46 protein-coding genes (1 of these 46 running past the window's edge) are annotated in these 57,671 nt (G+C 72.1%); 38 read left to right on the forward strand and 8 right to left on the reverse strand.

Translation table 11 applies throughout. The features are described from left to right. Positions 1–1,623, reverse strand: a 1,623-nt coding sequence (locus JS756_RS31340) for a beta-ketoacyl synthase N-terminal-like domain-containing protein (protein ID WP_205386651.1), incomplete at its 3' end; no start/stop codon positions are given. 378 nt (positions 1,624–2,001) lie between these two features. On the opposite strand from JS756_RS31340, the gene JS756_RS31345 reads away from it, so the two are divergent. After that, the gene (locus JS756_RS31345) at positions 2,002–2,292 is read left to right on the forward strand and encodes an Rv0250c family protein (RefSeq protein ID WP_205386652.1); all 291 of its coding nucleotides are present in this window, start codon (positions 2,002–2,004) and stop codon (positions 2,290–2,292) included. Positions 2,293–2,413: 121 nt separating this feature from the next. Here JS756_RS31345 and JS756_RS31350 read toward each other — a convergent pair whose 3' ends face one another. After that, positions 2,414–2,992 (reverse strand): LuxR C-terminal-related transcriptional regulator, encoded by a 579-nt coding sequence (locus JS756_RS31350; protein ID WP_205386653.1) that lies wholly within the window; start codon positions 2,990–2,992, stop codon positions 2,414–2,416. 857 nt (positions 2,993–3,849) lie between these two features. Here JS756_RS31350 and JS756_RS31355 point away from each other — a divergent pair. The 8 genes from JS756_RS31355 (at position 3,850) to JS756_RS31390 (ending at position 9,476) form a co-directional block, all read left to right on the forward strand. Continuing rightward, entirely contained in the window at positions 3,850–4,248 is a 399-nt protein-coding gene (locus tag JS756_RS31355; protein ID WP_205386654.1) for a VOC family protein, read from the forward strand. A 21-nt stretch (positions 4,249–4,269) separates the two neighbouring features. Then, on the forward strand, positions 4,270–5,256 hold the full coding sequence (locus JS756_RS31360) for an NAD-dependent epimerase/dehydratase family protein (protein WP_205386692.1): 987 nt from the start codon (positions 4,270–4,272) through the stop codon (positions 5,254–5,256). 475 nt (positions 5,257–5,731) lie between these two features. Further along, positions 5,732–6,073 carry an ArsR/SmtB family transcription factor gene (locus JS756_RS31365; RefSeq protein WP_205386655.1) on the forward strand — a complete coding sequence of 114 codons (342 nt, stop codon included), beginning with the start codon at positions 5,732–5,734 and terminating at the stop codon, positions 6,071–6,073. Next, the gene (locus tag JS756_RS31370; RefSeq protein ID WP_205386656.1) at positions 6,070–7,824 is read left to right on the forward strand and encodes a SulP family inorganic anion transporter; all 1,755 of its coding nucleotides are present in this window, start codon (positions 6,070–6,072) and stop codon (positions 7,822–7,824) included. Before JS756_RS31365 ends, JS756_RS31370 begins: the two co-directional genes overlap by 4 nt. After that, on the forward strand, positions 7,821–8,228 hold the full coding sequence (locus JS756_RS31375) for a pyridoxamine 5'-phosphate oxidase family protein (RefSeq protein ID WP_240204644.1): 408 nt from the start codon (positions 7,821–7,823) through the stop codon (positions 8,226–8,228). The genes JS756_RS31370 and JS756_RS31375 overlap by 4 nt, the downstream gene beginning before the upstream one ends. Beyond that, positions 8,228–8,650 (forward strand): ATP-binding protein, encoded by a 423-nt coding sequence (locus tag JS756_RS31380; RefSeq protein ID WP_205386657.1) that lies wholly within the window; start codon positions 8,228–8,230, stop codon positions 8,648–8,650. Before JS756_RS31375 ends, JS756_RS31380 begins: the two co-directional genes overlap by 1 nt. A 35-nt stretch (positions 8,651–8,685) precedes the next feature. After that, the gene (locus JS756_RS31385; RefSeq protein ID WP_205386658.1) at positions 8,686–9,105 is read left to right on the forward strand and encodes an STAS domain-containing protein; all 420 of its coding nucleotides are present in this window, start codon (positions 8,686–8,688) and stop codon (positions 9,103–9,105) included. A 14-nt stretch (positions 9,106–9,119) separates the two neighbouring features. Beyond that, the gene (locus JS756_RS31390; RefSeq protein WP_205386659.1) at positions 9,120–9,476 is read left to right on the forward strand and encodes a zinc ribbon domain-containing protein YjdM; all 357 of its coding nucleotides are present in this window, start codon (positions 9,120–9,122) and stop codon (positions 9,474–9,476) included. A 142-nt stretch (positions 9,477–9,618) separates the two neighbouring features. On the opposite strand, the gene JS756_RS31395 is transcribed toward JS756_RS31390, so the two are convergent. After that, positions 9,619–9,822 carry a hypothetical protein gene (locus tag JS756_RS31395; RefSeq protein WP_205386660.1) on the reverse strand — a complete coding sequence of 68 codons (204 nt, stop codon included), beginning with the start codon at positions 9,820–9,822 and terminating at the stop codon, positions 9,619–9,621. Positions 9,823–10,035: 213 nt separating this feature from the next. Here JS756_RS31395 and JS756_RS31400 point away from each other — a divergent pair, with 213 nt between their 5' ends. Beyond that, positions 10,036–10,389 (forward strand): ArsR/SmtB family transcription factor, encoded by a 354-nt coding sequence (locus JS756_RS31400; protein WP_205386661.1) that lies wholly within the window; start codon positions 10,036–10,038, stop codon positions 10,387–10,389. A gap of 266 nt (positions 10,390–10,655) precedes the next feature. On the opposite strand, the gene JS756_RS31405 is transcribed toward JS756_RS31400, so the two are convergent. Both JS756_RS31405 and JS756_RS31410 read right to left on the reverse strand, forming a co-directional pair. Continuing rightward, positions 10,656–11,177, reverse strand: coding sequence for an RNA polymerase sigma factor (locus tag JS756_RS31405; protein WP_205386662.1), 522 nt, complete (start codon positions 11,175–11,177; stop codon positions 10,656–10,658). Between the two features lie 119 nt (positions 11,178–11,296). Continuing rightward, a complete protein-coding gene (locus JS756_RS31410; protein WP_205386663.1) occupies positions 11,297–12,607 on the reverse strand; it encodes a phthiocerol/phthiodiolone dimycocerosyl transferase family protein in 1,311 nt (436 codons plus the stop codon). 1,065 nt (positions 12,608–13,672) lie between these two features. Between JS756_RS31410 and JS756_RS31415 the strand changes: the two genes are divergently transcribed. The 3 genes from JS756_RS31415 to ccrA all read left to right on the forward strand — a co-directional run bounded on the left by JS756_RS31415 (position 13,673) and on the right by ccrA (position 27,287). Continuing rightward, on the forward strand, positions 13,673–22,201 hold the full coding sequence (locus tag JS756_RS31415) for a non-ribosomal peptide synthetase (protein WP_205386664.1): 8,529 nt from the start codon (positions 13,673–13,675) through the stop codon (positions 22,199–22,201). Then, positions 22,194–25,985: a type I polyketide synthase gene (locus JS756_RS31420; RefSeq protein WP_205386665.1), complete on the forward strand. Its 3,792-nt coding sequence runs from the start codon at positions 22,194–22,196 to the stop codon at positions 25,983–25,985. The genes JS756_RS31415 and JS756_RS31420 overlap by 8 nt, the downstream gene beginning before the upstream one ends. A 138-nt stretch (positions 25,986–26,123) precedes the next feature. Further along, positions 26,124–27,287 (forward strand): crotonyl-CoA carboxylase/reductase, encoded by a 1,164-nt coding sequence (ccrA, locus tag JS756_RS31425; RefSeq protein WP_205386694.1) that lies wholly within the window; start codon positions 26,124–26,126, stop codon positions 27,285–27,287. A gap of 48 nt (positions 27,288–27,335) precedes the next feature. Here ccrA and JS756_RS31430 read toward each other — a convergent pair whose 3' ends face one another. Together JS756_RS31430 and JS756_RS31435 are read right to left on the reverse strand one after the other, a co-directional pair. Continuing rightward, complete coding sequence (locus tag JS756_RS31430) at positions 27,336–28,820, reverse strand: class I adenylate-forming enzyme family protein (RefSeq protein WP_205386695.1); 1,485 nt, start codon at positions 28,818–28,820, stop codon at positions 27,336–27,338. Next, positions 28,820–29,068 carry an acyl carrier protein gene (locus tag JS756_RS31435; protein WP_205386666.1) on the reverse strand — a complete coding sequence of 83 codons (249 nt, stop codon included), beginning with the start codon at positions 29,066–29,068 and terminating at the stop codon, positions 28,820–28,822. Before JS756_RS31435 ends, JS756_RS31430 begins: the two co-directional genes overlap by 1 nt. Positions 29,069–29,255: 187 nt before the next feature. On the opposite strand from JS756_RS31435, the gene paaA reads away from it, so the two are divergent. The 20 genes from paaA to JS756_RS31535 all read left to right on the forward strand — a co-directional run bounded on the left by paaA (position 29,256) and on the right by JS756_RS31535 (position 50,133). Further along, positions 29,256–30,278: a 1,2-phenylacetyl-CoA epoxidase subunit PaaA gene (gene paaA / locus JS756_RS31440; RefSeq protein ID WP_438817360.1), complete on the forward strand. Its 1,023-nt coding sequence runs from the start codon at positions 29,256–29,258 to the stop codon at positions 30,276–30,278. Continuing rightward, complete coding sequence (gene paaB / locus JS756_RS31445; RefSeq protein ID WP_205386667.1) at positions 30,275–30,598, forward strand: 1,2-phenylacetyl-CoA epoxidase subunit PaaB; 324 nt, start codon at positions 30,275–30,277, stop codon at positions 30,596–30,598. Before paaA ends, paaB begins: the two co-directional genes overlap by 4 nt. Further along, a complete protein-coding gene (gene paaC, locus JS756_RS31450; protein WP_205386668.1) occupies positions 30,591–31,343 on the forward strand; it encodes a 1,2-phenylacetyl-CoA epoxidase subunit PaaC in 753 nt (250 codons plus the stop codon). Before paaB ends, paaC begins: the two co-directional genes overlap by 8 nt. Then, the gene (gene paaD, locus JS756_RS31455) at positions 31,340–31,831 is read left to right on the forward strand and encodes a 1,2-phenylacetyl-CoA epoxidase subunit PaaD (protein ID WP_307791262.1); all 492 of its coding nucleotides are present in this window, start codon (positions 31,340–31,342) and stop codon (positions 31,829–31,831) included. Before paaC ends, paaD begins: the two co-directional genes overlap by 4 nt. A gap of 7 nt (positions 31,832–31,838) precedes the next feature. Further along, positions 31,839–32,924, forward strand: coding sequence for a 2Fe-2S iron-sulfur cluster-binding protein (locus JS756_RS31460; protein WP_205386669.1), 1,086 nt, complete (start codon positions 31,839–31,841; stop codon positions 32,922–32,924). Between the two features lie 38 nt (positions 32,925–32,962). Further along, complete coding sequence (locus tag JS756_RS31465; RefSeq protein ID WP_205386670.1) at positions 32,963–33,739, forward strand: SDR family oxidoreductase; 777 nt, start codon at positions 32,963–32,965, stop codon at positions 33,737–33,739. 52 nt (positions 33,740–33,791) lie between these two features. Next, a complete protein-coding gene (locus JS756_RS31470; RefSeq protein WP_205386671.1) occupies positions 33,792–34,640 on the forward strand; it encodes a tryptophan 2,3-dioxygenase in 849 nt (282 codons plus the stop codon). Beyond that, complete coding sequence (locus JS756_RS31475) at positions 34,630–35,508, forward strand: alpha/beta hydrolase family protein (protein ID WP_205386672.1); 879 nt, start codon at positions 34,630–34,632, stop codon at positions 35,506–35,508. The genes JS756_RS31470 and JS756_RS31475 overlap by 11 nt, the downstream gene beginning before the upstream one ends. Then, the gene (gene kynU, locus JS756_RS31480; RefSeq protein WP_205386673.1) at positions 35,505–36,755 is read left to right on the forward strand and encodes a kynureninase; all 1,251 of its coding nucleotides are present in this window, start codon (positions 35,505–35,507) and stop codon (positions 36,753–36,755) included. Before JS756_RS31475 ends, kynU begins: the two co-directional genes overlap by 4 nt. Positions 36,756–37,662: 907 nt before the next feature. Next, the gene (locus tag JS756_RS31485; protein ID WP_205386674.1) at positions 37,663–38,904 is read left to right on the forward strand and encodes a cytochrome P450, cyclodipeptide synthase-associated; all 1,242 of its coding nucleotides are present in this window, start codon (positions 37,663–37,665) and stop codon (positions 38,902–38,904) included. A gap of 101 nt (positions 38,905–39,005) precedes the next feature. After that, positions 39,006–39,398, forward strand: coding sequence for a nuclear transport factor 2 family protein (locus JS756_RS31490; protein WP_205386675.1), 393 nt, complete (start codon positions 39,006–39,008; stop codon positions 39,396–39,398). A 299-nt stretch (positions 39,399–39,697) separates the two neighbouring features. Then, on the forward strand, positions 39,698–41,698 hold the full coding sequence (locus JS756_RS31495; protein ID WP_205386676.1) for an ATP-binding protein: 2,001 nt from the start codon (positions 39,698–39,700) through the stop codon (positions 41,696–41,698). Between the two features lie 115 nt (positions 41,699–41,813). Further along, positions 41,814–43,295, forward strand: a complete 1,482-nt coding sequence (locus JS756_RS31500) for an MFS transporter (RefSeq protein ID WP_205386677.1) — start codon at positions 41,814–41,816, stop codon at positions 43,293–43,295. Between the two features lie 54 nt (positions 43,296–43,349). Next, positions 43,350–43,790 (forward strand): SRPBCC family protein, encoded by a 441-nt coding sequence (locus JS756_RS31505; protein WP_205386678.1) that lies wholly within the window; start codon positions 43,350–43,352, stop codon positions 43,788–43,790. A gap of 33 nt (positions 43,791–43,823) precedes the next feature. Then, positions 43,824–45,188 carry a carotenoid oxygenase family protein gene (locus tag JS756_RS31510; protein ID WP_205386679.1) on the forward strand — a complete coding sequence of 455 codons (1,365 nt, stop codon included), beginning with the start codon at positions 43,824–43,826 and terminating at the stop codon, positions 45,186–45,188. Between the two features lie 321 nt (positions 45,189–45,509). After that, positions 45,510–46,991: an alpha/beta fold hydrolase gene (locus JS756_RS31515; RefSeq protein ID WP_205386680.1), complete on the forward strand. Its 1,482-nt coding sequence runs from the start codon at positions 45,510–45,512 to the stop codon at positions 46,989–46,991. A 36-nt stretch (positions 46,992–47,027) separates the two neighbouring features. Next, on the forward strand, positions 47,028–47,540 hold the full coding sequence (locus JS756_RS31520; RefSeq protein WP_205386681.1) for a nuclear transport factor 2 family protein: 513 nt from the start codon (positions 47,028–47,030) through the stop codon (positions 47,538–47,540). Positions 47,541–47,868: 328 nt separating this feature from the next. Further along, complete coding sequence (locus JS756_RS31525) at positions 47,869–48,858, forward strand: L,D-transpeptidase (RefSeq protein WP_205386682.1); 990 nt, start codon at positions 47,869–47,871, stop codon at positions 48,856–48,858. A 59-nt stretch (positions 48,859–48,917) separates the two neighbouring features. Next, positions 48,918–49,424: a SigE family RNA polymerase sigma factor gene (locus tag JS756_RS31530; RefSeq protein ID WP_307791264.1), complete on the forward strand. Its 507-nt coding sequence runs from the start codon at positions 48,918–48,920 to the stop codon at positions 49,422–49,424. Then, a complete protein-coding gene (locus JS756_RS31535) occupies positions 49,417–50,133 on the forward strand; it encodes a L,D-transpeptidase (protein ID WP_205386684.1) in 717 nt (238 codons plus the stop codon). The genes JS756_RS31530 and JS756_RS31535 overlap by 8 nt, the downstream gene beginning before the upstream one ends. Positions 50,134–50,461: 328 nt before the next feature. Here JS756_RS31535 and JS756_RS31540 read toward each other — a convergent pair whose 3' ends face one another. After that, positions 50,462–51,304, reverse strand: coding sequence for a GntR family transcriptional regulator (locus JS756_RS31540; RefSeq protein WP_205386685.1), 843 nt, complete (start codon positions 51,302–51,304; stop codon positions 50,462–50,464). A gap of 263 nt (positions 51,305–51,567) precedes the next feature. On the opposite strand from JS756_RS31540, the gene JS756_RS31545 reads away from it, so the two are divergent. From JS756_RS31545 to JS756_RS31565, 5 genes are all read left to right on the forward strand, one after another. Then, positions 51,568–52,833 carry an extracellular solute-binding protein gene (locus JS756_RS31545; protein ID WP_205386686.1) on the forward strand — a complete coding sequence of 422 codons (1,266 nt, stop codon included), beginning with the start codon at positions 51,568–51,570 and terminating at the stop codon, positions 52,831–52,833. Positions 52,834–52,868: 35 nt separating this feature from the next. Continuing rightward, positions 52,869–53,858 (forward strand): carbohydrate ABC transporter permease, encoded by a 990-nt coding sequence (locus JS756_RS31550; RefSeq protein ID WP_205386687.1) that lies wholly within the window; start codon positions 52,869–52,871, stop codon positions 53,856–53,858. Further along, positions 53,858–54,697 carry a carbohydrate ABC transporter permease gene (locus JS756_RS31555; RefSeq protein ID WP_205386698.1) on the forward strand — a complete coding sequence of 280 codons (840 nt, stop codon included), beginning with the start codon at positions 53,858–53,860 and terminating at the stop codon, positions 54,695–54,697. Before JS756_RS31550 ends, JS756_RS31555 begins: the two co-directional genes overlap by 1 nt. Before the next feature lie 117 nt (positions 54,698–54,814). Next, positions 54,815–56,347 carry a beta-N-acetylhexosaminidase gene (locus JS756_RS31560; RefSeq protein ID WP_307791265.1) on the forward strand — a complete coding sequence of 511 codons (1,533 nt, stop codon included), beginning with the start codon at positions 54,815–54,817 and terminating at the stop codon, positions 56,345–56,347. A 157-nt stretch (positions 56,348–56,504) separates the two neighbouring features. After that, positions 56,505–57,671: the 5' portion of a cellulose binding domain-containing protein gene (locus tag JS756_RS31565; protein ID WP_205386688.1), read on the forward strand. Its footprint extends 267 nt past the window's final position; only the first 1,167 of its 1,434 coding nucleotides appear in the window; it begins with the start codon at positions 56,505–56,507; the stop codon falls past the right edge of the window.

The raw sequence follows: 57,671 nt of genomic DNA on the forward strand, positions 1-57,671 counted from the left end.
CTCACGCACAGCAGGCAGCACATCGCCCACTTCACGACTCAAGAACACGGCACGGTCCTCGAACACACCCCGAGTCGCCGCCAACGACCAAGCGACATCCACCGGCCGCACACCCTCACCCACCGACCCCGCGAACGCGGCCAACCGACCCGCCTGCCCCGCCAAACCCTCCCGACCACGACCCGACACCACCCACGGCACCACACCACCCACCCCGAAAACCCCAACCGGCCCCCCACACACCACAGACACCCCAGAACCCGCCGAACCCACAGAACCAGCAGACTCCGAGACAGCCGGCGCCTCCTCCAACACCACATGCGCATTCGTCCCGCCCATGCCGAAGGACGACACACCGGCCATGAGGGAGGTGTCCGGCCGGGGCCAGGGGCCGAGGGTGTGCTGGACACGGAGGCGCAGGGCGTCCAGGGGGATGTCGGGGTTCGGTGTCTCGTGGTTGAGGGTGGGCGGGAGCTCGCGGTGCCGGAGCGCGAGCACCGTCTTGAGCAGGCCGGCGATGCCCGCCGCGCCTTCCAGGTGACCGATGTTCGTCTTCACGGAGCCGACGTGCAGCGGTGGCGCGTCGGCGGCTCGTGCGGCTCCGAGGACGGCTCCGAGGGCGGCGGCTTCCACAGGGTCGCCCACCGGGGTGCCGGTGCCGTGGAGTTCGACGTACTGGATGTCTTCGGGGGCACTTCCGGCATTGCGCAGGGCGCGGCGGATGACGTCTTCCTGGGCGCCGGCGTCGGGGGAGGTCAGGGTGGAGCCACCCCCGTCGTTGTTCAGGGCGCTGCCGCGGATGACGGCGCGGATCGGATCGCCGTCGGCGAGGGCTCGGTCGAGCGGTTTCAGGACGACGAGGCCACCGCCCTCGCCGCGGACGTAGCCGTTGGCGCGGGCATCGAAGGTGTAGCAGCGGCCGTCGGGCGAGAGCGCACCGAGACGGTGTGTGAACAGGCCGCTCCGGGGGGCGAGGTGAAGGTTGACGCCACCGGCGACGGCGAGCTCGCTGTCGCCGCTGCGCAGGCTCTCGCACGCGAGGTGGACGGCGACGAGCGAGGAGGACTGGGCGGAGTCGAGGCTGATGCTGGGGCCGCGCAGGCCGAGCAGGTAGGAGATCCGGTTGGCGATGAGGGCGCGGTGGGTGCCGGTGAACGACGTGCTGGTGACACTGCCCGGTTCGAGTGCGTGGGCGAGGGTGGCGTAGTCGTCGTGGGCGGCGCCGATGAAGACGCCGGTGCTCGCGCCGGCGAGGTGCGCGGGAACGACGTGGGAGTCCTCCAGTGCCTCCCAGGCGAGTTCGAGCACAAGACGCTGCTGCGGGTCCATGCAGTCGGCCTCGCGGGGCGAAATGCCGAAGAACCCGGCGTCGAACCCGGTGACGTCGTCGAGGTATCCACCCCAGCGTGGTACGTCGTCGCCGGATGAGCTCTCGGCAGGTGCCCCCGCGAGCCTGAGGCGCTCGGCGGGGGTGGGGCTCACGGCGCTGTTCCCGGAACGCAGCAGGCGCCAGAGTGCGTCGGGGTTCGGGGCGCCGGGCAGGCGGCAGGCCAGGCCGATGACGGCGATGGCACGCTGGGGCGCGGCGTTGAGCCCGTAACGTGTGCGTTCTGACTCGCTCATTCCACTCCACCAGCTTGTCGGCCCGGCCCTGTGGCCCCTCGGACGTCGGGCAGCATGTGCTTGCCGCATGCGTTCGGCGCACGCCGTGGTCGGCGGCCCGCACCGGTCGGCCGGGGTGGGGCTGGGGACTCCCGGGCCGTCGGGCTCCTCACGCTAGGCGCGCCCGCACTAGGGCGCCCCCTAGATTCCCGGCTGCGGGGACGGGCATGAACTCGGGCCTGTGAGCCGAGGGTTCGGGAAACGCCCAGACATGGCCGGCAAGGTGGCGTCGGGTGTTGCGCTCGTCGGCGTCGCTCCCCCTGAATGGGGCAGTGCCGCCCGGGAGTGGCGGTGATGTGTACGGGCGCCGGCCCGGCCCGGGAGACGGAGGGAATGCAGATGAACGCGGAGTTGGCGGACGTGCGCGACGCCCTGGTGAGGTTGCGCGGCAGTGTCGAGTCCCTGCGGTCGGCCGACGGCGATTCCTGCTACGTCCGCAGGCTGATGAACGACCTGGAGCGTTTCCAGTTGGACATGGAGGACGTCGCGGGAACGGAGCCGCGGGTGACGGCGGTGCGCGGATCGAAGGCGACGACGGCACGAGAGGTGGTTCCACTGCACGACGGCCCTTACTCGCATCTGTCGTGGCCGGACGCCGACGACGAAGGCATCGGCGGCCACCGCCGCTGACGGGACGCGGGCCGCCCACCACGGGCCGCCGGCGCGGCGGGGTCGGCCGGCCCGGCACGACGAAACGCCGGTTTCCCGGGCAGGGCCCGGGAAACCGGCGTCGAGAGCCTTGGCGGCAAGGTCACTTCACGAAGTCGGGCACGGCGCGGGGTGGCCAGCTGCCGACCGTGAGGACGCCCATGGAATAGGCGCGGGAGACGAGCGCGGCACGGTTGGGGGCCTTGAACCTACGGAGCATCAGACCGACGTGGTACTCGACGCCCTGGCGGCTGAGGTACAGGCGGGAGGCCAGCTGGACGGTGGAGGCTCCGGTGGCGACACCCTCCAGGATGCGGGCGTCGAGGGCCGTGAGGACGGGGGCCTGCCTGGCAGGCCGCTCCGCCTCGGCGGCGGGCTCGTCGTCCGGGCTCATCAGCACGACGACGCCCGAGAGGTCGTCTCCGTCGCCCTTGACGGCGATGCCGGTGATCTCCGCCGAGAAGACCCGGTCGTGGCCGCGCATGGCGACCACCCGCTCGACGAAACGGCTGCCGTGCCCGGTCGACAGGTGGGAGAAGTGCTTGGACAGGACGGTCCGGGCGCTGGGGTGCAGGACGTCGTAGATGCTGCGGCCGCAGACCTCCGTGGACGGCCGCGCGACGTGTCGGAAGAAGTCCGGGTTCGCCGCTTCTATCGTGAGCCCGGGATCGAGGCTCGCCATGCAGGTGACATGGCGCGGTGCGGCCGGTCGCCGGTCTCCTCTGCGTGCGCTGCGCGGCAATTCCGGATGACCACTGACCTTTGTCGACCTGTCGGCGTGCGGGAGCATGAAAGTAAGCCCTCCTAAACGTCACACGTACCCGGAATGCGAAGCAGGGGCAGAACGGGAAAGGCCGCCGTGGCGCATATCTTCCATTCGTTCTTCTGCGTCGATGCCGGCGACATTAGGTGGGGCGCGACCGGGGAGTCAACGCACGCCGGGGCCGGCCTGGAAACACTGCGGTGGCTACGGCAGGCGGGTTCGGTCATCGCGCGTAGCAGGGGTTCGGTGGTGGGGTTCGGTACGGTCACGCGTGCACCGGCGGGTACCGCACCTTCACGTGACGACGCCGCATCGCGAAGATGGCAAAACTGCGTCGCGGACAGGCCGCGCACCCCGAACACGGCCTCCACCTGCATCGATCAGCAGCGCCTCGCACTCGGAACCCGAGGGTCCGCGTGCCGCGATCGACGCGGACGACCCCATGAACCCGAACCGCATATCGATCGCGCAACGATGGAGCGCTTCTGGTTTCGCCCTACCCGTGCGGGGAACAGCACGCCACCGCAATCCGCCCCCAGTGGACCCCAGCGCACCGCAGCGAGAATCGACCCGAAATCCATCCCGCTGCCGAGCACCCTCTTGCACCCGGCCGAAAAGACGTCGACACATGTACGGGCGCCGATAGCCGCCGCCGTAAACACTCGCCTCCCGGCGATCTCGACATCAGCCCTTTCACCCATTTCGCGCCTGGCCACAATACGGCGTTTCCCTCCTCGCCGGACGTCGCCCCGTGATGGCGGTCCGGCGGCGTTCGCGTGTCTGCACGGTCACTGCGCCCGGGCGGACCACTGCGTGCGGGTGGATCCTTGAAGTGGCCGCATCCCGCTCGATCTCACCAGGTCCACCCCGACCTCGGTGTCGACGACCCGGACCGAGCTCAGGCCGACATCCTCGATCTCGGCGCCTCCCTGCTCGACGCAGGGGACGGGAGGAGGAGTCGACGCATCTTCGCGGCCCCTGCAGGTCGCCCGTTTCCGTCTCGTGCGGGACCGACACAGACACCGCAAGGGGTGCGGCCACCGGTGTCCATCGTGAACGGTGTGGGCCAACGTCCCCGCCGGGCGGAAGCGTCGGCGCAGCACGGCCGGTCGGCCTTCGGGCGTGTGCGGGATCTGCCCACGGCAGAAGCCTCTTCGCGGGATCGGGCACGCTGATTGAGTTCCGCCATGGAACGCATGGAGATTCTGGTCCTCGGCGGCACGGCCTGGCTGGGGCGTGAAGTGTCCCGGCAGGCCCTCGACCGCGGCCACCACGTGACGTGCCTGGCTCGTGGCGACAGCGGACCCGTGGCACCAGGCGCGCGGCTGGTGCCCGCGGATCGGCGCGACCCCGCCGCGTATGCGCCCCTGCTCGGCAGCGAATGGGACGCTGTGCTCGAGGTCTCCTGGCAACCCGGCTTCGTACGCGGAGCCGTTGCGGCCCTGGGCGCGCGGGCACGTCACTGGATCTACGTCTCCTCGGTCAGCGCATACGCTTCCCACGGCGAGCCCGGCGCAGACGAGTCCGCCGCCCTGCTGCCCCACACGGATCGTGACGAGGTCGGCCGCGAGCAGTACGGCGAGGCCAAGTCCGCCTGCGAAACACTCACCCGGACGGCTCTGGCCGACCGCCTCCTCATCGCACGCGCCGGCCTCATCGGCGGGCCCGGTGACCACAGCGACCGCTCCGGCTACTGGGTCGCCCGCGCCGCCCGTGCGCCCCGAGCGCCCCTGCTCGTCCCCGACACCCCGCAGATCCCGACACAGGCCGTCGACGTGCGCGACCTGACGGCCTGGCTCCTCGACGCCGCAGAACTCCACACCACGGGCATCTACAACGCGGTCGGCCCGGCTGTGCCCTTCGCCGAGTGGATCGATCTTTCCCGCGGCGTCGGCGGACACACCGGACCTGTCGTCAGGGTGCCGTCCCCACAACTCCTGGCGCATGGAGTGGCTCAGTACATGGGCCCCGACTCATTGCCCATGTGGGTGGTGGAACCGGGCTGGGAGGGCTGGGCGGCGCGCGACGGATCTGCCGCCGTCACAGCGGGACTGCGCCACCGCTCCCGCACCGAGCTCCTTGCCGACACACTGTCCTGGGAACGCGAGCGGGGACTGCATCGGCCGCGTCGTGCGGGTCTCGCCCCGGACACAGAACGCAGACTTCTGGCGAGCTTCGCATGAGAGCCCGTCCTTGAGCCGCCGGTGACCTCTGCGGATCTCGATGCGCGTCACGTCGGCCCCTGGCTCGATGTCCGGGCACGGGCCACTCTCCCGGTTCGCTTCACCCTCTCCTCCGTCCGCACAGCGCGCCGCGGACGCCGGCACACAGGGCGGGGCCGGTCCCGCTCCTGGAGGCAGGCCGCTGCGCCGTCGCCCCGCCGTTCGATGGTGGTCTTCCCGCGCTCGTCCATCGGATACGGGAGCGCCACGCCCCTGTGCGAGTGACGGTCTCGTGGAGCATCTTCCTTCCGCACGGAGCGGCAGCACTGCGACGACCGGCGGCCGTGCTGGCGCGAACCCCGGGGAGTGAGGAGATGCTGAATTGCAAAATTTCGCAATTAGCTAGATGCTGTATTGACTGTGTCCGCAGCTGACCGTGGACGCAGCTTTGGTGTCTGCCCCGAGGCGGGGCTGCCGTCGGGGAAGTCGAGGAGTCGTGTCCGTTCCGCTGTACCAGGCCAAGGCCGAGTTCTTCAGGATGCTGGGGCATCCCGTGCGCATCCGCGTGCTGGAGCTGCTCCAGGACGGGCCGATGCCCGTACGGGACCTGCTGTCGGCCATCGAGGTGGAGCCGTCCGGTCTGTCGCAGCAGCTGGCGGTGCTGCGTCGGTCCGGGATCGTCACCTCGACCCGGGAGGGCTCGACCGTCGTCTACGCGCTGTCGGGCGGGGATGTGGCCGACCTGCTGCGGGCCGCCCGCCGCATCCTCACCGAGATGCTCGCGGGCCGGGGCGAGCTGCTGGCCGAGCTGCGGGAAGCCGAGGTCCCCGCGCGATGACCCCGGGGATCAGCCGGTTGACAGCCCCGCTCGTCGCACTCCTGCCCACCCGGCGCGACCTGGCGGACGTGCGGCGCACGCCCCGGCAGGATCTGCTCGCCGGACTGACCGTGGCGATGGTGGCACTGCCCCTCGCGCTCGGTTTCGGAGTCTCCTCCGGACTCGGTGCCGAAGCGGGTCTGGCGACCGCCGTGGTCGCCGGCGCGCTCGCCGCCGTGTTCGGCGGCTCCAACCTCCAGGTGTCCGGGCCCACCGGCGCCATGACCGTGGTGCTGGTGCCCATCGTCGCCGAGTACGGGCCGGGCGCGGTGCTGACCGTCGGGCTGATGGCCGGAGTGATGCTGGTCGCGCTGGCCCTGCTGAAGGCGGGCAAGTACATGCAGTACGTGCCTGCGCCGGTGGTCGAAGGCTTCACCCTCGGCATCGCCTGCGTGATCGGCCTGCAGCAGATCCCGAATGCTCTGGGGGTGCCCAAGCCGGAGGGCGACCGCGTGCTCGTCGTCGCCTGGCGGGCCGTCGAGGAGTTCGCGCGGCATCCCAACGGGACCGCGGCCGGATTGGCCGTGTCGGTGGCCGCGGTCATGCTGATCGGCGCCCGCTGGCGGCCGACCGTCCCGTTCTCCGTCCTCGCGATCATCGCTGCCACGATCGTGGCCCAGGTCGCGGGACTGGACGCGGCGCCGCCGATCGGAGACCTTCCCTCCGGGCTCCCCGCGCCGTCGCTGAGCTTCCTGGGGCTCGGCTCGCTCGGCACCCTGCTCGCTCCGGCCGTGGCCGTGGCGGCGCTCGCGGCTCTGGAGTCCTTGCTGTCCGCCTCGGTGGCGGACGGTATGACGGTGGGGCAGAGGCACGACCCCGATCGTGAGCTGTTCGGCCAGGGGCTGGCCAACATCGCGGCCCCGCTGTTCGGCGGCGTGCCCGCGACCGGCGCGATCGCCCGCACCGCGGTCAACGTCCGCACCGGAGCCGGTTCCCGGCTGGCCGCCCTCACCCATGCCGCGGTCCTCGCCGTGATCGTCTTCGCAGCGGCGCCCCTGGTCTCGAAGATGCCGCTCGCCGCGCTCGCCGGTGTGCTGCTGGCCACCGCGGTCCGCATGGTCGAGGTCGGCTCGCTCAGGGCGATGGTCAGGGCCACCCGCTCGGACGCGCTGATCCTCGTTCTCACCGCGGTCGCGACGCTGGCCCTGGACCTCGTGTACGCGGTGATCATCGGTCTCGCCGTGGCGGGCGCTCTCGCCCTGCGTGCCGTGGCCAAGCAGGCCCGCCTGGAGGAGGTCCCTCTCGACCGCGGTGACCACAGCGCGGAGGAGCACGCCCTGCTGGCCGAGCACATCGTCGCCTACCGCATCGACGGGCCGCTGTTCTTCGCCGCCGGGCACCGCTTCCTGCTGGAGCTGACCGAAGCGGCCGACGTACGGGTCGTCGTCCTGCGCATGTCGCGGGTGTCGGCCCTCGACGCCACCGGTGCCCTGGTCCTCAAGGACGCGGTGGAGAAACTGACGCGGCGCGGCATCCTCGTCCTGGCCTCCGGGATACGCCCCGGCCAGCACCAGGTCCTCGATTCCGTCGGCGCGCTGGAGCTGCTGCGGCACGAGGGCCGGGACTACGCCACCACACCGGAGGCGATCCGGGCGGCTCGCGGTCATCTGGAACGGGCGGGAGTCCTGCCCCGGGGTGTCGTCCGGCAGAAGCACAAGGTGCTGCCGACCCCGCCGGACTCCCCCGAAGCGCGTGAGGAGCCCGTGCGATGAACCGCCACCTCGCCACCCCGCGCATGGCCGAGGTCTCCGGTGCGGAGGCACTGTGGCTGGTGGAGGGCAGCAGCCTGGGGCGGCTGGTGTATCCGCAGCGGGGGCGGACCGTCGTGCGGCCTGCCCGCCATGTGTGGGAGTGCGGACACCTGATCGTCCGGGCCCCCGTGCAGGCGGCTGCCGTACGTGAGGCGGCGACGTACCAGGTGGACGAGATCCGTGTCGTGGCCGGCACCGGCTGGACGGTGACGCTGTCCGGCCCCGCCGACGTGATCACCGATCCCGACGAAGCGGGCCACTACCGGCGCACTCTCGCCGGCTGGACGCACGGCCCGCACGACACGCTGCTGCGCCTGCACCTCAAGACGGTCAGCGGCTTTCGCCTGCTTCCCGCGGAGGCGTGATGACCGTGCGCCTGGAAACCCTCCCCCATCGGCACGTGCTCACCCTGCCGGCGGTCCCGGCGGCCGTGCGCATGGCCCGTGAGACGGCCGAACTGGCCCTTGTGGAGTGGGGCATCGGCCTGCGCCATCCCGCCGTGGACCCCGCCCTGCTGATCCTGGGCGAGCTGGTGACCAACAGTGTCCGGCACGCCGCCGACCGCTCCCCGCAGCTGACCGTCATCTACGCGGCGGGCCGGGACTGTCTGGCCGTCGCCGTCCACGACCGCCATCCCTGCCGGCCTCCGCTGTACGACGCGATCGGCAGCGGGTCCGGCGGGCTGGCCACCGTCATGGAAGTGACGATGGGCCTCGGTGGCAGCGCGGTCGTCCGACCGGACGCCGACGGGCTGGGCAAGAGCGTCTGGATCACCCTTCCCCTCTGAACCCAACGGGCAGCATCACAAGGAAGTTCACACGCATGACCATCGAGTGGCGTTACACCAGCGAGCAGGGGCTCGGCATCCTCTTCGTCGCCGGATACCTGGGCCCGGACGCGGTCCACCGCTTCGGCGGCGCGGTCGGCTGGGTCGTCGCGCGCGGCAGCGGCCCGGTCATCCTCGACCTGACCGAGCTGCGCAGCTGGTCCGCGGAGGGCCAGGTGGCCATCACCGAGGCCGCACGCCGGCTCGCCGACGCGGGCCGCAGCCTGGAACTGGCCGCCATCCCCGCCGACGGTTCGCTGGTCCCGCGCGGCGACTGCCCGGACATCCCCGTCCACTGCGACCTTGCCGCCGCGCTCGCCGCCCATGCCCGGCACGCATCGGCCCCCGAGGACGGGCGGCAGGCGTGGCGCACCGACGGCTGGCCGGCCCCAGCCACCTCTCCCCTCACCGACTGAAGGACACCTCCGCCATGAGTGAAGATCTCCCCACTTGCCCCGCATGCTCCGGTGGGTACACCTACGAGATGGGTGCGCTGCTGGTGTGCCCCGAATGTGGGCACGAGTGGTCGCCGTCCGAGGATGATGCCTCACACGGCGCCTCCGGGGGCAAAGTGACCAAGGACGCCGTCGGCAACGTGCTGGCCGACGGCGACACCGTGACGGTCGTCAAGACGCTGAAGGTCAAGGGCAGCCCGACCGGGATCAAGGCAGGCACCAAGGTGCGCAACATCCGTCTCGTCGACGGGGCGGACGGCCACGACATCGACTGCAGGATCGACGGATTCGGCGCCATGCAGCTCAAGTCCAGCGTGGTCAAGAAGGTCTGACCGGCTCCCCGCACTGCCAGGCCGCCCGGGGCGACCCCCGGGCGGTCTCGCGTACACGCGGCCTCGACCGCGGGCCACGGACCCCGCTGCCGGTCTGCCTTGGTTCGCCCGTCGTGCCGGGTCGGTTCCGCAGGGCCGCGTGTCAGTCCCGGTGGGCACCCGCGGCCGGATCGGCGTTGCGCTCCGACCGGGCTGGACGGTCGCCGAAGGACAGCCGGAGCATGCGGGCGTTTCCGCAGCGCGGGCAGCTGCCGTCCGGGCCGACGGCGGTGGGGCGGCACTTCAGACGGCATGCGGGGCACTTCATCCAGGCCACGCCGACGCCGCGCAGCGGGGTGATCCTCACACAAACCTCCTCCGATGACCTCATGAATTGCTAATATTAGCAATTCATGAGGTCATCACCATCGGGCCCCGGGCCCCGCATCCCGGGTGCGGGTTCGGCATGGCCGGTGCCGCAGGCGAGGATGGGCCACATGTTCTTGACGAGTGGATGGACGCGATGCGCCGAGCTCCGGCCGATGGTGCCGTGCTGCTGTGTCGGAGAGGAGGCGGCACGGTGAGTACGCCGCTGTACCAGCTGAAGGCCGAGTTCTTCAAGACGCTGGGCCATCCGGCCCGTATCCGGGTCCTGGAGTTGCTGAGCGAGCGCGAGCACGCGGTCGCGGAGATGCTGCCCGAGGTGGGAATCGAGCCCGCGCACCTGTCCCAGCAACTGGCCGTGCTGCGCCGGGCGAACCTGGTCAAGACCCGCAAGGAGGGCTCGACCGTGTACTACTCGCTGACCAGCCCGCAGGTCGCGGAGCTGCTGCGGGTCGCGCGGACCATCCTGTCCGGCTTGCTCGCCGGGCAAGCCGAACTGCTGGCCGATCTTCAGGCCACCCAAGGAGGCACGAAGCCGCCGTCGCGGTGACGGCCTGGAACGGCGACCGCCCCTCGCGAGGTGGACGGCGGGCTCAGGCCGTCGGCACGAGGAACGAGGACGCCGTCTGCGGGAATCGTGCGGTGGCGGCCTCGGCGGCGGGCCTCGACCCGTGCCCGCGCTGCGGGCCCTTGGGCCACGCGGTGTTCGAGCCACGGGTCTTCCGTGCCGGCCCTGCCGGCGGGGCGGGGTGCACCGGCGCGTGCCAGGTGCGGCACGCGCGTCGGATGCCTCCGTCCGGGGCGCTCCGGGGTGGTTCAGGCGGCGTGCGGCTGCCACGCCTCCTGGAAACGCCGGCGGGCTCGGTACAGGCGGGAGCGGACGGTCCCCACGGGCAGGGAGAGCGTCGCCGCCATCTCGTCCTCGTTCAGGCCGTAGAACCGCAGCGCGAGGACCTGGCGATGCTGTTCGGAGAGCCGGTCGAACACATCGTTGATGTGCACGGCGTCCAGCGGGTTCTCCAGCGGGCCGGAGTCCACCTGGAGACTGGCGGCCTCCTCGCGCAGCCGCTTGGCGGTGCGGACGGCCTCGCGGGTCGTGACGGCGCGGACCCAGCCGTAGAAGGCGGCGGGTTCGCGCAGTGAGCCGAGGCCGCGGTAGATGGCCAGCAGTGCCTCCTGGACGGCGTCGGAGCCGTTGTCTCCCGCGATGGGGAAGCACACCCGAGCGACGTACGGCGTGATTTCGGTGAGCAGGTCGTTCATCGCGCGGTGGTCGCCGGCCCGGGCCCGGGAGACCAACGCGGCGACGACGGTGGGGGGTTCGTTCTGGGACTTCATCGTGGACGGGTGCTCCTTGGCAGAGGGAGGCCGGAGGCGTGGGGCGCGAGCGTCTCCCGCGCGAGCGACGGGTCGCGGGCGCGCCGGACGTGGGACCGGCCGGGACACCGCCGCGGTCGTCAGGCCGTCGGGACGGAGACGGGCCGTTCCTCGTCGGCGAGGGAGAGCAGCGTGCCGCGGACGTCGTCGCGCAGCTCGGCCATGAACGCCGGGCTGAAGCAGGCCGTGTGGTGGGGGAACTCGACGGCCAGGCGCCCGTCGAAGGAAACCACGCAGGCCATCAGCGGGCTGCGGCCGGCCTGGGGGAAGTAGTGCTCGCGGGCCGGCACCAGCCTGACATCGGTCATGCGCAGGCCGTCGGGGAGCCGGGGGCCGGGTACCAGGCCCATGTTCGTGACGATGACCGTGCCCAGCTGGAGCGTGGGGTGCCGGGGGACGTCCGGCATGATCCGCATTTCATGGAAGTGATCGCCCCGGTCGAGGAATTCCCGCACCCCGTGGCCCACGTGCCGGGCCAGCGCGACCGGGTCGCTGTCGTCCCGCACCTCCACCGCCCGGACGTGGGCGGTGACCGCGGCGACCATGACCTCCGGGGGGAGCGGTGGAGCCAGACGCGAACGCAGGTCGACGGGTGACATGCAGCGCAGGACCCGCGGCCCGGTGCCACCGAGGCGGCGTCGGGCCGCGATGAGGACGGCGGCGCCGACCAGGCCGTGCACCGACAGCCCGGCGGCACGGGCCGACCGGCGCAGCCGACCGGTCTGTTCGGCGTCCAGGAGCAGTCGCTGGATCTCGATGCGCTGCTCCTCCCCGGTGTCACCGGCGGCGGGAACGTCATAGGTGAGGAGCTCCACCGGGCCGCCGGACTCCTCGATGCGGCGTTCGAGATACCGCGCGACGTCTGCCGGGTCGGCGGGCGGCAGCAGGGTGCTGACGGGAGCGGGAAGGTCGGTGGCCGGCTCCGGGACCGGGAGGCCCGTGGCCGGTAGATCCGCCCGGGCCGGGTCGGCGTAGTCCCGGTAGCGGTCCCACATGGCGTTGAGCAGGGCTATCGCGCTGTGTCCGTCGGTGATGACGTGGTCGACGACGAGGACGAACAGATGCCGGTCCCCGCCGGGGGCGCTGACGAGGGTGGCGCGGGCCAGTGGGCCACCCACCGGCAGCGGGTCGTTGAGCTCCTCCGCGTACGCCTCGTCCCCGCCGGCCCTGACACGCAGCTTCGGCCGCTCCCTCTCGGGCAGCAGCGTCAGGGCATGGCCGGTGGTCGCCGGGACGATCCTGGTCAGCAAGGTCGGCCGCTCGGCCGTGACGCTGTCGAACGCCGCCGCCAGTACGTCGGCGTCGACGGGCCCGTCCAGGGCGCACGACACCACGGCCCGGCTTCTCTGGGCGACGTACAGGCCTTCCACGGGACACAGTTCGCGTTGCATGCACACAGCCTTTCTCTCCGCCGGCACGCACCGGGCGGAATCGCCCGGAGGGCTCTCCGTGCTCGTTTTTCGAATTACCCGCGCACGCCGGAATGGCATGCCGGGGGACAGCCCTGGTCGAGCAAACGCTTTTCCTTCGTGGAAACCGACGGGGCGGGCTCGTGGCGACTCCACCGGGCCGGTACGGGAGCCGACTCGCGCCCCCGGTATCGGTTTTCCCGCACTCGTCCCCGTTCAGAACTCATTCCTGTCGCTGTCCGCGTCGGACACCGCGGCACTGGCCGAGGGGCCGCCCGGCCCACCCCTTCGCCCGTCCCGTCCGGCATCGCCCGACGACGGCACCACGTCCCCGCGACCGGCGCGGTGCCGGGCGGGCAGAGATGCCGGCACGGTCCGCGACGGGCCCGTCCGGCGTGTACGCCGCCTCGGCACGGCGCACCCACTGGGGGCCGCCGCCTCCCGACTCGTCGCATATTTCCACACCCTGGTTGTGAACAGGCAGCCTGAAAGGGCAAGTTGACTGATTCATGCTGCGGCGGGGGCATAACCCGACGGCATACGGCACGACCTTCCGGGTCGCTGTCGCGGGCCCGGAGCAGCGCCCCGGCCGACCGCGGCCGGAAGCGCGGCACTCGTGCGCCGAGGACGGCCACCACCGGCCCCGAGCACCTCACGCGGCGGCGACCCCGACGGCACGTCCCCTTCACCCCGCGCACGGGACCGCTTCACACGGATCGCCGCGTTCGGCAACAGCGCCTCGGCAGAGGATGTCTCAAATCAATTCCCGCCGCCGGTAATCATGCCCGAAGCAGGAACAGAGTATTTCCCCAACGTTTCCCTGGAGCTGTTCAAAACGGGCCGGTACGCCCTTGACTGCCCCGCTCCCGGTCATGCAAAGTGATGCGGCGGACGGTGATCGTTCATTGTGAAACAAATTCCGCGCTCTGCCGCGCACCCCGACTTTCGCATCCAATGCACCGCCTCGACGGTGCGTCCGCCGTCCGGCGCTCAGCCGGTACTTCCCAGTGAACCGTGTGAAACCGCTCGCCATTGAGGGTTGGTGCCATGTCAGTCCACGAGCACGAACGTCGGCCGCTGTCGGGTGCCCAGGAGGGGCTCTGGTTCGCCGGGAGGCTCGCGCCGCACGCCGCCGCATACAACACGGGTGAGTACGTGGAGATCCACGGCCCCGTCGACGCCTCCCTCTTCGAGATGGCACTGCGCCGCACCGTGGCCGAGGCCGACACCTTCGCGCTGCGCTTCTCCGACACTCCGGACGGCCCCCGCTGTCGGCCCGCCGCCGCTCCGGACGACTGGCCGCTGCACCGGGTCGACGTCAGCGCGGAACCCGATCCGGGGGCCGCGGCCGAGGACTGGATCCGCCGGGACCTGGCCGTACCCGCCGACCTGACCTCGGGGCCCCTGTTCTCGCACGCCCTGATCAGACTGGCCGCCGACCGGTTCATCTGGTTCCTGAGGGCCCATCACATCGTCCTGGACGGCTACAGCTACAAGCTGGTCGCCCGCCGCCTCGCCGAGACCTACACCGCGCTGGCCGCCGGACGCGAACCGGGGCCCGCGGCCTTCGAGCCGGTGGCCCGACTGCAGGCGGAGGAGGCCGCCTACCTCGCCTCCGACAGGCACACCCGTGACCGCGAGCACTGGGCGGCCCGGCTCGCCGGCCTGCCCGAGCCGGTACGGCTGGCCGAGCGCACCGCACCGCCCGAGGCGCCGTTCCTGCGCAGCACGTACGACCTGTCCCCGGCCGAGACCGACGCGCTGAACGCGGCCGCGGCCCGGTTGCGGGTCTCCCGCACCGATCTGCTGGTCGGCGCGGTCACGGCCTACCTCCACCGCATGACCGGTGCGGAGGATCTCGTGCTCGGTCTGGCCACCATGAGCCGACCGGGGTCGGCGGCCCTGCGCACGCCGGGCACCGCCTCGGACATCCTGCCGCTGCGGGTGGCCGTCCCGCCCGCCGGTTCGGTGGGGGACCTGATGCGGTGCGTGGCCGGGGAGCTGAGCCCGCTGCGGCGGCACCAGCAGTACCGCGGCGAGTTCCTGCGCCGTGACCTGGCGCTGCTGGGCTCGGGGCGCCGGATGCACGGCCCGGTGGTGAACATCGTGCCCTTCTCCGAGGACCTGGTCTTCGACGGACATCCCACGACCTCCCACCATCTGTCGGGCGGCGCGGTGGACGACCTCCAGATCAGCGTGCGGCCGGCTGCCGTGACAGGTGGCCTCTGGCTGGCCTTCGACGCCAATCCGGCGACGTACGAGCAGCGTGAACTCGACACCCATCTGCGGCGGTTCCTGCATGTGCTGCAGCAGCTCGGCGAAGCGCCCGAGGACATGCCGCTCGCCGAGGTCGCCCTTCTGCTGCCCGGCGAGGAGCCGCAGGTCGCGCCCGCCCGCGCCTACCCCGTCACCTCCACGCTCACCGGGCGCTTCGAGGAACAGGCGGCCCGCAGACCGCACGCGCCGGCGGTCACCTGCAACGGCGCGAGCCTCGACTACGCCCGCCTCAACGCCGAGGCCAACCGGCTGGCCCGGCTGCTCGTGGAACACGGCGCCGGACCGGGCCGGGTCGTCGCGCTCGCGCTGCCCCGGGGCATTCCGCTGGTCGTGGCCCTCCTCGCCGCCCTCAAGACGGGCGCGGCCTATCTGCCGCTGGACACCGGAAACCCCGCGCAGCGCCTGCGGCTGGTCACCGAGGACGTGCCGCCCTCGGTGCTCGTCACCGACGCCGACACCGCCGGGACGCTGCCGACCCTCGCGGTGCCCACCGTCGTCCTGGGCGCGCCTGATACCGCCGAGGCCCTCGCCCGTCGGGCGGCCGGCGATCTCACCGACGCCGAACGCACCGGGCCCACCGCCCCCGGCGACATCGCGTACATCATCCACACCTCGGGCTCCACCGGCCGTCCCAAGGGCGTCCCGGTACCGCACGCGAACGTGCTCAGGCTGTTCGCGTCGTGCGCGGAGCACTTCGGCTTCGGCGAGGACGACGTGTGGACGCTGTTCCACTCGTACGCCTTCGACTTCTCCGTCTGGGAGATCTGGGGCCCGCTGCTGCACGGCGGGCGACTCGTCGTCGTGCCGTACGCGGTCAGCCGTTCGCCGCGGGACCTCCTCGGGCTGCTGCGGGCCGAGCGGGTCACGGTCCTCAACCAGACCCCGTCCGCGTTCGAGCAGTTGATGCTGGCGGACCTGGACGGCGAGCCGGGCGCATCGGCCCTGCGGTACGTGGTGTTCGGCGGGGAGGCTCTGCAGCCGGAACGGCTGCGGCCGTGGGCGCAGCGACACGGTCTCGACGCCCCGGCGTTGATCAACATGTACGGCATCACCGAGACCACCGTGCACGTCACGTTCCAGCGGCTGACCCGGGCCCATCTCGACGACCCGCGCCGGCCGAGCGTGATCGGCGTTCCGCTCGCCGACCTGTGCGTCCATCTGCTCGACAAGGCGGGCAAGCCCGTTCCGCCGGGTGTCGTGGGTGAGATGTACGTGTCGGGCGCGGGGCTCGCCCCCGGTTACCTGGGCCGGCCGGAGCTGACCGCCGAACGGTTCGTCGAGGACCCGTTCGGGCCTCCCGGAGGCCGGATGTACCGGACCGGCGACCTGGCCCGGCGTACGGTGGACGGCGTCCTGGAGTACGTCTCGCGCGCCGACGAGCAGGTCAAGATCCGCGGTTTCCGTGTCGAACCCGGCGAGGTCCAGGCCGTGCTGGCCGAACATCCCGGGGTGGCCCGCGCGGCGGTGGTCGCGCGCCCCGGGGCGGACGGCCGGCCACAGCTCGTCGCCTACGCCGTCCCCGCCGACGGCCACCGGCCACCCCCCGCCGAGTTGCGGGGCCACCTGGCCGAGCGGCTGCCCGGCCACATGGTCCCGGCGGCCTGCGTCCTGCTCGGCACGCTGCCCTTGACGGCGAACGGCAAGCTCGACACACGAGCGCTTCCCGAACCCGAGCTGGCCGACGCAGCGGCCGGGCACCGTCCCTCGACCCCCGAACAGTCCCTCGTGTGCCGCCTGTTCGCCGAGGTGTTGCGGCTGCCCGCCGACGCGGTGGGAGTGACCGGCAACTTCTTCGACCTGGGCGGGCACTCGTTGCTCGCCGTGCGCCTGCTCGCCCGGCTGCGCGCCGAGACGGGCCGCGACCTGCCCATCAGCATGCTCTTCGACACGCCCACACCCGCAGCCCTGGCCGTCCGGCTCACCGAGGAGGCGGGCCGGGCACCCCGGTTGCCCGCGCTGGAGGCGCGCCGGCGTCCCACGCGGGTGCCGCTGTCCTTCGCCCAGGAGCGGATGTGGTTCCTGAACCGTCTGGACGGCGCGGCGGCGACGTACAACATCCCCCTGGCCGTGCCCCTGGAGCACGAGGTCGACGTGGCGGCGCTGCGCGCGGCCCTCGCCGACGTCGTGGACCGGCACGAGAGCCTGCGCACGGTGTTCGCGGAGGACGGGCAGGGAGCTCATCAGCGCATCCTGCCGCCCGGCGGAACCCGGCCGGAGCTGCGGATCGTGGGCTGCCCGGCCGAGGAGGCCGCCGCGCAGGTGGCGCTCGCCGCCCGCCACCGCTTCGACCTGACCCGAACCGGCGCACTGTGGGCCGCGCTCATCGGCACCGGTGCGACACGCACCCTGCTGCTCGTGCTGCACCACAGCGCGGCCGACGGCTGGTCGCTGCGGCCCCTCGCGGACGATCTGAGCGCCGCCTACGAAGCCCGCCGCGAGGGCCGGGCCCCGCACGGCAAGCCGCTACCGGTGCAGTACGCCGACTACGCGCTCTGGCAGCGCGAGGTCCTGTCGGCCGCGCCCGACGGGCCGGGCCGCCTGGAACAGCTGACCGAGTTCTGGCGTACGGCGCTGGACGGACTGCCCACCGAGACCACGCTGCCGGCGGACCGGCCCCGGCCCGCCGCCTCCGCAGGCAGCGGCGCCCACGTGACGGCGACGGTGGGCGCCCCCGCACACCGCGAGCTGCTGGACCTGGCCGAGGCGGAGGAGGTCAGTCTGTTCATGGTGCTCCACGCCGCCGTGAGCGCGCTGCTCTGCCGCTGGGGCGCGGGCGACGACCTGGCGATCGGCACCCCGGTGGCCGGCCGCTCCGACCCCGCTCTGGACGACGTGATCGGGCTGATCACCAACACGCTGGTGCTGCGATCCGACGTCTCGGGCGACCCGGACTTCCGCGAACTCCTCGGCCGCACCCGGACCTTCGACGTCGCCGCACTGGACCACCAGGATCTGCCCTTCGACCTCCTCGTCGACCGCCTGAACCCGCCGCGCCACCCCGCACGGCACCCCTTGTTCCAGGTGATGCTGGCCCTGCAGAACAACGAGCCGTCCGTGCTCCGCCTCGGTGAACAGGCCGCCTCCCTGCGGCCGACCGCGACCGGCACCGCCAAGTTCGACCTGTTCGTGGACGTCCTCGAACGGCGCGACGAGCACGGCACGCCCGAGGGGCTCGACGTCCATGTCGAGTACGCCACGGACCTGTTCGCCCCCGACACCGCGAGCCGCTTCACCGAGGCGCTGTCGGCCACACTGGAGGCGGTGTGCGCCGACCCGGGACGGCGGGTGAGCGCACTGCCCGCGCCCCCGCGGCGCGACGTCGGCGAACTGCCGGGCGTGCCGGACGACCTGGCGACCAGGGCTCTCGCTGTCGCGGGCGTCCGCGACGCCGTCGTCCTGGCGCCGGACGAGCTGTACGTGGTGCCCGGTCGCGCGGGCGCCGCCGACCAGGTGGAGCATGCGCTCGCCGAAGCGCATGTCACCGCGGTCAACGCGCTGCCCCGCACCCCGGACGGAGCCCTGGACGCCGATGCGCTGCGCGCCCTGCCGGCGGTCCGCGGTACCACGGCGGCCCGCTGGCAGCAGGAGCTCGCCCGTCTCCCCGGAGTCCGCGAGGCGGACGTCCGGCTGGAGGAGGTTCCCGAGGAGCCGGGCCGCGTCCACACCGGGCTTCCGCGCCCTGCCCCGCAGCCGCAGGAGTCGCGGGCGTCGGCGCCGACCGACACGGTACCGGCGCTCAGCGAGGGCGGGCCGCTTCCCGAACCGTCGGTGTCCGGCTGGGCGCAGGCCCTCACCCGGGCCGCCGCCCGACCGCACGGTGAGATCGTGCACGTGCGCGCCGACGGCACCGAGACCCGCCGCTCCTACGCCTCCCTGGTCGAGGAGGCCTCCCGGGTTCTGGGCGGGCTGCGCGGCCGGGGCCTGCGCCCCGGCGACCGGGTGATCCTCCAGTGCTCCGACACGGAGGACTTCGTGGCCGTCCTGTGGGGGTGCATCCTCGGCGGATTCGTCGCCGTGCCCCTGACCGTGCCCGGGTCCTACGAGGCGGCGTCGGCCGCCGTCACCAAGCTGGAGGGCATCTGGCGGATGCTGGACCGGCCGTGGATCGTCGCCTCACCGGACGACGCCAGGGGGCTGGGCGCGCTGGCCGACCGCGACGGCTGGCCGGACCTCCGGCTGACGACCGCGGACGCCCTGCGTGCTGCGCCCGAGGACCGGGACTGGCATCCCGCCCGGCCCGACGACCTGATCCTCATGCTGATGACGTCGGGCAGCACCGGTCTGCCCAAGGCGGTGCGGATCACCCACCGGGGAGTGCTGACCCGCTCCGCGGCGACCGCGACGACGAACGGCCTCGACGAGCACGACGTCAGCCTCAACTGGATCCCATTGGACCATGTCACCGGCGTCGTGATGTTCCACCTGCGCGACGTGTACCTCTGCTGCCGGCAGGTCCACGCGCCCACCGCGTGGATCCTCCAGGACCCGCTGCGCTGGGCCGACCTGGCGCACCGGCACCGGGTGACCGTCACCTGGGCACCCAACTTCGCCTTCGGGCTCTTCGCCGGACACGCGCACCGGTTCGCCGGGCGCACCTGGGACCTGTCGCCGATGCGGCTGGTGATGAACGCGGGCGAGGTCGTGGTGGCCTCTGCCGCACGCCGCTTCCTGCACGTGCTGCGCCCGTACGGACTGCCGCAGGACGTGATGCATCCGGGGTGGGGCATGTCGGAGACCTGCTCGGTGGTGACCGACAGCGTCCTGCCGGCCGAACCCGAGGGCCAGGACGAGGCGTTCGTCAGTTGCGGGCGGCCCTATCCCGGCTTCGCCATGAGGATCGTCGACGAGCACGACTCCCTGCTCGCGGAGGGCCGGGTAGGCCGGCTCCAGGTGCGCGGCACATCGGTCACCCCGGGGTACCACGACAACCCGAGGGCGAACGCCGAGTCGTTCACCGAGGACGGCTGGTTCGACACCGGGGACCTGGCCTTCCTGAGGGACGGCGAGCTGTACATCACCGGCCGCGCCAAGGACGTCATCATCGTCAACGGAGTCAACCACTACAGCCACGAGATCGAGGCATGTGTCGAGGAGCTCCCCTGCGTGGTGCGGAGTTTCACGGCGGCGGTCGCGGTACGTTCGACCCCGTCGGCACCGACCGACGAACTGGCCCTGTTCGTCCGCCTCGCCGAGGGCCAGGACCCGGCCACCGCCCTGCGGGAGATCGGTGGCAAGGTGACCCGGGAGAACGGGATCTCCCCCGCCTTCCTCGTCCCGGTGGCAGCCGAGGACATCCCCAAGACGGAGATCGGGAAGATCCAGCGCACCAGACTCCGCAAGAGGTTCGAGGCGGGCGACTTCGACGAGGCGGTCCGCGCCTCCGAGTTGCTGCTGGGCACCGCCGCCACCCTGCCCGACTGGTTCCTGCGACCGGTGTGGCAGCGAGCCGACGCCCTGCATCCTCCCCGGCCCGTCCGGGGCCGGCACACGCTGCTGCTGGGGGACGGCGCGACGGCCGTACGCGTGGCCGAACGGCTCCGCGCCGAGGGCGGCTTGTGCACGCTGGTCGGCGAGGGTCCCGCGTACGAGCGGCTCGACGCCGCTGCCTACCGCGTGGATCGGAACGGCTTCGGGAGACTGCTGGACGCTCTCGCGGGCGACGGACGCGAGCCGGACCGTGTGCTGGTCCTGCCCACGGAGTCGGCGGATCCCGCGGAACGCCTGCTGGACTTCGCCCGTGCGCTCGTCGACCGGCACGACCCCGGACGGCCCCTGCCCGTGCTGTTCGCGACCACCGGCGCCCAGGCGGTCACCGCGCAGGACCGGCCCGGGTGGACGCACGCCACGGCCGTGGGCCTGCTCAAGTCGGCGCGGGAGGAGCATCCGTGGCTGCAGGCCGTCCACGTGGACCTGCCGCCGGGCAGTGCACCGGACATCGATGTGCTGCTCGCCGAGGCCGCGACCGCGCCCCTGGACGCGGAGGTCGCCCACCGCGGAGGGCAGCGCTATGTGCGCCGCCTGGCGCCGCTGCCCGACCCGCTGCCGCCGCGCACCCCGCCGGGTGGCGCCGGCTTCCATCTGATCAGCGGCGGCCTGGGCGGCGTGGGTGTGGAACTCGCGGAGCACCTCCTCAAGACCCCCGGCACGAGGCTGCTGCTGCTCGGCCGAACCGTGTCCGGCGACGCGGACCGCCTGCGCGGGCTGGGAGAGGTACGGTTCGCCGCGGCGGACGTCACGGACGCCGGTCAGGTGCGGGCCGCGATCCGCGAGGCGACCGAGGCCTGGGGGGTACCCCTGGCGTCGGTGCTGCATCTCGCGGGCGTCTTCGACGAGCGGCCGGTACGCGATCTGGACCGGGACGGCTGGCGTGCGGCGCTGGCCGCGAAGGTACGGGGCGCCCTGGTCCTGCACGAGATCACCGCGGAGCACCCGGTGGACTCCTTCGTCCTGTTCTCCTCCGTCAACGGCTTCTTCGGCGGTGCCATGAACGCGGCCTACGCGGCCGCCAACGCCTTCCTCGACGCCCTGGCCGTGCACCGGCGCGGCCTCGGGCTGCCCGGTCAGAGCCTGGCGTGGAGCATGTGGCGCGAGCGGGGCATGAGTCGCGGGTACGGGCTCACCTCGCTCACCGAGGCCCGCGGCTACCGCGTGCTGGACCCGGCCGCGGCACTGCGCTCCTTCGACTTCGCGCGCTCGCTCGACGAGCCGCACCTGCTGATCGGCGCCGACCGCACGGCCCCGTGGGTGCGCAGCCATGTCGTCGCCCCGGTACGGCAGGTGCGCAGGCTCGTGGCCGGAGTGGCCCTCGACGAGGGCACGGACCTCGGAGCCCTGTTCCAGGCGGCGACCCGCGACGCACCGGCCGGAACCCGGGTGCTGCGGTCGGCGGGTACCGCTGCGGGGCGGACGGCCGACACCGAGGGCGACAAGGACCTGCGGCGGCTGGAGTCGCGGCTCGCCGAGGTGTGGAGCCGGGTGCTGGGCCGCGACCGGGTCGACCGGGACGAGAACTTCTTCGACCTGGGCGGCAACTCCCTCCTCCTGGTCGGCGTACAGGCGGCGATCGACGAGGAGTTGGGCTGCCGTCCGGACGTCGTCGACCTGTTCGCGCACCCGACCGTGCGCGCGCTCGCCGCGCATCTCGCGGACCGCGGCACCGTGGCCGCTCCGCAGCGGGAAGCAGCGCCGAACGGCCTCGCCCGGGCCAGGCAACAGGCACAGCGGCAGCGGGCGGCCCGCGGCGCCCGTCGCTCCACAAGGGAACGCGCACAGGAACGGAAGGACCGCACCGATGGATGACAACGCGCCCCGGCCGCAGGAGGAGCCCCCTGCCATCGCGGTGATCGGCATGGCGGGACGCTTTCCCGGCGCGGACGACGTCGACGCGTTCTGGGACGGCCTCGCCGCGGGCCGCGAGGCGATACGGCCCGTCACCGACGAGGAGTTCCTCGCGGCGGGCGGTGCCCCCGGCGACCTCGACGACCCGGGCCTGGTACGCATGGTGTCGGTGATCGACGGCATCGACCGCTTCGACGCCGGCTTCTTCGGCTACAGCCCCGCCGAGGCGGCCGTCGTCGACCCGCAGCAGCGGCTGCTGCTGGAGACCGCCTACCACGCGCTGGAGGACGCGGGCCGCGTCCGCGAGGCCCAGGCCGTGGTGACGGGCGTGTACGCGGGAAGCGCCGACAGCCGCTACTACCCGGCGCACCTCCACCCGCGGTACGCCGGGCAGCCGGGCTCGGTGGAGCTGGTGCACGCGGCGACCGCCAACTCGCTGGGCACGCTGGCCACCCGGATCTCCTACGAACTCGGGCTGACCGGGCCCGGTCTGTCCCTGCACACGGCCTGTTCGACCGCGCTGGTCGCCCTGCACACCGCCTGCCAGGACCTCCTGGGCTTCGAGTGCGATCTCGCGCTGGCCGGTGCGGTCTCCCTCAACCCCTCGGCGTTCCTCGGCTACCGGCACGTCCCGGACGGCCCGTTCTCCCCGGACGGCCGCTGCCGGGCGTTCGCGGCCGACGCGGCCGGAACCTCCTCCGGCGACGGGGTCGGCGCGGTGGTGCTGAAACGCCTGGAGGACGCCCTTGCCGACGGCGACCGGATCCGCGCGGTGATCCGCGGTTCCGCGGTCAACAACGACGGCCGCCGCAAGGTCGGATTCACCGCGCCCAGCGCAGCCGGGCAGGCCGAGGTGATCCTCGCCGCACAGGCCCAGGCCGACGTGGACGCGGACACCATCGGCCTGGTCGAGGCGCACGGCACCGCCACCCGGATCGGCGATCCGATCGAGGTGGCCGCGCTGACCGAGGCGTTCCGGCAGAGCACCGACCGGCGGGGTTTCTGCGCGCTGGGCTCGGTCAAGACCAACATCGGCCACCTCGGCGCGGCGGCCGGCATCGCCGGGTTCGTCAAGGCCGTCCTCGCCCTGGAGCACGCGCAGATCCCGCCCAGCCTGCACTTCGACGCGCCCAACCCACTGATCGACTTTTCGGCGGGCCCGTTCCGGGTGCCGACCGCCCTGGAGGACTGGCCCGCGCAGGGGCGTCCCCGGCGCGCCGCGGTGAGCGCCTTCGGCGTCGGCGGCACCAACGCCCACGTCGTCCTGGAGGAGGCGCCGGCCACCCGGCACGCGCCCCGACCGCCGGAGACGCCGCGCCGGCACGTCCTTCCGCTGTCCGCGCGGACTGCCGGAGCCCTGCGCGGCCAGGCCGAAGCCCTGGCCCGCCACCTGGAACGCCGGCCGGGGCCGCGCCTGGACGACGTCGCGCACTCCCTGCGCACCGAACGCCCGTCGATGCGCCACCGGTCGACGGTCGTCGCCACCACTCCTGCCGAGGCGGCAGCCGCGCTGCGCGCCCCGCAGCCGCCCCTCCCGCCGGTGCCCGACGAGCCGCCACGGGTGGCTTTCCTGCTGCCCGGCGGCGGCACCCAGTACGTCGGGATGGGGGCCGAGCTGTACCACGACCACGACGTCTACCGCGACGCGGTGGACCACTGCGCCCGCGTGCTGCGCCCGCAGACCGACGGCGACCTGCGCACCGCGCTGTTCGAGCGCGTCGAGCCGGGCAGCACCGAGGCATTCCTGGCGCTGGTGGTCACCGAGTACGCGCTGGCCCGCACCCTCATGGAGGCGGGAGTCCGCCCCGACATGTTCATCGGGCACTCGTTGGGCGAGTACACGGCGGCGTGCCTGGCCGGGGTGATGGACCTCGACGAGATGCTGCCGGTGGTCGCCGAACGCATCCGGCTCATCGCGGCCTGCGGCGGCGCCACGGTGGGTGTCGCCGCCCCGGCCACCGACCTCGCACCGCTCCTCGGCCCGGATCTGTCCCTGAGCGCCGTGAACGGCCCGGCCGCCTGCACCGTCGCCGGGCGGGCCGACGCGGTGGACCGGCTGGAGGCCGAACTCACCCGCCGCGGCGTGCCGTTCAGGCGCCTGCGGATGCCGGCCGCCGCGCACTCCCACGTCCTCGACCCGATCCTGGACACCTTCGCCGACCATCTGCGCACCCTGCGTCTGCGGCCACCCTCCATCCCGTACGTCACCAACGTCACCGGCACCTGGATCAGCGACGCCGACGCCACGGACGTACGGCACTGGGTGGACCACACGCGGCGCACGGTCCGCTTCGCCGACGGGGTCGGCGCGCTCTGGGAGCGCGGCCGGCCGGTGCTCGTCGAGGTCGGTCCGGGCGACGGCCTGACCAAGCTGGCCCGCGCGAGCCTGGAGGACCCGGACCAGGACCCGGTGACGGTCACCACCATGCGGCACGCCAAGGCCGACGGGCCCGACGGCTTCGTGTTCGCCACGGCGCTGGGACGGCTCTGGGCCGCCGGAGTGGACGCGGCCCTCCCCCGGGAAACGGAGCCGGCCGTCCGCCGGGTGAGGCTGCCCGGGTACGCCTTCGACCGGCGCCGGCACTGGATCGACGCGCCCGGCGCCCGTACCGGCTCCGGCTCCGGCTCCGGCACTCAGCAGGCCCGGGAAGACTGCGGCACCGAACGGCTGCCGCGACCGCACCTGTCCGTCGGGCACCGGGGGCCGAGCACCCCGCAGGAGCACGCGGTCACCCTGCTGTGGGAGGAGACGCTCGGCATCGAGGGCATCGGCGTCGACGACAACTTCTTCGACCTGGGCGGCGATTCGATGCGCGCGGTGCTCCTGGCCGGCCGGCTCCGCTCGGCCGGGGTGCTGGACGTGCCGGCGGCGGCACTGCTCGCCGCGCCCACGGTCGCCGGGCTGCTGGCCGCCGCCGGGGACCGGGACGCGCCCCCCGAGGCGCTGCGGCCTCTGCTGCCGCTGCGCGCCGAGGGCGACCGGACCCCGCTGTTCTGCGTCCACCCCGGGGCCGGGGTCGCCTGGCGCTACACCGGCCTGCTGCCGCATCTCGGCGCCGACCAGCCGATGTTCGGCATCCAGGCGTACGGTCTCGACGGCAGCCGTCGGCCCTCGCCGGACGCGCCGTCGATGGTGGCGTCGTACGTGGACCTGGTCCGCGAGGCCCACCCCGGTGGCCCCTACCGGCTGCTGGGCTGGTCGTACGGCGGATTCGTGGCGCACGCGATGGCCTGCGCCCTGCAGGAGCAGGGCGAGGAGGTCGAGTTGCTGGCCCTGCTCGACGCGCCGCAGCCGCAGGGCACCGTCCACGATCCGGCGCAGGCGGAACGCCAGGTGGCGGCGCTGCTCCAGCGGGTGGCGGGGTCGCCCGTCGACGGCGGTGCGGACGTCGAGGCGGTGTTGCACAGGATCCCGGAGCACACCGGCGACGCCTCGTCACCGGTGACCCGTGCCGAGGCCACCGCGATCGCCGGCGTCATGCGCAACAACCTGCGCATCGCACCGCAGTTCCGTCCCGGCCGCTTCCACGGCGACGCCCTGTTCTTCAGCGCCACCCAGGACGCCTGCGCCGACGGTGACGACCTCGCGCTCGCGCCGGACAAGGCCGACGCCTGGCGACCGTACGTGAGCGGCACGCTGACCGACCACTCCGTGCCCTGCGGACACTACGAGATGACCGAGCCTGAACCCATGGCCTTGATCGGCGCGGAGCTGGCCAAGGCGCTGCGCCCCGACTCGGCGTGAGCCTCGGTGCCGACGATCTCTCGCCGTCGACCCGACGCACCTCCCACCTCCCCCACCGAACGCTCAGGAGACCCTGCCTTGTCCAAGGACCTGTACGACCTCGGCGGCGCCCCCGAACTCGGAACGGCCCCCAAGCGGATGTACGCCTCCCTGATCCGCCGTGAGCGCTACGGCGAGCCGGTCGACGCCTTCCGGACCGAAGTGGTGGACGTACCGCCGGTGCGGCCGGGCCAGGTGCTGATCAAGGTGATGGCGGCCGGCGTCAACTACAACAACGTGTGGGCGGCGCTGGGTTCACCGCTGGACGTGATCGGGGCCCGGCAGAAGGCGGGCTCCACCGAGGACTTCCACATCGGCGGCTCCGACCTGTCCGGCATCGTGTGGGCCGTCGGGGAGGGTGCTCGCGGGGTGAAGCCCGGCGACGAGGTCGTCGCTCTGGCCTGCCGCTGGGACGAGTCCGCCGAGGACATCCGGCTGGGTGCCGACCCCGTCACCTCCTCGTCGCTGCGGGTGTGGGGCTATGAGGAGAACTACGGCTCGTTCGCCCAGTTCGCCGTCGTCGACGACTACATGTGCCACCCCAAGCCGGCCCGGCTGTCCTGGGCCGCCGCATCCTGCTACATGGCCACGGCGGCGACCGCCTACCGCCAGCTCTTCGGATGGCACCCGCACACCGTGCGGCCGGGCGACCCCGTGCTGATCTGGGGTGGTGCCGGCGGCCTGGGCAGTATCGCCATCCAGCTGGTGCGGCACGTCGGCGGTATTCCGGTGGCCGTCGTCTCCAGCACGGAGCGCGGCGAGTTCTGCATGCGGCTGGGCGCTCAGGGCTACATCGACCGGCGCGAGTTCGACCACTGGGGGCGGTTGCCCGACACCGCCGACGAGACGGCGATGAGTGCCTGGCTGTCGGGGGCGCGGGCCTTCGGGCGCCGCTTCTGGGAGGTGCTCGGCGAGCGCCGGGCCCCGCGGATCGTGCTGGAGCACTCCGGGGCCGACACCATTCCGACCTCGGTCTACCTGTGCGACAACGCGGGCATGGTGGTCATCTGCGGCGGCACGACCGGCTACAACGGCGACGTGGACCTGCGGTTCCTGTGGATGCGGCAGAAGCGGTTGCAGGGATCGCACGTCGCCAGTCTGCGCGAGGCCCGTGAGGTGACACGGCTGATCGACCAGGGCGCGATCGACCCGTGCCTGTCCCGGACGTTCGGCTTCGAGGAGATCGGGCTGGCCCACCAGCTCCTGCACGAGAACCGGCACCCTGCGGGCAACATGGCGGTCCTGGTCAACGCGAGCGCGTGACCCGCGCGAGGGGCACCGCACCCTCGGGTGCGGTGCCCTCCCGTGCCGTCAGTCGCCGTCCCGGAGCAGCTTCTTGATGATCTTCCCCGCGGGGTTGCGAGGCACCTGATCGATGAACTCGATCCGCCGGGGCCGCTTGTAGGGGGCGAGGTTGCCCGCGAGGTGGGTGAGGAGCTCACGCTCACCGGTGCCGTCCTCGGCGACGACGTACGCCAGCGGGATCTCGCCGTAGTCCTCGTCCGGGACGCCCACGACCGCCGCGTCCCTGACCGCCGGGTGGGCCAGCAGGGCCCGTTCGATCTCGGAGGGGTAGACGTTCTGGCCCGCCCGGATGATCAGGTCCTTGCTGCGGTCCACCAGATGGATGCGGCCGTCCTCGTCGACGAAGCCGAGGTCTCCCGTCTGCGCCCAGCCGTCGAGGAACACCTCCCGTGTGGCGGCGGGATCGTCCCAGTAGCCCTGCATGAGACCGGGGCCGCGGACCACGATCTGCCCGATCTGCCCGCGCGGCACCTCCCGGCCGGTCCGGTCGACGGCCCGCGCCGACATGCCCGGGACGACCCGCCCGCACGGGATGCGCTCGGCCACCTCTGCGGGCGCCGGGTGCTCGTCGGGGCCGAGGGTCACGAAGGGGCCGCCGACCTCCGTCATGCCGTACACCTGCCGGAAACCGCAGCCGAGGCGGGCCACGGCGTCGGCATACACGTCCGGGGGCATCGGGGCGGCGCCGTACAGGACCTCCCGCAGCGAGGACAGGTCGGTGCTGTGGGACGCCTTCGCCCGCAGCATGAAGCGCAGCATCTGCGGCACCAGCCACATGTGAGTGGCCCGGTGCCGTTCGACCGCTGCGAGGGCCTTCTGGGGCGTGAAGCCCGGCAGCAGGACGACGGTCGCGCCGGCCGCGAGATAGGTGAGCGAGACGACCATGCTGCCGTGGTAGAGCGGGCAGCAGTTGACCATCACCACATGGTCGTCCGGGCGGGCCACGGCGAGCCAGCCGAGGCCGATGGCGCGGAAGGACCCCTCGTCGACGGTGACACCCTTGGCCCGGCCGGTCGTCGCCGAGGTGTGCAGGACGGCGACGGGCTCGGAGTCGGGCAGGACCGGCAGCTCGACCGGCGCGGCGACCGTACCGAGCGCGGCGAAGGCCGGCTTGTCGAACGCCAAGCGGATACGGACGCTGCCCGGCAGCACCGGGTGCCGGTCCAGCAGGTCCGACTCGCCCAGCACCGCGACGGCACCGACCCGTTCGACGATCCCGGCCACCTCCGGAACGGCGAGGCTGTGGTTCAGCGGCACGAACAGGGCGCCGAGGCGGGCCAGCGCGAAGTAGCACTCCAGCACCTCGATGCGGTCCTGGGACAGAACGGCGACGCGGTCTCCGCGCGCGATGCCGAGGCCGGCCAGGCCCCGGGCGAGTTCGGCGGTGCGCTCGGCGAACTCGCTCCAGGTGACACTGCGGTGCTCGTCGACGAGGGCGACCCGGTCGGCGAAGCACTGACGGTTGCGCTCCAGCAGCTGGGTCAGCCACATCACGCGCCGCCCGAGGAACCGGCGACGGCGCGGTCGGCGAGGAAGCTCTCGTAGTCGCCGATGGTGCGCAGCGTCTCCATGTCGGCGGCGGTGATCTCCACGCCCGTGCGCTGCTCGACGAGGAGCACCAGGCGCACCAGGTCTCCGGAGTCGATGCCGCTGCCGGCGAGGTCGACGTCGTCGCCGAGGGTGTCCGCGTACTCGCTGGTACCCGTGAGCTCGACCAGCAACTCCCGGATGGTGCTCATGGTGTTCCCCTTTCGTCGGCGCCGCGCGCGTCGCGTCCACTTCTCACCCGGAGAAGAGGAACCGGGGAGACACCGCTATCCCCGCCACCGCGGGTGACGTGTGTCACGCGGCCAGTTGGCGAGGCCCGGGGATAGCGGGCCGGGTCCGTCTCCTCTTGTCTCAGTGAGGGCGGAAGTCGAGGGAGTGATGCACGTGATCGGCCTGGACGCAGCCACGGCGGACCCTGAGTCGGGGTCACCCGGCGCCGGCGACGGGCGTCTCGACCGCTTCGAGGCGCTGCTCGCGGCGGGGGAGACCATCGAACCCCGCGACTGGATGCCCGACGGCTACCGCAGGATGCTGCTGCGGCAGATCGCGCAGCACGCCCACTCCGAGATCATCGGCATGCAGCCGGAGGGTGCCTGGCTGACCCGCGCACCGTCCCTGCATCGCAAATCGGTGCTGCTGGCGAAGGTCCAGGACGAGGCGGGCCACGGCCTGTACCTGTACGCCGCCGCCGAGACACTCGGCGTGGACCGCGCCGAGCTGCTGGACGCGCTGCACCGGGGACGGCAGCGGTATGCCGCGACCTTCAACCACGCGGCGCTGACCTGGGCCGACACCGGCGCCGTCGCCTGGCTGACGGACGGCGCTGCCGTCGTCAACCAGGCCCCGCTGTGCCACACGTCGTACGGCCCCTACGGCCGCGCGATGCGCCGCGTCTGCCAGGAGGAGGCGTTCCACGTCCGCCAGGGCTACGACCTGATGCGGGCCCTGTGCGAGGGCACACCCGCCCAGCGGGAGATGGCTCAGGACGCGGTGAACCGCTGGTGGCTGCCGGCGGTGGCGCTGATGTTCGGCCCGCCCGACACGGTCGTCCCGGGCGCTGACCAGGGCACGGCGGCGTTCGGCGCGCGGGTCTCGCGCCAGGCCATCGCATGGGGCATCAAGCGGCACACCAACGACGAACTGCGCCAGCGCTTCGTCGACCACTGCGTACCGCAGGCCGAACGGCTGGGTCTGACCCTGCCGGATCCGGGGATCCGCTGGAACGAGGAACGCGGCCACTACGACTTCGGCCCGATCGACTGGGACACGTACCGGGAGGCGCTCGGCGACGACACGCACATCGCCCGGCAGCGCCTCGCCCACCGGATCGCGGCGCACGAGGACGGCGCCTGGGTGCGGGAGGCCGCCGCAGCGTACGCGGCCCGTGAGGAGGCGCGATGAGCGAGGCGGAAGGCAGGGGCGTGAGCGGTGCGGAGGGGGCGCTGGCCTCCTGGGAGGTGTTCCTGCGCCCGCGCCGTGGCCTCGCCCACCTGCACGTGGGCTCGGTGCGGGCCGCCGACCCGGACATGGCCCTGGAACGGGCCCGCGACCTGTACACACGGCGAGGCGATCCGCTGTCGCTGTGGGTGGTGCGCTCTGCGGCGGTGTACGCCTCCTCGCCCGCCGAGCGCGACCCCTTCTTCTCGGGCGCCCGCCACAAGCCGTACCGCTATCCGGAACACTTCGCGCCGCTCACGGAAGGAGGCGACCGGCATGACTGAGGCCGTGGCCCTGCTCACCGCCCGTCTCGGCGACGACGCACTCGTCCTGGGTCAGCGGCTGTGCCAGTGGATCACCAGGGCACCGACGATCGAGGAGGATCTCGCGCTGTCGAACATCGCCCTCGATCTGATCGGTCACGCCCGCACCCTGTTCACACTGGCCGGCGAGCTGGACGGCACCGGCCGCAGCGAGGACGACTTCGCCTACACCCGCTCCGACCGGGAGTTCGGGAACACCCTGCTCTGCGAACTCCCCAACGGCGACTTCGCGGTGACCATCGCCCGCCAGCTCGCCTACAGCCACTACGCCGTCCTGTACTACGAGGCGTGCGCCGACACCGCGCACCCCGAGCTGGCCGCGGTCGCGGCCCGCGCCGCCACGGAGGTCGACTACCACCGCCGGCACGCGGACGGCTGGACCGTACGACTCGGTCTCGGCACCGCGCAGAGCGCCCGGCGCATGCAGGCCGGACTCGACCATGTCTGGCCGTACATCGCCGAGTTGTTCGACGAGGACGAGGTGGTGCGGCGGATGGAGGCGGCCGGGGCCGCCCCGTCGCCCGCACCGCTGCGTGCCCGCTGGGAGGAACGGGTGGGCGAGGTGGTCGAGCGGGCCGGGCTTGCCGTACCCGCTCCGAGGTGGCGGGCGCGCGGTGGACGACAGGGCCTGCACTCCGAGGCGTTCGGACCGCTCGTCGCCGAACTCCAGTCGGTGTACCGGCAGTTCCCCGGGGGAATCTGGTGACCGGGGCGCTGTCCGCCGAGGAGGTGGCGGCCAGAGTGCGCGACCTGCCCGACCCCGAGCTTCCCTTCGTGACCCTGGGTGAACTCGGTGTGATCCACCGGGTCTCGACGGCGGAGGACGGCCGGCTGGAGGTCGGGTTCACCCCCACCTTCCTCGGCTGTCCCGCACTCCCCGCGATCACCTCGGCGATCGCCGACGTCCTGGCGCAGTGCGGACACCCCGACGGCCGGGTGCGCCGGCTGGCGGCCCCGGCGTGGAGCACGGACCGCATCACCGCGTCCGGACGGCGCAGACTCGCCGAGCACGGCATCGCCCCGCCCCGCCCGGCAGGTGCACCCACACCCGTACGCCTCGGGGTCGGCGCGCCCTGCCCTCACTGCGGCTCCGGGGCGACCCGGCCGCACAGCCCCTTCGGACCGACCCGCTGCCAGTCGATCCTGCGGTGCACGGCCTGCGGAGAGGCCTTCCCGTACCTGGCCACGGTGTGAGGCGCCCATGACCATGCTCCAGACCCACCGCGGCCACTGGTTCCGGCTCCGGGTCAGCCGCGTCGAGGCCCTGCTGGAGGACACCGTGGCGTTGACGCTGCACGTGCCTCCGGAACTCGCCACCGTGTTCGGCGCCGAGCCCGGCCGCCATGTCGTCGTCCGCCACCGGCCGTCCGGCGGTGGAGAGGTCCGCCGCGCCTACTCGGTGTGCCCGCCGCCCGACGCACCGGACGCGCTGCGGCTGGTCGTCCGACGCCACTCCCCCGACGGCTTCGGGGCCTACGCGGGGTCCCGACTGAGTCCCGGCGACGAGATCGAACTCTCCCGTCCGACCGGGCAGTTCGGGCTCCCGACGCCCCCCGGCGGCCATCACGTGCTGATCGCCGGCGGCACCGGCATCACACCGCTGGCCGCGATGGCGGCAGGAGCGCTGCGGGCCTCGTCCGGCTGCCGGGTCTCCCTGATCCACGCGGTCCGCACCGCCGGTGCGGCCCTGTTGTCGGACGAACTCGCCGCATTGAAGGACGAGTTCACGGACCGCCTGACCGTGCTGTACGTCCTCTCGCGCGAGCGGCGCGAGAGCGAACTGTTCACCGGGCGCATCGACGAGGCACGGCTGCGTCGACTGCTCACCCTGGTGGACGCGCGGCCCGACGACGGCACCACCTTCTGCCTGTGCGGACCGGCGGGACTGGTGGAGACGCTCCGTACCGCGCTCACGGCCTGGGGCACCCACCCGGACCGGATCCGCTGGGAGCTGTTCTCCGCCGGCGGCGCCGAACCCGACGGCGAGTCCGCCGACCGCGCCGAACCCGCTGGACGGGTGACGGCGGTGATCGACGGCCGCTCGACCGTGGTCGTGCTGGAGCCCGGGGACCGGGTCGTCCTCGACGCCGTGCTGCGCGCCCGACCCGAGGTGCCGTACGCGTGCAGGGACGGGGTGTGCGGGAGCTGCCGCGCCAAGGTCGTCGCCGGCGCGGTCGCCCTGGGCCGACAGCACGCCCTCGACGACCGGGACCTCGCGCGGGGCTACACCCTCGCCTGCCGCGCCCGTCCCCGAACCGACGAGCTCACGCTCGACTTCGACGCCTGACCACGCCCGCGCACGACGTACACGAGAGGAGGAGGTCTGTGACCACCACGGGACGACTCCGGGGCAGGACCGCCCTGGTGACCGGAGGCAGCCGGGGTATCGGCCGGGCCGTCAGCCGTCGCCTGGCGGGTGACGGCGCGCTGGTCGCCGTCCACTACGGGCACGACCACACGGCCGCCGAGCGCACGGTCAAGGAGATCGAGGGTGACGGCGGCCGCGCGTTCGCCGTGCACGCCGAACTCGGCGTGCACGGCGACGCTGCCGCCCTGTGGGCCGCCTTCGACCGCGAGCTCGCCGCCCAAGACGCCCCGCCGGGGCTGGACATCCTGGTCAACAACGCCGGCATCACCCTGCCCCGCGCGATCCAGCAGGTCGCCGAGGACGACTACGACCGGGTCTTCGCCGTCAACACCAAGGCTCCCTTCTTCATCACCCAGCGGGCGCTCGAACGGCTGCGGGACGGCGGCCGGATCGTCAACGTCTCGTCGGCGGCGACCCGGATCGCCTATCCGGCGATCGTGGCGTACGCGATGACCAAGGCAGCCCTGGACCACCTCACCCTCTCGCTCGCACAGCAGCTCGGCCCCCGCGGCATCACGGTGAACACCGTCGCGCCCGGCTTCACCGAGACGGAGATCAACCCGACGCTGCGCGACCCACAGGTCCGGCAGGCACTCGCCGGTGCCTCCGTGTTCGACCGACTGGGCGCGCCCGCGGACATCGCCGACGTGGTGGCCTTCCTCGCCTGCGACGACGCCCGCTGGGTGACCGGCCAGTGGATCGACGCGACCGGCGGCGTCCACCTCGGCCTGTGAACCGCGGGCACCGTAGCCCCTGCCCGAGCCCGCCGGCCCCAAGGAGTACGCCATGAACGACGGCACGTCCGCGCTGGCGGATCTGTCCCCGCACGACCCGCCGACCAGCCCGTTCGAGGGAGCGAGCCCCTACGACGCCTATGTGCGCGCCACGGTCCTCAACACCCTCCAGGCGCCCCTGACGGAGGCGGCGGACGAGATGGGCTTCCTCGTCACCACGCAGGTGATGGAGCTCTGGTTCACCCTGATCGTCCACGAGTGGCGGGCGGCCCGGGACGCCTTCACCAAGGACGATCTCGACTCAGCGACGGAGGCACTCGTCCGCAGCCGCCGCGCCCTGGAGGCCCTGAACGGGTCCTGGCGGCCCATCGCCGGGCTGACCCCCGCTCAGTTCGACGGTTTTCGCGCCGCTTTCGGCCGGGCATCGGGCTTCCAGTCGGCGATGTACCGCCACATGGAGTTCCTGCTCGGCGACAAGTCCGCCGCGCTGCTGCGCTCGCACCAGGGTGAGCCGTCGGTGCACGAGACCCTGCGTGAGGCGTACCACGCGCCGTCGCTGTACGACGAGGTGCTCAGGTTCCTGCATCGTCAGGGGCTGCCCGTGCCCGCGTCGGTGCACGAGCGGGACGTCACGGCCCCCTATGAGGCCGATCCCCGCGTGGTCGAGGCGTGGCGCCGCGTGTACGCGGGGTCGCAGCGCCATCCGCTGCTGCCTCTGGGCGAGTTGCTCACCGACATCGCCGAGCTGGTCGCCCGCTGGCGGTTCGACCACATGATGGTGGTGCGACGCGCCATGGGCGCCAGGACCGGAAGTGCCGGCTCCTCCGGCCTCGCCTGGCTCCAGGCGCGCGCCGCGCGTCCGGTGTTCCCCGAGCTGTGGACGGTCCGCGATGGCCTCTAGGGAGATCTCGGCGTTCGCCGCCGAGGAGGAGCGGCGCGTCCTGAGCCTGAGGCCGGTGCTGGCACCGGTGCACGGCCACTACGGCGACCATCCCCACCAGGTCTACGACGCCTGGCCGTCCGAGGACCCGGAGGCACCTCTGGTGGTGCTGCTGCACGGCGGATACTGGCGCTACGACCGGATGCATCTCACCCCGTTCGCCGCCCACCTGTCCGAGCGGGGATTCTCGGTGCTGTTGCCCGGCTTCCGCCGGTCCGGGGGCGCCGGCGGCTATCCGGAGACGTTCGACGACGTGGCCCGCATCGTCGACACGCTGCCCGCGGGACGCCCCTACGTCCTGGCGGGCCACTGCTCGGGCGGCCATCTCGCCCTGTGGTGCGCGGCCCGGGGCCTGCTGCCGGACACCTCGGCCTGGCACACGACGCGGCTGCCGCCGGCCGTGCTGGCGCTGGCCCCGCTGACCGATCTCCGGGCCACCCGCCGGGACCGCCTCAGCGATGACGCGGCGCTGCAACTCATGGGCGGGCCGGACCGGTTCGCGGAACGGCTCGCGGACGTCGACCCGCTCAGCCTGCTCCGGAGAGCGGGCAGCACGGGGGTGCGGACCGTGTTGTTGCACGGCGCCGCCGACGAGGAGGTACCCCTGACGCAGTTCGCGGACTACGCGGCCGTCCACCGCGACCTGGAGACCCTGGTCCTGCCCGGCACCGGGCACTACACCCTGATCGAGCCGGGCGCTCCGGCCGCCGGTGCCGTCGCCGACACACTCCGGCGGCTGTACGACGAGACCGCGACGCGTCACGCGGCCTTGGCAGAAGCGGCGGCGAGCGGTCGGCCGGCAGCAGCGGAGGAGGCGTCGCCGTCGTGACCACCACCCCGACCTCGCTCGCCGGCCGGGCGGCCGGCCTGGACGCCGACGCGCCCCTCGGCCACGTCCGCGAGCGCTTTCTGCTCCCCCAGGGGGTCGTGTACCTCGACGGCAACTCGCTCGGGCCGCTCCCGGCCGCCGTACCTCCCGTGCTGGAGGACGTCCTGCACCGGCAGTGGGGCACCGGTCTGATCCGCTCGTGGAACGATCACGGCTGGTGGGACGCGCCGGCCAGGGTCGGGGACCGGGTGGGACGGCTGATCGGCGCGGCCCCGGGACAGACCCTCGCCGGGGACTCCACGAGCGTGCAGCTGTACAACGCGCTGAGCGCGGCGGCCGCCCTGCGCCCCGACCGTTCCCTGCTGGTCACGGACCCCGACCACTTCCCCACCGACCGGTACCTCGCCGACGCGGTCGCGAGCCGGCTGGGCCTGGGGGTGCGCCGGATCCGGCCGGCCGACCTCCCGGGACACCTGGCCGCCGAGGGCGACCGGGTCGCCGTGGTCGCCTACTCCCCCGTCGACTACCGCACCGGTGAACTCCACGACATGGCCGCGCTCACCCGGGCCGCACAGCGCGCCGGGGCCCTGGTGCTGTGGGACCTGTGCCACGCGGCCGGGGCCCTGCCGGTGCGTCTGGACGCCCTCGGGGTGGACTTCGCGGTGGGCTGCGGCTACAAGTTCCTGTCCGGCGGTCCGGGCGCCCCGGCTTTCGTGTACGTCGCCCGGCGCCACCACGCCGACTGGCGTCCGCCGATGACCGGCTGGAACGGCCACGCCGACCCGTTCGGGCTGCACGAGGAGTACCTGCCCGCGCCGGGCGTCGGCAGGGGCCGTATCGGAACGCCTCCCGTCCTGTCCCTGCTGTGCCTCGAAGCCGCGCTGAGCGTCTTCGACGACGTCGACCTGGACCAGGTACGCGCTGGAAGCCTCTCTCTGACCGGGTTCTTCCTGCACTGCACCGAAGTGCTGCTGGACGGCCTGGGTTTCGAGCCGGTCACTCCGGCCGAACCGGAGCGCCGCGGCAGTCAGGTGTCCCTGCGCCACCCGCACGCCTTCGGGCTGGCTCGGGCACTGGAGGCCAGGGGCGTGATCGGCGACATGCGTGCGCCCGACCTGCTCCGCTTCGGGGTCAACGCGCTGTTCACCACCCATCAGGACGTCCTGACGGCGGTGACCTGCCTGCGCGAGATCACGGCGACGGGGGCCTACGACCCGTCGGCGCACGGGGCCGGCGGGGTGACCTGAGCGCTCGGGGACCAGGTCACCGCCCCAACCCCCGCCGCCCACACGGACCCGTCCCCGGTGGTCCTCTGCGTCCGGTCCGTGCGGGCGGCGGGATCCATGCTCGTGTCAGGGCAGTCGTCCGTGAGCATGTGCCGGACCGCGGTGACGATCGGGAGCTCGACGGCGACCAGGGCTTTGAGCGGGCCGCGTCGGGCGGCCCTGCAGCAGGCAGGCTCAGACGGAAGCGTGAAACTGCTTCCCCGCACTCCAGCCGGAGCCGGCAGCAGCTTCCAGCACGGTGCCGGCGTGTCCGTGCGCGGCAGCAATCTCGGTCCGCAGGACCACCGAGGACGGTGCACCACTCGACGACCGGCATCTGCACGAAAAGCGCAGACCTTCTCACCGACATGACGGCTCGCCGGGTTCCCCGGCCGGGGCGGCTGCCCCAGGCCTGTCCCACAGTCCCCGGCGGGCGCACGACGACAGCCACGGCACCTCGCCGCGTCGGTCGGGTCGCTCGCATACGCCCGGTACGAGGACGACCCTCCGCCTTGCGATGCACCGCGTCCGGCGCCACGCGCCGATCCACCGGGGATCGCGGGACAGGCCTCAGGAAGCGAAAGGCACCGAGAACTCCTCAGGGCCCGGATCGATTCACCACCGGCGTCGGCGGCCCCACGCCGCGGGCGCGCAGGGAGCGCCGGGGGCTGGTCCACTGACGGGCCGCATGCGCCCTCATCCGTTCGCCGCGTCGTGTCCACCACAGCGGCATCCTCGTCGCCGCGCGAACTGCTCGTCTCCCCGCCAGCGCCCGACCGTCCCCGACGCCGCGGGCCATGTCCGGGTTGCCCCGTCCCCGGGAGCCTGCTGGACTTCCCCCTTCGGCCCCGACTGCCGCTCCTTCCCCGGACATTGAGAAGGTTCTCCCATGCACACGGTCACTCAGCCCTTCAGCATCCTCTCCGAGGAGTTCGAGGCCGACCCCTACCGCTGCTTCGCCCCGCTGAGGGAGCGGTCACCGGTGCACTACGAGCCCGCGCTCGACAGCTACTTCCTCTCCCGCCATCGGGACGTCAGGCGGGTCTTGGGCGATCACGCCGCCTTCACCACCGAAACGCTGCAGGAACGCGCCGAACCGGTGATGCGCGGGCCGGTCCTCGCCCAGATGACGGGCGCCGAGCACACCGCCAAACGAAAGATCGTCGTCCGGGCGTTCACAGGGCAGGCCCTGCAGGATCAGATACACGCCATCCGCACCGACGCTGCCGAACTCATCGCTCCCTTCCTCCCCCGGGGCAGGGTCGACCTCGTCAAGGACTTCGGCAGACCTCTTGCCGTCTTCGTGACGCTCGACATCCTCGGTCTGGACAAGCGGGACTGGCGGCAGATCGCCGACTGGCACAGCGGCATCATCGAGTTCATCACGAGCTTGGCCCTCACTCCGGAACGCCGCCGGCACTGTCTGGAGTGCGCCGAGCAGTTGGAGGGCTACCTCGCCCCCGTCATCGAGCGGCGCCGCCGGCGCCCGGGCGACGACCTGATATCGAGGCTGTGCGCCGCCGAGTTCGAGGGCACCAGCATGAGCAATCGCGACATCACCGCGTTGGTGATCAACGTCCTGGCCGCCGCCACGGAACCCGCCGACAAGTCCCTCGCCCTGCTCTTCAAGCACCTCATCGACCACCCCGAGCAGTTGGCCCAGGTCCGCCGGGACCCGGCCCTGCTTCCCGCCGCGATCGCCGAGACACTGCGCCACACCCCGCCGGTCCAGCTCGTCCCCCGCCACGCGGAGCAGGACACCGAGATCTCCGGCACGATCGTCCCGAAGGGTGCCACCGTCTTCTGCCTGATCGGCGCGGCCAACCGGGACCCCGACGCCTTCACCTCCCCGGACACCTTCGACATCCACCGCCCGGACCTGGGCACCGCCCGATCCTTCACCGCCGCCGCCCAGCATCTGGCTTTCGGCACCGGTCTCCACCAGTGCGTCGGAGCGGCCTTCGCGCGCGCCGAGATCGAGACCGTCGCCGCGCTGCTCCTCCCCCTGCTGGACCAGGTCCGCCACAGCCCCGGCTCCCGCTACCGGGAGACCGGCCTGTACACCCGCGGACCCGCCTCTCTGCCACTGGACTTCACCCCCGTAGGCGAAGGCGGGACCTGCCATCCGTGACACCCGCCCCGGTCTCCCTCCGGCAGGCCGGCGCCCGCCCTCCCCGGCTCCACCCACCCCGGACGGAGCCGCCTCCCCCTCCAGATCAGGAGAAAGCAGCGATGACACCGACCGGTATCACCCAAGCCGTCAACGACCTGCTGTTCCAGCCGGGTCTCGACCTCGCCGAGGCCGTCGACCGGCACTTCACCCCGGACTACCGCCAGCGCACCGACGGGGTGTGGAGCGACCGGGACTCCTTCACCCAGCACATGAGACGCCTGCGTTCCCTGGTCCGCAGCGGACACATCGAGGTCCACGACGAATTCCGCGACGGGCTGCGCTACGCCGACCGTCACACCGTCACCCTCACCCAGCACAACGGCCGCACCTCACGCACCGAGGTCTATCTCTTCGCCCGGCTCGCCCCCGACGGGCGATTCCAGCGCGTCGAGGAGACCACCCTCCTGCTGCAGGGCCATCCCGACGACGGCAATCTGGGACTCGTCAAGTGACCGGCAAGGGACCCCTGGAAGGTACTGGCGTCCGAGGGGTGGCGGTGACCTGCGCCGTCCCGACCTGCGAGCCGTGGAAACGCTCGACGGGCACGGCAGCCCGGTACATCCGCGAGCCCTTCGCACGACGCCACCCGCCAATGCGTTCGACGACTTGTAGGATCTCGAACGCAGGAGCGACGGCGTCGAGGGGGCCGGACCAGCCCCACGCGTGCCGTGTTCAGGTGCCCGACTCTGCGAAGCTCGGCAGGTGCCCGCGAGCCTGGTGAGCCGGTGCCGGGTCGATGAGGGGAGCCGCCGTGGCGTCCGTGGGAGCGAGACTGAGCAGTGCCCGGGTGCGGGCCTTCATCGGTCGGGAGGAGGAGCTCGGACGCTTCGGCGCGGCTTTGGCCGGCGACCCACAGGCACCGTTCGTGTTCTACCTGGTCGGGCCTGGCGGCATCGGCAAGTCGGCGCTGCTTCGGCGCCTGACGGACGACGCCCGCGCGGCAGGCCGGCCGCTCATCGAACTCGACGGCCGCTTCGTCAGCCGGGACCCGGCCGATTTCGAGCGCGCCGCACGTTCCTTCCCGGCTGTTCCCGGCACGGTCCTGGTCGTGGACTCCTTCGAGCACTGCCAGTGGCTGGAGAGCTGGCTGTGGCAGCACTTCCTGCCCCGCGCCGCGGACGACACCCTGGTCGTCCTCGCCGGCCGGCTCGCTCCGCAGCCGCAGTGGACCGCCGACCCCGCCTGGGCCGGGCTCCTGCACGTCACCGAACTGGAGCCGTTCTCCGAGGAACAGGCCCGAAGCCTGCTGGCCACAGCACAGATCCGGCCCGAACTGCGCGATCGGGTGCTCCGCTTCGCCGCGGGCAACCCGTTGGCGCTGTCCCTCGCGGCAGCGGCGGGCTCCGCGGGCTGCGGCAGGGAGGAGATATGGGCCCCCTCGGCGGACACATTGCGCACCCTGCTCGCTGGGCTGATCGGTGAGGTGCCGACGGCGGCCCACCGCCGCGCCTTGGAGGTGGCGGCACAGGCCCACTCGACCTCCGAGGAACTGCTCGCCGCGGTGCTGCCCGAACAGGACGCCCATCTGCTCTTCTCCTGGCTGAGGGACCTGCCCTTCATGGAGTCCACGCATCGCGGGCTCCACCCGCACGACGCCGCACGGGAGACGCTGGCCGCCGACCTGCGCTGGCGAGCGCCCAACGCCTTCGTGACGATGCGCCAACGCCTGGCGGACGAATACCTGCGCCTGCTGCGCGAGGCGCCCGAGGAACGGGTGTGGACCGTCACCGACGAACTCTTCTACCTCTTCCGCGAAGGAAGGACACTGGCCCGGCTGCGGACGTGGTCCCGCGAGGACGAAGTGCACGACCGCCCTCTGCACCCGGACGACATGGATGCCGTGCTGCGTATGGCGGAGAAGACGGAGGGAGCCGCTTCTGCGGAACTGGTCCGCTACTGGGCGCAGCGTCAGCCGCAGGCCTTCAGCGTCTACCGTCTCGTGAGCACGGGCCGGGCCGTGGCGTTCACGGCCCGGCTGGCGCTGCCGGCCCCTCCCGACCCCGAGGACCTCGCCACCGATCCTGTCGTCGCGGCAGCCTGGGAGTACACCGAGGCCACCGTGCCGGTGCGCCCCGGCGACCACATCGGCGTAAGCCGCTTCTCGATCTACCCGGAGCGGTATCAGGTCCCCTCACGCGTCATCGACCTGAGCAGTTCCCGAGCCCAGGCGGAGTCCGCCCGTGCCCGCGGGCGAGCCTTCGGATTCGCGGTGTTCCGGGACGCCGAGGCCTGGGGCGAGCGCGTCAGGGGCACCCTGAACGACACCGGGGCGCGACCGCGCGTCGGTGAACACACCTACGGGCTGTTCGGCGTGGACTGGCGGCAGGAATCGGTGGAGACCTGGCTCCATCGATTCATCTCGGCCACCGAAACGCCTGTCCGAGCCGGACCGTCGCCCGTTTCCCGCAGCGCGTTCGACCAGGCGGTGCGGGAGGCGCTGGTGCACTGGCGCGACGCAGGCGCCTTTGCCGCCTGCGCCCTGATGCGGGCCCGTATCGCGGCCGATTTCCGTGATCCTGCCGAGGAGTTGCGCACCCTGCTGCGCGAGGCAGTCGACGCCCTCGGCCACGACCCGCGCGGTGTGCGGGCCCGCGAAGCCCTGACGGCGGGCTACTTCTCCGGTGCGCCCACCCAGGAAGCCGCCGCCCGCCGCCTGGGCCTTCCGTACGGCACTTACCGCCGCCATCTGCGTCAGGGGCTGGACCTGCTCTGTGAGGCCCTGTGGCAACAGGAGTTGCACGGCCCTCGATAGCCGTCGCTGCAGGCGCGCTCCGGTAGGTGAGGTGGACAGGAGCGGACAGGACCGGACAGTCCTCGCCCCTGCTCGGCCTGGAAAGTGGACACCGCCCCGCAACACGCTGTGCGCCATGAACCTCCCACGCGCTCAGTCGGACCCGGCTCCGCCCGCCCCTCGGCACGCAGCCGCGCTCTGGGCCCTCGCCGCGGCCCAGTTCACGGTCATGCTCGCCACGTCGATCGTGAACGTGGCCCTCCCCCAGATCCGTACCGGGGTGGGCCTGTCCGACGACGGCACCACCTGGGTCGTCAACGCCTACGGCCTGACGTTCGGCGCGCTGCTTCTGGCCGGCGGACGGGCAGCCGACCTGCTCGGTCGCCGCCGGGTGCTGATCGCCGGCCTCCTTCTGTTCGCCGCCGCTTCAGCAGCGGCGGGATGGGCCGACTCCGCGGACCTTCTGATCGCGGCCCGTGCCGTTCAGGGCCTCGGTGCCGCCGTCATCGCCCCGGCCGCCCTCGCCCTGGCCGTGGGCCTGTTCCCGTCCGGTCCCGGGCGCGGCACGGCTCTGGCGGTGTGGGGTGTGGTGTCGGGGGCGGGGGGAGCGGGCGGCGTCCTGCTGGGCGGTGTCCTCACACAAGCGTGGGGCTGGACGTGGATCTTCCACTGCGTCGCGTTCGGGGCGGTGCTGGTCCTGGCCGCCGTGACGGTCCTCGTCCCGCGGACGGCCGGCCGCGGGGGCGGGCGGTTCGACCTGCTGGGAACCGTCGCCGTCACACTGGCGCTGACCTGCCTGGTCTGGGCGCTGACCACCGCACGCGGCACGGGCTGGACGGATGTCCGGGTTCTGGGCTCCCTCCTCGGCTCCGCCGCTCTGCTCGGGGTCTTCGTCGTGATCGAGCGTCGCCGGCCGGACGCACTGATACCACCGCGCCTGTTCACCACCGGGCGGGTCGCGGCGGGCAACCTGCTGATGGGACTGCTGGGATCCGTGTGGATCGCCTTGTTCTTCTTCCTGCCGCTCTACCAGCAACAGGTCCTCGGGGCGGGGCCCCTGGCCACCGGAGCAGGCCAACTCCCGCTCACTGCGGCCAACATGCTCGGATCCGTCCTCGCCCCGCGCGTCTCCCGGCTCATCGGTGCGACCACAACCGTGACCATCGCCCTGCTCACCGAGGCCGCCGGTTTGCTGTGGCTGTCACGGATCAGCGCCGACGGCACCTATCTCGGCGACGTCCTCGGTCCCAGCCTGCTGGTCGGCCTCGGTCTGAGCATCGCCTTCGTCCAGCTCACCTCACTCGCCGTGGACGGGGTCCCGTCCCAGGACGCGGGCCTCGCCGGCGGACTGGTCAACACCACCCGCCAGGTCGGGGGCGCGATCGGCCTCGCCGCTCTGGCCACCTTCGCCGGCTCCGTCACCGCTCGCGCGTCCGCTCAGCAGCCCCATCTGCAGGCCCTCACCACCGGCTACCGGGCCGCGTTCACCGTCTCGGCCGCTGTCCTGGCCGCAGCGGGACTGCTCGCGCCGCTCCTCACCCGCCGCAGGGGACCGCGGAAGGCGACAGCCATCGCCCCTCGTCCGGCCACCGACCCGCACCCCTCCCGGATCGGCTGAACCGCAAGGCCGGTCGCTCCACCGACCCGTACCACCACGACAGGAAGAACAACCATGGTCACCATTGACGAGACCGCCCCCGTCGTCGTCCGCCTGAGCACCGCGATCGCCGCCCCGCTCGCGACGGTGTGGGACCTGCACACCGACATCGCGGCCTGGCCGGCCTGGAACCCGGAGGTCGACCGGGCCGTGCCGGACGGTCCGCTGACGCCCGGGAGTTCCTTCCGCTGGCGAACCCACGGCCTGGACATCGTCTCCACCGTGCACGAACTGGTCGCCGGCGAGCGGATCGTGTGGGGCGGCCCGGCCGCCGGCATCACCGGCCTCCACGTCTGGACGTTCGAGCGGGGCGATGGCGGCGTCACCGTCCGCACCGAGGAGTCCTGGAGCGGCGCCCCCGTCGAGGCCGCGGCCGACGACCTGCGCAAGGCCCTCCACGACTCCCTGGAGAAGTGGCTCGCCCACCTCAAGTCCTCTGCGGAGCAGCGTGCCTGACAAGTCACCGACCCATCGACGGAGGTTTCTGCCATGACTGCCGACAAGCCCTACCTGACCGGCCACTACACTCCGGTCGCCGACGAGATCACCGCCACCGAACTCACCGTCGAGGGCGCCCTGCCCCCCGAACTGAACGGCCTTCTGCTCCGCAACGGCCACAACCCCAAGCCCGGTGTCACCCCCACCCACTGGTTCAAGGGCAGCGGCATGGTCCACGGCGTCCGGCTGTGTGAGGGCCGCGCCGCGTGGTACCGCAACCGCTGGGTTCACACGCCGGCTCTCCAGGGCGCCCCCTATATGACCGAACTCGGACCCGACCTGACCGCCAGCACCGCCGGCACCCACGTCATCGAGCACGCCGGACGGCTGCTCGCGCTGTGCGAGGCGAACGTGCCCTTCGAGATCACGCCGGAGCTGGAAACAGTCGGTGCCCATGACTTCGGCGGCAAGCTGCGCACCGCGATGACCGCGCACCCCAAGGAGGACCCGGTGACCGGGGAACTCCACTTCTTCGGTTCCTCCCCGTTCCCGCCTCACCTGGTGTACTACGTCGCCGACGCCAAGGGCGAGATCGTCCACAGCTCCGAGGTACCAGGGGCCACCGCGGCGCTCAAGCACGACTTCGCACTCACCCGCCGCCACGTGGTCTTCGTCGAGGGAAACGTCACCTTCGATCCCGCCGAGTCCTCCGGCATCCCCTACGGCTGGAGCGACCGGCAGCCCGCCCGCATAGGTGTCATGCCGCGCGGAGACGACGGCGCCCGGCACACGCGCTGGTTCTCGATCGAACCGGGCAACATGCTGCATACCGCCAACGCGTACGAGGACGGCCGGGGCCGCGTCGTGCTGGAGGGCCCCACGGTCGACCGCGAGGGCTTCCTCCTCTCCTGGAACTGGTGGGTCGGCGCGCCCGGCCGCGGTACCGAGCCCGTCGCCCGCTCCTACACCCGGCGTTGGGTGGTCGACCTGGACGCCGGTACCGTCGACGAACAGATCATCGACGACCTCCCGGTGGAGTTCCCGACCCTCAACGAGGAGTACCTGGGCTCCGAGAACCGCTACCAGTACGCCATCTCCTTCCCCGACGAGAAGGGCTTCGGAGGGTACGGCGTCGTCAAGTACGACCGCACCACGGGCGCCCGACGCATCCACCAGGCCGGCGATGCCCGCATGCCCGGGGAAGCCGTCTTCCTCCCCGCGGCCGGAGCCACCCGTGAGGACGACGGCTACCTGCTCACGGTCGTCTCCGACCTCAAGCAGGACGCTTCGCACCTGCTGGTCCTCGACGCCTCCGGCCTGGACCGGATCGCCACCGTGCATCTGCCCCACCGGGTGAGCGCCGGCCTCCACGGCTCCTGGATCCCGAGCACCGGGCCGGACGACACCGAGGCCTGACACGCGGTGAGGACGCGCACCGGCTGTCCCGGCGGGCCGTGACGCGAAGGCCGACGGTCCCGGAGCCCGACGGGACATCCCGACCCGCCTCCCAGTCGGCCCGGCCCCCGCCCGCAGCACGTCCGTGAGGCGCGCTTCGAACCATCCGCCCGCCGAGCGGCCCCACGGCACAACGGCTGCCGACCCGCGAGACGGTCCGGGGCCGGCACTGCGGCAGCACTGCAGAGTCTGCCGTTGCTCCTGAGATGCCCCTCGCACAGCAGTTCCCGAACAACGCCACGGAACCGACGCCGCGGCACCTACGAACCGAGGAATTCCGACATGACAAGAATCCGCAGGCACACCGGCTGGATCGCCACCGCCCTTTCCGGTCTCCTGGCCACACTCGCCGTGCCGGCGCTCGCCCAGCCGGAACAGGACGCCCGTCCGACGCCCGCCACCGCCATCGACTGGCACACCTGCACCGACGCGGACTTCAGGCACATGCAGTGCGGATCGATCCAGGTTCCGGTGGACTGGTCCCACCCCCGTGCAGGCAGCCTCACCCTCGCCCTGGTCCGCCGACCGGCCGACGACCGGGCTCACCGCCAGGGCACCCTGCTGGTGAACGACGGGGCCGGCGGTTCCTCGATCGAGCAGTTGCGCCTGGCGATGCACGTCGGCCTTCCGCACTTCGCCGGCGCCATGACCCAGAAGTTCGACCTCGTCGCCGTGGACCCCCGCGGAGTCGGACACAGCACGCCCCTCCTCTGCGGAGAACCGCTCAAGCCCGCCGGAGTCAGCCACTTCCCTCGGACACGGGCCGCCTACGACGCGCTCGTCGCCCACAACCGGGCCTTCGCCGAGGACTGCCTGCGCCGCAACGGCCGGCTCACCGCCCACGTCGACCTGACCAGCACCGCACGGGACTTCGAGGCGGTACGCAGAGGGCTGGGCGAACGGCAGCTGAACTGGTACGGCATCCACTACAGCACGCTTGTCGGACGCACCTACGCCAAGCTCTACCCCGGCAGGCTGCGCACCATGGTCCTCGACACCGCACTCGACGACTCCGGCTCACTCCGTTCGCGGATCATCCAGGAGGCGGAGACCGCCGAGACGGCGTTCAACCGCTTCACCGCCTGGTGCGCCGGCTCGAAGACCTGCGCCCTGCACGGCAAGGACGTCGCGGCCGCATACGACGCACTCGTCGCCCGCGCCGAACGCGATCCGATCCCCACGGGCGGCAGAGCCCACCAGCCGCTGACCGGTGAAGACATTCGCGAGGCCACCCAGGACTACCTGACGCTGTCCGGACTCTCCTGGCCGGAACTGGCGAAAGCCATCGCCAAGGCCCAGGACGGAGACGCGACGGACTTCACCATCGACCCGGACGACACCCTCGATCCCGTCCAAGTGCAGGTGCCCGCCTGTCTGGACACCCCACGCCCAGTGCACACCTTCGCCCAGCTCACCCGACTGCAGAAGGAACTCGCCCGCGTGTCCCCGCACCTGGGCGGAGCCGTCCGCTCCTACAGGTCCGTCGCCGGGTGCCTCGGCTGGCCTCTTCCCGCCGAGCCGGTCAGGGGCGGCACCCTGGTCCACGATGCGCCGCCCGCGCTGATTCTGCAGTCCACCCATCAGGCCCTCGCCCCCTACCGGGCCGGCCTGACCATGGCGGCCCAGTTGCCCGGCAGTGTCGTCCTGACACGGGACGGCGACGACTACAGCATGTTCCTCCTCTCCCAGTGCGTCCGCGATGCCACCAACCGCTACCTCGTCTCCCGTGAGCTGCCTGCCCCCGGTACGACCTGCACCGACTGATCTCGTCCCTGCGCCCACGCCCGAAGGAGCACCACGATGTCGTTCCGCCAGCCGCGCGCCGCGAGCGTGCTGATCGCCGCCACGGCCCTCTGCGCCACCACCGCCACCACCGCCCGAGCCGCGCAGGACGCCGAACAGCGCCCGCCGAGGATCGTCAGCCACTGGGCACATGCCTGGAACGGCGCCGACCCGCAGGCGCTCGGCGACCTGTTCACCACCGGCGGTACATACACCGACGAGGGTGTGGGCGTCGTCTTCCACGGCCGCCGGGAGATCGCCGGTTGGAAGGCACGTGCAGACGCCCTCATCGACAACGTCCACGTCACCGTGCGCACGGTCCGCCGCCACGGCCACCGCATCACCGTCGAGGCGATCTACGCGGGCCGTCTCAAGGGCGCGCCGAAGTCCTTCGCCGTGCCGATGACCACCGTCCTCGATCTCGGCGGGCACCACTGCCTGATCGCTTCCGACGAGGACCGGTACAGCCTCGCCACCGTCCTCGCCCAGTCCGGCCTGCCCGCCGACTGGACGCCGCCGCCCGTCGCCTGACGGACGGCCGGAACGCGCACCGCCGGCCCACGGGGCGGTGCGCGTTCTTCGAGTGGCGAGCCCGTCAAAGAGGCATGCCGCTGCAGCAGGCGGGGGCCGGGGTTCCACCGGGCCCGGCCGGCGCCGACCTCACAGGGCATACGCCCGGGCACGCCGACGGCCGCACTCTCCGCGACCACCATGGCATCCGGTCTCGGGCCGTCCCACCCTTCCCACGGCTCGCGGAGGCCGGCCGACGAACTCCCGAAAAGGACGTCCCCTTCGATGCAACCGTGAGCCCGGCCCACGCGTATACGAGGCGATAGCCGCACCTCACACGGGGGATCCCATGCATCTGGACCGTTCGACCGGGCTGACCGTCGGTCGTCTCGGCGCCGCTGCCGCAACTTGTGTCGCTCTGCTCTCGGCCGTCGGCTGCTCGTCGGACGCGGGTACCGGCCTCCGGGTGTCCGACGCCGCACCGGCACCCACCGAGATCACAGGCAGGAACGGCGACGACTCGAACAAGGCACGCGACGCGCAGTCGCATCCGTCCGTGCCGGAACCTGCCGTGCTCGCGCGGGCGAAGGTGAACATCAGTGACGGGGACACGGTCGGTGTGGGCATGCCGATATCCGTCACCTTCTCGCAGCCGGTCCCCGTCGGCGAGCGCAAGGCCGTGGAGAGCTGGTTGCGCGTACACACCTCGTCCGGCACGACCGGCGCCTGGAGCTGGGTGAAGGACCGGAACCTTCCGGACGGGCAACGAGTCGACTTCCGTCCCGACACCACCTACTGGAAGCCCGGCACCGAGATCACCGTTCGCCGCGGTTCGCAGGGCCTGATCCACTTCACCATAGGCCGGTCCCTCGTCGCCACGGTCGACACGAAGACGGACATGATGACCGTGGACACCGGCGGGAAGAAGAGCCGCATCCCCATCACCGCGGGGAGGCCGGGGCTGGACACCTGGAACGGAACCATGGTCGTCATGGACAAGCAGCCCAAGGTGTTCATGAACTCCCGCACCGTGGGCCTCGGCGACGCCTACCACGGCTACTACTACTGGGCCGTGCACCTGACCACATCCGGGACCTACGTGCACCAGAACCCGCACGCGGACACAGCGGCCGGACACAGTAACGTCACCCACGGCTGTGTCGGGCTCGCGACCACCACCGCCCAGGGCTTCTACGACCAGGTGATGGTCGGCGACGTCATCAAGGTCACCGGGGCGAACAAGGACACCGTCGCGCCGGGCAACGGCTACGGCGACTGGAACGTGCCCTGGAAGCAGTGGCTGGAGCGCAGCGCCGCCGGGCCGACCGCAACCGCATGACCTCCACCGCAACGGCAGTACACCACGCGTCCCACGCCGCAGGAAGAAAGCATCACCAGGTGACCGAAGACGAGTTCGACCTCTTCTACACGGCTGCCTATCCGCGTCTGGTCGGCCAGTTGTACGCCCTCACGGGCGACCACGCCGAGGCCCAGGACGCGGTCCAGGAAGCGTTCGTGCGCGCCTGGGACCGCCGCTCGACCGTCCTGACGGGCGACCGTTCTCCCGAGGCGTGGATCCGCACGGTGGCACACCGTCTGGCGGTGAGCCGCTGGCGGCGGGCACGCCACTGGTGGGAGCTGGTCCGAGGGGCGTCCGTACCGCCGCCCGTCTCCGAACCGAGCCCGGACCACGTGGCATTGGTCGCCGCTCTGCGACGCCTGCCCGAAGCTCAGCGGACGGCGATCGTGCTGCACCACCTGTGCGATCTGAGCGTGGAGCAGATAGCCGCCGAGACCGGCGCGGCCACCGGCACCGTCAAGGCCCGCCTGTCACGCGGCCGTACGGCACTCGCCGCTCACCTGGTGAGCGAGGAGCCCCACCCGAGGGAGGAAGCCTGTGCCTGAGCACCAGTCCCCGCAGCCCCTGACCGAGGCGGACCTGTCCACCCGGCTCCACCGGCTGGCCGCACACAGCACGGCACCGGCCCCGACCAGCGGCGAGCAGGTGAGGAACCGAGCGGTACGCCGCCGCCGCGGCCGACGCGTTCTGCTCTCCACCAGCGCGCTCGCGGGTGCGGCCCTCACCGTTGTCGCCACCGGCACCTTCGCCTCCCCCACCCATCAGGTCGCGTCTCCCGCGACGCCCGTGCTCCGGCCCCTCACGCCTGGCCCCTCCCCGACGCCCGTCCAGCGGGTCACGGTCGATCTGGACGCCTTCACACTGACCATGGAAGGCAGGAGCTTCTCCATCACCTCGCCGGACGAGGGGTGCCCGATCGGCGCGACGACGGTCACGGTCACCGCCAAACACCCCGGCGTCACCCTGCCCAACCCCTATACGACGAGCCCGGACGACAGGCGGTGGGCGGTGACCTTCACCGACCGCGATCACCGGCAGCGGCTGCTGATATGGGCACTGGACCCCGCCGCCGGCCTCAACTCCATCGGGCATCGTTCCACCGGCGGCTCCGTCGCCCTCGCACCCGAGGACGGCAAGTGGGTGTACGACCACATCGAGGTCGGCGCGCGTGTGGAGATCAAGGGCCGGCAGGCCCCTCAGGCCGGCCCGGACCCCTTCTGCGTGGAACGCCAGGAGATCTCCGTCACCCGTTGACGCCGGGACGCCCACCGGGGGCTGCGCAGCCCGCGGCGCGCTCCTGGATCTGCCCGAGGAACCCGTGGTGGACACGCGCTTCGGCAGCCCCGGACGCCGCCGAGGCCTCACGCAGTCGTGGAAATCCGGCGTCGTGAAGTGCGGTGCCAGGAGCATCCCGGTGCTCAAGCGCCGGCGTCGCCCTCCTGCGCGAGCGGGGGGACCGCCGTCACGGTGGGACTCCGCACACGGGCGCCGTCGAGGCCCCGCTTCCGCAGTCCGTTGCCGACGGCTCATCGCGCTGCACCCGTGCCGGGTCCGGCACGCCGCCGAGGGCGTGGGGGCGGCGTCAACGGGCCGGCTGGACGTCCCCCCGTGTGGTGTGGGCGAGGGGTTCCCGCTGGGTGAAGTCGCCGGGCGGGATACCCGGGAGATGGGCGGCCTCAGTGGTGGGCTCGGGGGCGGTGGGCCCCAGGGCGAGCCGGGAGACGATGCGGTAGCGGTCACCCCGGTAGACCGAGTGGACGTACTCGACGGGCTGGTGCGCGGTGTCATGGGTGAGCCGCTCGAAGAGCAGGGCGGGTGACAGGTGCGGGATGCCGAGGAGACTGGACTCCGCCTGGCTGACGACCGTCGGCTCGATGGTCTGCACCGCCTCGCTCACCTGGATTCCGTGCCGGTCGCGGAGGTGGTCGTACAGGTCACCGGTCTCCAGTTCCTGCGCGGTCAGGGCGGGGGCGAGGTCGGCGCGGATGTGCAGATGCTCGATGGCCATGGGCGCACCGTCCACGAGCCGCAGCCTGGCCGCGTAGATGATGTCTGCCGCGGGTGACAGGTGGAGCTTGCGCCCGACCCGGGCGCCGGCGGCGATGGTGGTGAACTCCAGCAGCCGGCTCGACCAGATGCCGGAGGCCCGGGGAACGACCATGGCCCGCTGGTCGGAAACGAGTTCCTGAGTGATCTTCTCGGGCGCAACGAACATCCCGCGGCCGTGCTCGCGTACGAGGAGTCCCGCCGCGACGAGTTCGTCGACGGCGGCCCGCAGCGTAGGCCGGGAGACGTTCAGGGTGGCGCACAGCGACCGCTCGGACTGGATGGCGTCGCCGGGGCCGAGCGTCTCCATGAGTTCCAGGATGTAGTCGCGGACCCGTTCGCGCTTGAGGACCGCTCCCGACTCGCCGCCTGTGCTCATGTACCGCTCCCACCCCGCTGCAGTTCGCTTCCTCGACCACCTTGCCAGATCTAACCACCGAACCACCACTGGTCAGGTGCAGTGTAGACACTTCCCTTCATTGCCGTCAGGGATCATCCATCGGGACGAGTCCAAAAGACCTTTGAACGCGAGGGGTTGACGCCTCGATTGGTCTATGCCACCTTCAACGACCAACAAGAGGTCACCTATCCAGTTGCCGAACTGGTCAGGTCACCTGGTCTCTCTCCTCCCAAGGGTGAACTGTGAAGCTCCGTACGATTGCATCTGTCTGCGCGCTGGTGATCGCCGGTGGCCTCACCGGCTGCGGCGGCTCCGGTTCCTCCGGCGGCTCCGCCGGGGGCAGGACGACCATCGACGTCTGGCTCATGCGGGACAGCGTCTCGGCTGCGTTCCAGAAGGAGTTCGTCGCGGGCTTCGAGTCCGCGCACCCGGGCATCGACGTCAAGGTGCAGATCCAGGAGTGGGACGGTATCGGCGAGAAGGTCACTGCCGCGCTCGCCAGCAACGACGCCCCCGATGTCATCGAGACGGGCAACACCCAGGTCGCCCAGTTCGCCCAGAGCGGCGGGCTGCTCGATCTCAGCGACAAGGTCGGCGAGCTCGGGGGCGGGGACTGGCTGCGCGGTCTGGCCGAGCCCGGCGCGTACGACGGCAAGCAGTACGGCATCCCGTACTACGCCGCCAACCGCGTCGTGATCTACCGCACCGATCTGTTCCGGAAGGCCGGCGTCGACCCGGCGGCCGTCAAGACCCGTGACCAGTGGATCGCCGCGACGAGGAAGCTCGACTCCGGCGGCACTCAGGGCATCTATCTGCCGGGGCAGATGTGGTACGCGCTGGCCGGGTTCATCTGGGACGAGGGCGGCGACCTGGCCACCCGGTCCGGCTCCTCCTGGAAGGGAACCCTCGACACGCCCGAGGCGCTGGCCGGTATGGACTTCTACGAGCGGCTCCAGGCGCTGGGCCGGGGCCCCCGGGACTCCGACGAGTCGAAGCCGCCGCAGGCGGAGGTCATGGCCAAGGGGCAGGTGGCCCAGATCATCTCCACACCCGGCGGCGCCAACGTCGTCATCGAGAACAACCCCGAACTCAAGGGCAGGCTCGGCTTCTTCCCCATCCCGGGCAAGACCGCGGCCCGGCCCGGCTCCGTCTTCATCGGTGGCTCCGACCTCGTCATCCCCGCGGCGTCCGGCAAGCACGACGCCGCGTACACCTTCATCAAGGAACTGACCGGCGACGCCTGGCAGCGCAAACTCGCCGTCGCCATGAGCTATGTGCCGAACAAGACGACCCTGGCCGGCGCGGTCGCCTCCGACCCCGGCACGGCCGCCATGGCGGCAGGCGCCGCCGCCGGCCGGGCGACTCCGAACACCCCCGGCTGGGCCGCGGTCGAGGCGAAGAACCCGATCAAGGACTACATGACGGCCGTGCTCGCCGGCGCCGAAGCCCGGACCGAGGCCGCCAAGGCGTCAGAGGCGATCACCACCGCCATGAAGACCCGTTCCTGAGGCCCGTTTCCGGCAGACCGAAAGGAGACGACGCCGTGTCGGTCACCAGCGAACGCACAGCCGTGCACCCTCCGCCCAGCCGGCGCCCGGCCCGGCTGCCCGCCGCCCCGGGCCGGGCCGCCCGGCCGCGGCGCACCGCCGGCCGCGTCTGGCCCTATCTGCTGGTCGCGCCGACCGTGCTGGGCATGCTGTACCTGCTCGTCTACCCGCTGGCACGCACCGTCCTGATCTCGCTCCAGGACTTCCAGCTGCGTCAGCTCATCCAGGGCGACGCCCGGTTCGTGGGGCTGCGCAACTACGCGACGCTGCTGTCGGACCCCCGCTTCTGGCAGGTCGTACGCCGCACGTTCCTCTTCATGGCCGTCGACGTCGCGCTGATCATGCTGTTCGCCACCCTGGTGGCCCTGGTCATCGAACGGCTGGGCCGGATCGGCCGCACCGCCGTTCTCAGCGCGCTCGTCATGGCCTGGGCGATGCCGGTCCTCGCGGCCACCACGGTCTTCCAGTGGCTTTTCCACTCGGAGTTCGGCATCGTCAACTGGGCCTTGAAGGAACTGGGATTCGCCTCGTTCGACCGCTATCCCTGGTTCGCCCACGGCCCGGCCGCCTTCGTGATCCTCGTCGCCTTGATCGTCTGGCAGTCCGTGCCGTTCGCGGCCATCACCCTGTACTCGGCCCTGACGACCGTGCCGGCGGAGCTGTACGAGTCGGCGCGCATCGACGGTGCCTCGGCACCGCGCATCATCCGCACGATCACCTTCCCGCTGATCCGCCCGATCTTCATGCTGGTGCTGTCGTTGGAGGTCATCTGGACCTTCAAGGCCTTCGTGCAGATCTGGGTGATGACCAACGGCGGGCCGGGGGACGCGACCACGATCCTTCCCGTGTACGCCGTCCAGATCGCACTCGCGAGTCAGCGCTACGACCTCGGGTCTGCGGTCTCCATGATCACCGTCCTGATGATGGCGACGGTCCTCGTCCTCCACTTCCGTCAGTTGTTCCGTCAGGAGGGTGAGGCCCTGTGATCTCGGTTCACCGCCCTCGCCTACGACGCCTTCCGGTGCACGCCGCCGCCGGGGTGACGATCGCGGTCTGTCTGTTCCCCGTCTACTGGATGGTCGTCACCGCGTTCGAGCCCAATCGCGACATCCAGTCCGACACGCCCCGGCTCCTGCCGCAGACCTGGACACTCGACCACTTCCGCAACGCCGTCGCCGCCGACGGATTCGGGCTGTTCTGGCGCAACAGCATCCTGGTCACCCTGTCGGCCGTACTGCTCGCCCTGGCCGTGGCACTCGGCGCGTCCTTCGCCGTGGCCCGCATGCGCTGGCGCGGCCGACGCGCGTTCATCCTCATGGTGTTCATCGCGCAGATGGCGCCGTGGGAAGCGCTGATCATCCCGATCTACATCATCTCCCGCGACACGGGCATGCTCGACCGGCTGCCCACGCTCACACTGATCTACTTCATGATGACGCTGCCGTTCACCATCGTGGTGCTGCGCGGGTTCATCGCCGCCATCCCCCCGGAACTGGAGGAGGCCGCCCAGGTCGACGGATGCACCCGGTCGGCGGCCTTCCGGCACATCACCTTCCCTCTGCTCGCCCCCGGGCTGATGGCCACCTCGCTCTTCGGCTACATCACGGCCTGGAACGAGTTCACCTATGCCAACTTCCTGATCATCAAGCACCAGGACAGCCGCACGCTGCCGGTCTGGCTGTCCTCCTTCCAGAACGTCTTCGGCACCGACTGGGGCGCCACCATGGCCGCCTCCACCCTGTTCGCGCTGCCCGCCCTGGCCGTGTTCCTCCTGCTCCAACGCCACGTCACCGCCGGCTTCGCCGCCGGTGCCGTCAAGGGCTGACCCACCCCCACCTGGTCCGTCGGCCCGTCGGTCCGTCGGCTCGTGCCGGTACCGGCTCCCACCCGGCCCTTCCGCTGCGAGGCCCCGGAGGCATCCGCGCCCCCACAGGAGACGTCCGTGTCCCCACACCCGCTGCCCCTCGCCACACTCGTACCCCGGCCCACCACGATCCGGACCAGGCCCGGACACTTCACCTTCGACCTCGACACCCGTCTGCGCGTCAGCGAGGGAGCCGAACCCGCGGCCCGGCTGCTGCGGAGCCTTCTGTCCCCCGCCACCGGGCTGCCGCTGCGCCACGCCGAGGACGGAACTGTCGTCCTCGCCCTCGACCCCGCCCTGACCGGCCTCGGCAGCGAGGGGTACGGGCTGACGATCGGGCCGCAGTCCGTCCTCCTGCGCGCAGCCCACATCGGAGGCCTCCTGCACGGCGTGCAGACGATCCGTCAGCTGCTGCCCGTCCGTGCCCTGGCGCCCACACCGCAGCCCGGGGTGCACTGGTCCGTGCCGTGCACGGAGATCACCGATGCGCCCCGGCACCCCTGGCGCGGGGCCATGCTCGACGTGGCCCGTCACTTCCAGCCCGTCGCGTATCTGCGCCGCTACGTCGACCTCCTCGCCCTGCACAAGATCAACGTCTTTCACCTGCATCTGACCGACGACCAGGGATGGCGCATGCCCGTGGCGGCCTACCCGAAGCTCACCGAGATCGGCGGCCACCGCGCACAGTCCGCGACCGATGCCACGGGTGACCGCTACGACGGAACGGAACACGCCGGCTCGTACACGCGCGCCGAGCTGACGGCTCTGGTGGAGTACGCGGCCGCGCGCGGTGTCACGGTCATGCCCGAGATCGAGATGCCCGGCCATGTGCGGGCCGCCCTGGCCGCGTACCCGCATCTGGGCAACGACCCCGGCCGGACGCTGGAGGTGTGGCCCCGCTGGGGGGTGTGCGACACCGTCCTCGGCGTGCACGAGGACGTCCTCGACTTCTGCCGCACCGTGCTGGAGGAGGTCATGGACGTCTTCCCCTCGCCGTACGTCCACATCGGCGGCGACGAGTGCCCGCTCACCGAGTGGGAGCACAGCCCCGACGCCACGGCACGCGTGCGGGCCGAAGGGCTGAGCGGACCCGCGGCACTGCGCGGCTGGTTCCTCGGCCGGGTCGGGAAGTTCCTCACCGGGAACGGGCGGCGGCCGGTCGGCTGGGCGGAGACCGGGACGGAACTGCCCGAGGACTTCGTCGTCATGGCCTGGCGGGATCCCACGCACGCGCTGGCGGCCGCCCACCGGGGCCAGGACGTGGTCAACGCCCACTACCGGGCCACGTACCTCGACTACCCCCAGAGCGCCGACCGCCAGGAGCCCCGCACCCAGTCGGGCGCCGTCGTGAGTCTGCGGGACGTCCACGGCGACGACACGATCCCCGCGGGGACGTCCGAGGACGCCGCCGCGCGCGTCCTCGGCACGCAGACCCAGCTGTGGACCGAGTACGCGGCCACCCCCGAACGCCTCGAATACCTCACCTTCCCCCGGCTGTGCGCCCTGGCGGAGCGCGGCTGGAGCGGCCCCACCGCATGGGAGGACTTCCGCTCTCGCCTGCGACGGCACACCGCCCGCCTGGACGCGCTCGAGGTCCGCCACCGCTCCTGACTCCCCGCCGCGCCCACCCGTCCTCGCCTCTCCCCGCCCCGATCCGCCTCTCCGCCCTCTCCGACCCCTCCGACCTTGCCCACCCCTCGTCCCCGCCCTCGGGCGGGCTCCCCCGAACCGAGGTGTTCCCACCACAATGTCCCGGAAAGGACTCGGCATGACTTCCCGAACCCACCCCACCTCGCTGCGCACCGCCGCGGCCGCGGCCGTCGCCGTCGCCACGGCCGCGGCCGGCCTCGCCGTGCTGCCCGCCACCGCCAGCGCCGCCACCGACAACGTGACGGTCCAGTACCGGACCAGCGCCACGGGCGCGACGGCGGACCAGACCGAACCCTGGTTCGAGATCAGGAACACCGGTGACGGCACGGTCCGGCTCAGCGCCGTGAAGGTCCGTTACTACTTCAAGGCCGACAGCTCCGGCACCTCGTACCGCTTCGCCTGCTCCTGGGCGGTCAAGGGCTGCAGCAACATCACCGGAACCTTCCGCACGCTGACCGACCCCACGGCCACCGCCGACCGCTACCTGGAGATCGGCTTCACCTCAGGCGCCGGCAGCCTCGCGCCCGGCGCCGACACCGGAGACATGCAACTGCGCTTCTACCGGTCGGACTGGCAGAGGCTGCAGCAGAGCGACGACTACTCGTTCGGCCCCTCGCAGACGACGTACGCGGACTGGCCGAAGGTCACCGCCCAGTTGTCCGGCGCGACGGTCTGGGGCACCGCCCCCGAAGGCAACGAACCGACCGACCCGCCCACCGACCCGCCCACCGACCCGCCGGTCGGCGGCCTGGTCCTGTTCGACGACTTCAACTACACCGGCTCCAGCGACCCGAGGATCTCGGCGAACGGCTGGAACGTGCGGTCCGACTCCGGTGGTCCGGGCGTCCCCGGCGCGACCTGGGCCCCGGAGAACGTCACCTTCACCGCGTCGGGCGGCAACTCGGTGATGAACCTCCGTACGCAGACGGCAGGAACCGCGGCGAGCACCAGGCAGACCGAAGTGCTCAGCAAGGCAACGAAGTTCAAGAACGGCACCTACGCGGCCCGGGTGAAGTTCTCCGACGCACCGGTGTCCGGGCCCGACGGCGACCGCGTCGTCCAGACCTTCTTCACGATCAACGACCTGAAGGCCCCGATGGCCGACGACTACTCGGAGTACGACTTCGAGTACCTCCCCAACGGAGGCTGGGGCGAGCCGTCCAGCATCCTCTACACGACGTCCTGGGAGACGTACAACCCCGACCCGTGGCAGGCGATCAACCAGCACTCGCAGGTCCGGCAGAGCTGGGGCGGCTGGCACGACCTGGTGCTGACCATCGACAAC

Source organism: Streptomyces actuosus (assembly GCF_016921115.1).
Lineage (GTDB): Bacteria > Actinomycetota > Actinomycetes > Streptomycetales > Streptomycetaceae > Streptomyces > Streptomyces actuosus_A.

Bases quoted from the DNA above. Each gene is read 5' to 3' on its own strand.
- JS756_RS31345 (WP_205386652.1), top strand. From the start codon at position 2,002: ATGAACGCGGAGTTGGCGGACGTGCGCGACGCCCTGGTGAGGTTGCGC.
- JS756_RS31350 (WP_205386653.1), bottom strand. From the start codon at position 2,992: ATGGCGAGCCTCGATCCCGGGCTCACGATAGAAGCGGCGAACCCGGAC.
- JS756_RS31360 (WP_205386692.1), top strand. From the start codon at position 4,270: ATGGAGATTCTGGTCCTCGGCGGCACGGCCTGGCTGGGGCGTGAAGTG.
- JS756_RS31370 (WP_205386656.1), top strand. From the start codon at position 6,070: ATGACCCCGGGGATCAGCCGGTTGACAGCCCCGCTCGTCGCACTCCTG.
- JS756_RS31375 (WP_240204644.1), top strand. From the start codon at position 7,821: ATGAACCGCCACCTCGCCACCCCGCGCATGGCCGAGGTCTCCGGTGCG.
- JS756_RS31380 (WP_205386657.1), top strand. From the start codon at position 8,228: ATGACCGTGCGCCTGGAAACCCTCCCCCATCGGCACGTGCTCACCCTG.
- JS756_RS31385 (WP_205386658.1), top strand. From the start codon at position 8,686: ATGACCATCGAGTGGCGTTACACCAGCGAGCAGGGGCTCGGCATCCTC.
- JS756_RS31390 (WP_205386659.1), top strand. From the start codon at position 9,120: ATGAGTGAAGATCTCCCCACTTGCCCCGCATGCTCCGGTGGGTACACC.
- JS756_RS31405 (WP_205386662.1), bottom strand. From the start codon at position 11,177: ATGAAGTCCCAGAACGAACCCCCCACCGTCGTCGCCGCGTTGGTCTCC.
- JS756_RS31410 (WP_205386663.1), bottom strand. From the start codon at position 12,607: ATGCAACGCGAACTGTGTCCCGTGGAAGGCCTGTACGTCGCCCAGAGA.
- JS756_RS31415 (WP_205386664.1), top strand. From the start codon at position 13,673: ATGTCAGTCCACGAGCACGAACGTCGGCCGCTGTCGGGTGCCCAGGAG.
- JS756_RS31420 (WP_205386665.1), top strand. From the start codon at position 22,194: ATGGATGACAACGCGCCCCGGCCGCAGGAGGAGCCCCCTGCCATCGCG.
- ccrA (WP_205386694.1), top strand. From the start codon at position 26,124: ATGTACGCCTCCCTGATCCGCCGTGAGCGCTACGGCGAGCCGGTCGAC.
- JS756_RS31430 (WP_205386695.1), bottom strand. From the start codon at position 28,820: ATGTGGCTGACCCAGCTGCTGGAGCGCAACCGTCAGTGCTTCGCCGAC.
- JS756_RS31435 (WP_205386666.1), bottom strand. From the start codon at position 29,068: ATGAGCACCATCCGGGAGTTGCTGGTCGAGCTCACGGGTACCAGCGAG.
- paaA (WP_438817360.1), top strand. From the start codon at position 29,256: ATGCACGTGATCGGCCTGGACGCAGCCACGGCGGACCCTGAGTCGGGG.
- paaB (WP_205386667.1), top strand. From the start codon at position 30,275: ATGAGCGAGGCGGAAGGCAGGGGCGTGAGCGGTGCGGAGGGGGCGCTG.
- paaC (WP_205386668.1), top strand. From the start codon at position 30,591: ATGACTGAGGCCGTGGCCCTGCTCACCGCCCGTCTCGGCGACGACGCA.
- JS756_RS31460 (WP_205386669.1), top strand. From the start codon at position 31,839: ATGACCATGCTCCAGACCCACCGCGGCCACTGGTTCCGGCTCCGGGTC.
- JS756_RS31470 (WP_205386671.1), top strand. From the start codon at position 33,792: ATGAACGACGGCACGTCCGCGCTGGCGGATCTGTCCCCGCACGACCCG.
- JS756_RS31475 (WP_205386672.1), top strand. From the start codon at position 34,630: ATGGCCTCTAGGGAGATCTCGGCGTTCGCCGCCGAGGAGGAGCGGCGC.
- JS756_RS31485 (WP_205386674.1), top strand. From the start codon at position 37,663: ATGCACACGGTCACTCAGCCCTTCAGCATCCTCTCCGAGGAGTTCGAG.
- JS756_RS31490 (WP_205386675.1), top strand. From the start codon at position 39,006: ATGACACCGACCGGTATCACCCAAGCCGTCAACGACCTGCTGTTCCAG.
- JS756_RS31500 (WP_205386677.1), top strand. From the start codon at position 41,814: ATGAACCTCCCACGCGCTCAGTCGGACCCGGCTCCGCCCGCCCCTCGG.
- JS756_RS31505 (WP_205386678.1), top strand. From the start codon at position 43,350: ATGGTCACCATTGACGAGACCGCCCCCGTCGTCGTCCGCCTGAGCACC.
- JS756_RS31510 (WP_205386679.1), top strand. From the start codon at position 43,824: ATGACTGCCGACAAGCCCTACCTGACCGGCCACTACACTCCGGTCGCC.
- JS756_RS31515 (WP_205386680.1), top strand. From the start codon at position 45,510: ATGACAAGAATCCGCAGGCACACCGGCTGGATCGCCACCGCCCTTTCC.
- JS756_RS31520 (WP_205386681.1), top strand. From the start codon at position 47,028: ATGTCGTTCCGCCAGCCGCGCGCCGCGAGCGTGCTGATCGCCGCCACG.
- JS756_RS31525 (WP_205386682.1), top strand. From the start codon at position 47,869: ATGCATCTGGACCGTTCGACCGGGCTGACCGTCGGTCGTCTCGGCGCC.
- JS756_RS31540 (WP_205386685.1), bottom strand. From the start codon at position 51,304: ATGAGCACAGGCGGCGAGTCGGGAGCGGTCCTCAAGCGCGAACGGGTC.